Origin of the sequence: Sphingomonas sp. CFBP8993 (genome assembly GCF_034044895.1) — a bacterium.
Taxonomy (GTDB): domain Bacteria; phylum Pseudomonadota; class Alphaproteobacteria; order Sphingomonadales; family Sphingomonadaceae; genus Sphingomonas.
The window spans coordinates 1-55,179 of record NZ_JAXCWU010000011.1 but is presented as its reverse complement, the minus strand read 5'-3'; the positions used below and the strand labels follow the sequence as shown (position 1 = coordinate 55,179).

At 67.0% G+C, this 55,179-nt stretch carries 58 protein-coding genes and 3 tRNA genes (1 of these 61 only partly in view); 31 read left to right on the top strand and 30 right to left on the bottom strand.

Annotated elements, in window-relative coordinates; genetic code table 11:
• From recJ to SOM26_RS17255, 10 genes are all read right to left on the bottom strand, one after another.
• A protein-coding gene (gene recJ / locus SOM26_RS17300; protein ID WP_320453952.1) for a single-stranded-DNA-specific exonuclease RecJ crosses the window boundary here: on the bottom strand, nt 1-1,337 show its 5' portion. It extends 418 nt beyond the left edge of the window; only the first 1,337 of its 1,755 coding nucleotides appear in the window; its start codon is at nt 1,335-1,337; its stop codon lies off the left edge, out of view.
• A gap of 81 nt (nt 1,338-1,418) precedes the next feature.
• Complete coding sequence (locus tag SOM26_RS17295; RefSeq protein ID WP_320453951.1) at nt 1,419-2,108, bottom strand: 2OG-Fe(II) oxygenase; 690 nt, start codon at nt 2,106-2,108, stop codon at nt 1,419-1,421.
• Between the two features lie 79 nt (nt 2,109-2,187).
• Nucleotides 2,188-3,153: an RcnB family protein gene (locus tag SOM26_RS17290; RefSeq protein ID WP_320453950.1), complete on the bottom strand. Its 966-nt coding sequence runs from the start codon at nt 3,151-3,153 to the stop codon at nt 2,188-2,190.
• 156 nt (nt 3,154-3,309) lie between these two features.
• A complete protein-coding gene (locus SOM26_RS17285) occupies nt 3,310-3,864 on the bottom strand; it encodes a (2Fe-2S)-binding protein (RefSeq protein ID WP_320453949.1) in 555 nt (184 codons plus the stop codon).
• Between the two features lie 36 nt (nt 3,865-3,900).
• The gene (locus SOM26_RS17280; RefSeq protein ID WP_320453948.1) at nt 3,901-5,025 is read right to left on the bottom strand and encodes a CaiB/BaiF CoA transferase family protein; all 1,125 of its coding nucleotides are present in this window, start codon (nt 5,023-5,025) and stop codon (nt 3,901-3,903) included.
• A gap of 146 nt (nt 5,026-5,171) precedes the next feature.
• Nucleotides 5,172-6,356, bottom strand: a complete 1,185-nt coding sequence (locus tag SOM26_RS17275) for an acyl-CoA dehydrogenase (RefSeq protein ID WP_320453947.1) — start codon at nt 6,354-6,356, stop codon at nt 5,172-5,174.
• 65 nt (nt 6,357-6,421) lie between these two features.
• Nucleotides 6,422-6,979 (bottom strand): YbjN domain-containing protein, encoded by a 558-nt coding sequence (locus SOM26_RS17270; RefSeq protein WP_320453946.1) that lies wholly within the window; start codon nt 6,977-6,979, stop codon nt 6,422-6,424.
• A gap of 138 nt (nt 6,980-7,117) precedes the next feature.
• Nucleotides 7,118-9,247, bottom strand: a complete 2,130-nt coding sequence (locus tag SOM26_RS17265; protein ID WP_320453945.1) for a TonB-dependent receptor — start codon at nt 9,245-9,247, stop codon at nt 7,118-7,120.
• Nucleotides 9,248-9,335: 88 nt separating this feature from the next.
• Entirely contained in the window at nt 9,336-9,713 is a 378-nt protein-coding gene (locus SOM26_RS17260) for a hypothetical protein (protein ID WP_320453944.1), read from the bottom strand.
• Nucleotides 9,710-9,886: a hypothetical protein gene (locus SOM26_RS17255; RefSeq protein ID WP_320453943.1), complete on the bottom strand. Its 177-nt coding sequence runs from the start codon at nt 9,884-9,886 to the stop codon at nt 9,710-9,712. Before SOM26_RS17255 ends, SOM26_RS17260 begins: the two co-directional genes overlap by 4 nt.
• A 96-nt stretch (nt 9,887-9,982) precedes the next feature.
• Between SOM26_RS17255 and SOM26_RS17250 the strand changes: the two genes are divergently transcribed.
• A complete protein-coding gene (locus tag SOM26_RS17250) occupies nt 9,983-10,600 on the top strand; it encodes a S24 family peptidase (protein ID WP_320453942.1) in 618 nt (205 codons plus the stop codon).
• Between the two features lie 46 nt (nt 10,601-10,646).
• Here the strand turns inward: SOM26_RS17250 and SOM26_RS17245 are convergent, their stop codons facing one another.
• Entirely contained in the window at nt 10,647-10,859 is a 213-nt protein-coding gene (locus SOM26_RS17245; RefSeq protein ID WP_320453941.1) for a hypothetical protein, read from the bottom strand.
• A gap of 135 nt (nt 10,860-10,994) precedes the next feature.
• Between SOM26_RS17245 and SOM26_RS17240 the strand changes: the two genes are divergently transcribed.
• The 6 genes from SOM26_RS17240 (at nt 10,995) to SOM26_RS17215 (ending at nt 19,494) form a co-directional block, all read left to right on the top strand.
• The gene (locus tag SOM26_RS17240; RefSeq protein WP_320453957.1) at nt 10,995-11,225 is read left to right on the top strand and encodes a hypothetical protein; all 231 of its coding nucleotides are present in this window, start codon (nt 10,995-10,997) and stop codon (nt 11,223-11,225) included.
• A 109-nt stretch (nt 11,226-11,334) separates the two neighbouring features.
• Entirely contained in the window at nt 11,335-13,338 is a 2,004-nt protein-coding gene (locus tag SOM26_RS17235) for an autotransporter assembly complex protein TamA (RefSeq protein ID WP_320453940.1), read from the top strand.
• Complete coding sequence (locus SOM26_RS17230; protein ID WP_320453939.1) at nt 13,335-17,489, top strand: translocation/assembly module TamB domain-containing protein; 4,155 nt, start codon at nt 13,335-13,337, stop codon at nt 17,487-17,489. The genes SOM26_RS17235 and SOM26_RS17230 overlap by 4 nt, the downstream gene beginning before the upstream one ends.
• Nucleotides 17,490-17,529: 40 nt before the next feature.
• Complete coding sequence (locus tag SOM26_RS17225; protein ID WP_320453938.1) at nt 17,530-18,504, top strand: quinone oxidoreductase family protein; 975 nt, start codon at nt 17,530-17,532, stop codon at nt 18,502-18,504.
• Between the two features lie 67 nt (nt 18,505-18,571).
• On the top strand, nt 18,572-19,189 hold the full coding sequence (locus SOM26_RS17220) for a peptidylprolyl isomerase (RefSeq protein ID WP_320453937.1): 618 nt from the start codon (nt 18,572-18,574) through the stop codon (nt 19,187-19,189).
• Nucleotides 19,186-19,494 carry a putative quinol monooxygenase gene (locus SOM26_RS17215; protein ID WP_320453936.1) on the top strand — a complete coding sequence of 103 codons (309 nt, stop codon included), beginning with the start codon at nt 19,186-19,188 and terminating at the stop codon, nt 19,492-19,494. The genes SOM26_RS17220 and SOM26_RS17215 overlap by 4 nt, the downstream gene beginning before the upstream one ends.
• A gap of 5 nt (nt 19,495-19,499) precedes the next feature.
• Here the strand turns inward: SOM26_RS17215 and SOM26_RS17210 are convergent, their stop codons facing one another.
• From SOM26_RS17210 to aroQ, 8 genes are all read right to left on the bottom strand, one after another.
• Entirely contained in the window at nt 19,500-19,949 is a 450-nt protein-coding gene (locus tag SOM26_RS17210; protein ID WP_320453935.1) for a hypothetical protein, read from the bottom strand.
• Nucleotides 19,950-20,333: 384 nt separating this feature from the next.
• Nucleotides 20,334-20,465: a hypothetical protein gene (locus tag SOM26_RS17205; RefSeq protein WP_320453934.1), complete on the bottom strand. Its 132-nt coding sequence runs from the start codon at nt 20,463-20,465 to the stop codon at nt 20,334-20,336.
• A gap of 69 nt (nt 20,466-20,534) precedes the next feature.
• On the bottom strand, nt 20,535-21,947 hold the full coding sequence (glnA, locus tag SOM26_RS17200) for a type I glutamate--ammonia ligase (protein WP_320453933.1): 1,413 nt from the start codon (nt 21,945-21,947) through the stop codon (nt 20,535-20,537).
• Between the two features lie 110 nt (nt 21,948-22,057).
• Entirely contained in the window at nt 22,058-22,396 is a 339-nt protein-coding gene (locus SOM26_RS17195; RefSeq protein ID WP_007405799.1) for a P-II family nitrogen regulator, read from the bottom strand.
• Between the two features lie 160 nt (nt 22,397-22,556).
• On the bottom strand, nt 22,557-22,892 hold the full coding sequence (locus SOM26_RS17190) for an arsenate reductase family protein (RefSeq protein ID WP_320453956.1): 336 nt from the start codon (nt 22,890-22,892) through the stop codon (nt 22,557-22,559).
• Between the two features lie 125 nt (nt 22,893-23,017).
• Entirely contained in the window at nt 23,018-24,370 is a 1,353-nt protein-coding gene (gene accC / locus SOM26_RS17185; protein WP_320453932.1) for an acetyl-CoA carboxylase biotin carboxylase subunit, read from the bottom strand.
• A gap of 6 nt (nt 24,371-24,376) precedes the next feature.
• The gene (gene accB / locus SOM26_RS17180) at nt 24,377-24,865 is read right to left on the bottom strand and encodes an acetyl-CoA carboxylase biotin carboxyl carrier protein (RefSeq protein ID WP_320453931.1); all 489 of its coding nucleotides are present in this window, start codon (nt 24,863-24,865) and stop codon (nt 24,377-24,379) included.
• Between the two features lie 14 nt (nt 24,866-24,879).
• Nucleotides 24,880-25,314 carry a type II 3-dehydroquinate dehydratase gene (gene aroQ, locus SOM26_RS17175; protein WP_320453930.1) on the bottom strand — a complete coding sequence of 145 codons (435 nt, stop codon included), beginning with the start codon at nt 25,312-25,314 and terminating at the stop codon, nt 24,880-24,882.
• A 112-nt stretch (nt 25,315-25,426) separates the two neighbouring features.
• On the opposite strand from aroQ, the gene thiS reads away from it, so the two are divergent.
• Both thiS and SOM26_RS17165 read left to right on the top strand, forming a co-directional pair.
• On the top strand, nt 25,427-26,434 hold the full coding sequence (gene thiS, locus SOM26_RS17170) for a sulfur carrier protein ThiS (protein WP_320453929.1): 1,008 nt from the start codon (nt 25,427-25,429) through the stop codon (nt 26,432-26,434).
• A gap of 92 nt (nt 26,435-26,526) precedes the next feature.
• Nucleotides 26,527-26,709, top strand: a complete 183-nt coding sequence (locus tag SOM26_RS17165) for a CsbD family protein (protein WP_320453928.1) — start codon at nt 26,527-26,529, stop codon at nt 26,707-26,709.
• Between the two features lie 236 nt (nt 26,710-26,945).
• Here the strand turns inward: SOM26_RS17165 and SOM26_RS17160 are convergent, their stop codons facing one another.
• Nucleotides 26,946-28,595, bottom strand: coding sequence for a thiamine pyrophosphate-binding protein (locus SOM26_RS17160; protein ID WP_320453927.1), 1,650 nt, complete (start codon nt 28,593-28,595; stop codon nt 26,946-26,948).
• Nucleotides 28,596-28,694: 99 nt separating this feature from the next.
• On the opposite strand from SOM26_RS17160, the gene SOM26_RS17155 reads away from it, so the two are divergent.
• The 6 genes from SOM26_RS17155 (at nt 28,695) to leuD (ending at nt 34,140) form a co-directional block, all read left to right on the top strand.
• The gene (locus SOM26_RS17155) at nt 28,695-29,396 is read left to right on the top strand and encodes a CoA transferase subunit A (RefSeq protein ID WP_320453926.1); all 702 of its coding nucleotides are present in this window, start codon (nt 28,695-28,697) and stop codon (nt 29,394-29,396) included.
• A 175-nt stretch (nt 29,397-29,571) separates the two neighbouring features.
• The gene (locus SOM26_RS17150; RefSeq protein ID WP_320453925.1) at nt 29,572-30,438 is read left to right on the top strand and encodes an HAD family acid phosphatase; all 867 of its coding nucleotides are present in this window, start codon (nt 29,572-29,574) and stop codon (nt 30,436-30,438) included.
• A gap of 2 nt (nt 30,439-30,440) precedes the next feature.
• On the top strand, nt 30,441-31,076 hold the full coding sequence (locus SOM26_RS17145; RefSeq protein WP_320453924.1) for a CoA transferase subunit B: 636 nt from the start codon (nt 30,441-30,443) through the stop codon (nt 31,074-31,076).
• Nucleotides 31,076-31,765, top strand: coding sequence for a glutathione S-transferase family protein (locus SOM26_RS17140; protein WP_320453923.1), 690 nt, complete (start codon nt 31,076-31,078; stop codon nt 31,763-31,765). The genes SOM26_RS17145 and SOM26_RS17140 overlap by 1 nt, the downstream gene beginning before the upstream one ends.
• Nucleotides 31,766-31,880: 115 nt before the next feature.
• Nucleotides 31,881-33,335 (top strand): 3-isopropylmalate dehydratase large subunit, encoded by a 1,455-nt coding sequence (gene leuC, locus SOM26_RS17135; RefSeq protein WP_320453922.1) that lies wholly within the window; start codon nt 31,881-31,883, stop codon nt 33,333-33,335.
• 193 nt (nt 33,336-33,528) lie between these two features.
• Nucleotides 33,529-34,140, top strand: coding sequence for a 3-isopropylmalate dehydratase small subunit (gene leuD, locus SOM26_RS17130; RefSeq protein ID WP_320453921.1), 612 nt, complete (start codon nt 33,529-33,531; stop codon nt 34,138-34,140).
• A gap of 33 nt (nt 34,141-34,173) precedes the next feature.
• On the opposite strand, the gene SOM26_RS17125 is transcribed toward leuD, so the two are convergent.
• Nucleotides 34,174-34,323, bottom strand: a complete 150-nt coding sequence (locus SOM26_RS17125; RefSeq protein ID WP_320453920.1) for a hypothetical protein — start codon at nt 34,321-34,323, stop codon at nt 34,174-34,176.
• Between the two features lie 277 nt (nt 34,324-34,600).
• Here SOM26_RS17125 and SOM26_RS17120 point away from each other — a divergent pair, with 277 nt between their 5' ends.
• The 11 genes from SOM26_RS17120 to SOM26_RS17070 all read left to right on the top strand — a co-directional run bounded on the left by SOM26_RS17120 (nt 34,601) and on the right by SOM26_RS17070 (nt 42,410).
• A complete protein-coding gene (locus tag SOM26_RS17120; RefSeq protein ID WP_320453919.1) occupies nt 34,601-34,924 on the top strand; it encodes a DUF1476 domain-containing protein in 324 nt (107 codons plus the stop codon).
• A 2-nt stretch (nt 34,925-34,926) separates the two neighbouring features.
• Nucleotides 34,927-35,163 carry a BolA/IbaG family iron-sulfur metabolism protein gene (locus tag SOM26_RS17115; RefSeq protein ID WP_058717554.1) on the top strand — a complete coding sequence of 79 codons (237 nt, stop codon included), beginning with the start codon at nt 34,927-34,929 and terminating at the stop codon, nt 35,161-35,163.
• 24 nt (nt 35,164-35,187) lie between these two features.
• Entirely contained in the window at nt 35,188-35,511 is a 324-nt protein-coding gene (grxD, locus tag SOM26_RS17110) for a Grx4 family monothiol glutaredoxin (protein ID WP_320453918.1), read from the top strand.
• A 156-nt stretch (nt 35,512-35,667) separates the two neighbouring features.
• Nucleotides 35,668-36,036 carry a BlaI/MecI/CopY family transcriptional regulator gene (locus tag SOM26_RS17105; RefSeq protein WP_320453917.1) on the top strand — a complete coding sequence of 123 codons (369 nt, stop codon included), beginning with the start codon at nt 35,668-35,670 and terminating at the stop codon, nt 36,034-36,036.
• Nucleotides 36,033-37,772, top strand: a complete 1,740-nt coding sequence (locus SOM26_RS17100) for a M56 family metallopeptidase (RefSeq protein ID WP_320453916.1) — start codon at nt 36,033-36,035, stop codon at nt 37,770-37,772. The genes SOM26_RS17105 and SOM26_RS17100 overlap by 4 nt, the downstream gene beginning before the upstream one ends.
• A gap of 72 nt (nt 37,773-37,844) precedes the next feature.
• Nucleotides 37,845-38,705, top strand: coding sequence for an MBL fold metallo-hydrolase (locus tag SOM26_RS17095; protein ID WP_320453915.1), 861 nt, complete (start codon nt 37,845-37,847; stop codon nt 38,703-38,705).
• Entirely contained in the window at nt 38,687-39,421 is a 735-nt protein-coding gene (locus SOM26_RS17090; RefSeq protein WP_320453914.1) for a DUF4230 domain-containing protein, read from the top strand. Before SOM26_RS17095 ends, SOM26_RS17090 begins: the two co-directional genes overlap by 19 nt.
• Before the next feature lie 44 nt (nt 39,422-39,465).
• Nucleotides 39,466-40,452 (top strand): quinolinate synthase NadA, encoded by a 987-nt coding sequence (nadA, locus tag SOM26_RS17085; RefSeq protein ID WP_320453913.1) that lies wholly within the window; start codon nt 39,466-39,468, stop codon nt 40,450-40,452.
• Nucleotides 40,449-41,285, top strand: coding sequence for a carboxylating nicotinate-nucleotide diphosphorylase (gene nadC / locus SOM26_RS17080; RefSeq protein WP_320453912.1), 837 nt, complete (start codon nt 40,449-40,451; stop codon nt 41,283-41,285). The genes nadA and nadC overlap by 4 nt, the downstream gene beginning before the upstream one ends.
• 25 nt (nt 41,286-41,310) lie before the next feature.
• The gene (locus tag SOM26_RS17075) at nt 41,311-41,706 is read left to right on the top strand and encodes a hypothetical protein (protein ID WP_320453911.1); all 396 of its coding nucleotides are present in this window, start codon (nt 41,311-41,313) and stop codon (nt 41,704-41,706) included.
• Entirely contained in the window at nt 41,703-42,410 is a 708-nt protein-coding gene (locus SOM26_RS17070; RefSeq protein ID WP_320453910.1) for a ribonuclease T2 family protein, read from the top strand. Before SOM26_RS17075 ends, SOM26_RS17070 begins: the two co-directional genes overlap by 4 nt.
• Nucleotides 42,411-42,416: 6 nt before the next feature.
• Here SOM26_RS17070 and SOM26_RS17065 read toward each other — a convergent pair whose 3' ends face one another.
• The 7 genes from SOM26_RS17065 to aroA form a co-directional block, all read right to left on the bottom strand.
• The gene (locus SOM26_RS17065) at nt 42,417-42,836 is read right to left on the bottom strand and encodes a DUF4112 domain-containing protein (protein WP_320453909.1); all 420 of its coding nucleotides are present in this window, start codon (nt 42,834-42,836) and stop codon (nt 42,417-42,419) included.
• A gap of 5 nt (nt 42,837-42,841) precedes the next feature.
• Complete coding sequence (locus tag SOM26_RS17060; protein ID WP_320453908.1) at nt 42,842-44,278, bottom strand: ABC transporter substrate-binding protein; 1,437 nt, start codon at nt 44,276-44,278, stop codon at nt 42,842-42,844.
• Nucleotides 44,278-44,361, bottom strand: a tRNA-Leu gene (locus SOM26_RS17055). Before SOM26_RS17055 ends, SOM26_RS17060 begins: the two co-directional genes overlap by 1 nt.
• Before the next feature lie 111 nt (nt 44,362-44,472).
• Nucleotides 44,473-44,760, bottom strand: a complete 288-nt coding sequence (locus SOM26_RS17050) for an integration host factor subunit beta (RefSeq protein WP_320453907.1) — start codon at nt 44,758-44,760, stop codon at nt 44,473-44,475.
• Nucleotides 44,761-44,908: 148 nt separating this feature from the next.
• Nucleotides 44,909-46,618: a 30S ribosomal protein S1 gene (gene rpsA / locus SOM26_RS17045; protein ID WP_056439406.1), complete on the bottom strand. Its 1,710-nt coding sequence runs from the start codon at nt 46,616-46,618 to the stop codon at nt 44,909-44,911.
• Between the two features lie 378 nt (nt 46,619-46,996).
• Nucleotides 46,997-47,632 carry a (d)CMP kinase gene (gene cmk, locus SOM26_RS17040; protein WP_320453906.1) on the bottom strand — a complete coding sequence of 212 codons (636 nt, stop codon included), beginning with the start codon at nt 47,630-47,632 and terminating at the stop codon, nt 46,997-46,999.
• The gene (aroA, locus tag SOM26_RS17035; protein WP_320453905.1) at nt 47,629-48,960 is read right to left on the bottom strand and encodes a 3-phosphoshikimate 1-carboxyvinyltransferase; all 1,332 of its coding nucleotides are present in this window, start codon (nt 48,958-48,960) and stop codon (nt 47,629-47,631) included. The genes cmk and aroA overlap by 4 nt, the downstream gene beginning before the upstream one ends.
• Nucleotides 48,961-49,054: 94 nt before the next feature.
• On the opposite strand from aroA, the gene SOM26_RS17030 reads away from it, so the two are divergent.
• The 3 genes from SOM26_RS17030 to SOM26_RS17020 all read left to right on the top strand — a co-directional run bounded on the left by SOM26_RS17030 (nt 49,055) and on the right by SOM26_RS17020 (nt 49,692).
• A complete protein-coding gene (locus tag SOM26_RS17030) occupies nt 49,055-49,378 on the top strand; it encodes a TIGR02300 family protein (RefSeq protein WP_042490188.1) in 324 nt (107 codons plus the stop codon).
• An 86-nt stretch (nt 49,379-49,464) separates the two neighbouring features.
• Nucleotides 49,465-49,540, top strand: a tRNA-Ala gene (locus tag SOM26_RS17025).
• 76 nt (nt 49,541-49,616) lie between these two features.
• Nucleotides 49,617-49,692, top strand: a tRNA-Ala gene (locus tag SOM26_RS17020).
• Nucleotides 49,693-49,872: 180 nt separating this feature from the next.
• Here the strand turns inward: SOM26_RS17020 and SOM26_RS17015 are convergent.
• Nucleotides 49,873-51,888: a M3 family metallopeptidase gene (locus SOM26_RS17015; protein ID WP_320453904.1), complete on the bottom strand. Its 2,016-nt coding sequence runs from the start codon at nt 51,886-51,888 to the stop codon at nt 49,873-49,875.
• Nucleotides 51,885-53,021 carry a PLP-dependent cysteine synthase family protein gene (locus tag SOM26_RS17010; RefSeq protein WP_320453903.1) on the bottom strand — a complete coding sequence of 379 codons (1,137 nt, stop codon included), beginning with the start codon at nt 53,019-53,021 and terminating at the stop codon, nt 51,885-51,887. The genes SOM26_RS17015 and SOM26_RS17010 overlap by 4 nt, the downstream gene beginning before the upstream one ends.
• Nucleotides 53,022-53,118: 97 nt before the next feature.
• On the opposite strand from SOM26_RS17010, the gene SOM26_RS17005 reads away from it, so the two are divergent.
• Nucleotides 53,119-53,598 carry an Lrp/AsnC family transcriptional regulator gene (locus tag SOM26_RS17005; protein WP_320453902.1) on the top strand — a complete coding sequence of 160 codons (480 nt, stop codon included), beginning with the start codon at nt 53,119-53,121 and terminating at the stop codon, nt 53,596-53,598.
• 363 nt (nt 53,599-53,961) lie between these two features.
• Nucleotides 53,962-54,930 carry a bile acid:sodium symporter family protein gene (locus SOM26_RS17000; RefSeq protein WP_320453901.1) on the top strand — a complete coding sequence of 323 codons (969 nt, stop codon included), beginning with the start codon at nt 53,962-53,964 and terminating at the stop codon, nt 54,928-54,930.
• Nucleotides 54,931-55,179: the final 249 nt, after the last annotated feature.

The window sequence follows — 55,179 nt, the reverse complement described above, 5'->3', positions numbered from 1 at the left end:
AACTCGGCGATCCGACCCGCCTCGATCGTCAGGCCCGCCGCCATGGCGTGTCCGCCGCCGGCGATCAGCAGGCCGTGTTCCTTGGCGGCCAGGATCGCCGCGCCCAGATCGACCCCGGTGATCGATCGGCCCGAGCCCTTGCCCAGCCCATGTTCGTCCACCGCGATGACGATGGCGGGGCGGTCGAGCTTTTCCTTGAGCCGTCCGGCGACGATGCCGATGACGCCGGGATGCCAGCCTTCGCCGGAGACGACCGCCACCTGTCGGTTGCGATCGACGGTGGTTTCGGCGACGGCCTGCACGCCCGCCTCGATCGCGCGGCGTTCGTCGTTGAAGTGGTTCAACTCCTCGGCGATCGCACGGGCCTCGACCGGGTCGTCGGTCGTCAACAGGCGGACGCCCAGATCGGCGCGACCGACCCGGCCGCCCGCGTTGATCCGCGGGCCCAGCGCAAAGCCCAGGTCGGAACAGGTCGGCGCGCGGGTCAGACGCGCGGCCTCGGTCAGCGCGGACAGGCCGACATTGCGCCGCTGGGCCATGACCTTCAGTCCCTGCGCGACGAAGGCGCGGTTCAGGCCCTTGAGAGGCGCGACGTCGGCCACCGTGCCCAGCGCGACGAGGTCGAGCAGGTCGAGCAGTCGCGGCTCGGGCCGATCGGCAAAGAAACCGCGCGCGCGCAAAGTGCGGATCAGCGCGGCCCCCAGCAGGAAGCACACGCCCACCGCCGCCAGATGGCCGTGCGCGGCCCCCTCGGTCTCGTCCAGCCGGTTGGGATTCACCACGGCATGGGCGAGGGGAAGCTCGGTCGCGCATTTATGGTGGTCGACCACCAGAATCTCGATGCCCGCCGCCTGCGCCGCCGCCAGCGGTTCGAAGGCCTGCGCGCCGCAATCGACGGTAACGATCAGGTTCGCTCCCTCCGCCTGGAGGCGGAGCAGCGCGCCCGCCGTCGGGCCATAGCCCTCGGTCATGCGATCGGGAATATAGGGGCGGGCGTTCAGGCCCAGGTCGCGGAGCAGCCGGACCATCACCGCCGCCGACGTGGCACCGTCGACGTCATAGTCGCCGAAGATCGCCACGGCCTCGCCCGCGATCACCGCGTCGGCCAGGCGATCGGCGGCGCGGTCCATGTCGCGGAAGATCGATGGATCGGGCATGAAGCCCCGGATCGACGGCATGCGATGCGCCTCGATCGCGTCGGGTGGACAGCCGCGCGCCAGCAGCAACTGGGCGACCAGATCATCATGGCCCAGCCCGTCGCGCGCATCGGCGGCGAGCGCACGCCAACGCCAGGGTTGGCCCAGGATGGACTGGGCGATGCCGAGGACCTCGGTCATGGGCGGATCACGAAAAGCGGGAACGTCACGCGAACGCCATGCCACGCCGCATGGAGTCGCGACAAGAGCAGTGGGCGCCGCTTAGTGGCTGACCCAGTTGCCCTCGCGAAACCATTTGGTGATGACGTACTTGGTGCCCTCGACCACCGGCATCCCTTCATGGAGCGTCATCTCGTTGGGGCTGCCGTCGAGCTTCATGTTGTTCCAGGCCAGCAGCAGGCCGCGACGCGGAGCCACGCGGATGCCCGCCTGGGGAAACCAGGTCGCGCCGCCCTCCGCCACGTCGTTCAGATAGATCATCGCGGTCCAGGTCCGCTGTCCGCCATGGACGCGCACCCGTTCCCAATAGCTTTCGCTTTCATGGAAATAATCATGATGCGCGCGAAACTGCTGGCCCGGCGCGTAGCGCTGTCCCTGCATCGTCTCGCCCTGTTCGGGCGCGATGCCGAGGAGGGCCGCGATCGACTCGTCGATCGGCTGCACATCGGGTGACCAGCGGGCCATGTCGCAGCTTTCCGACGTGCGAAAGCCATAGTCCGGCCGGTCGGACAACAGGGTCGAGGGCCGCCGGTTGGAGTCGATCATCGCCATCAGCGCGTCGCATTGTCGACCGGTCAGGAAATCGGCCTGATAATAGATCTGCGCCGTGTCGGTCGCCACGCGGGTGACGGCCGGATTGGCGTCGAGATGCTGGCCGACGGTCGCCCCGAAGCGAGCGCGGACGGGGGAGGCGGCGGGATTGCCCTTCGGCTTCCTCGAAAAGAACGACATGCTGCCGATTTGCGATGGCCGCGCGCCAAACACAAGAGGGGAGGGGATGCCATGGTCCCCTCCCGTCCCGTCCAACGCGTCACCAGAAGATGTCGTACACCACGTCGACGACCAGGCCGCTGCGCACATCGACCAGGATCGCATCGTTGTAATAACGGACCCAGCGATACGCGCCGTAGGCGGGCGGCAGGCGATAGGCGAACGGATCGTCCAGCCAGTAATTCTGGCCGAAGAACATCGGCTCCAGGATCACGCCGCTGGAAAAGCGCTGATAGCCATAGCCGCCGCCCGGCCCGTAATAGCGCGGCAGGTGATAGGCGCCCCGGTTCAGCGATCGCCAGCCCATCCAGTCGTAACGCCGGTCGCGCCGCCAGCCGCGGTTCCATTGATCCGCCCAGTTGCGCCGCTCGGCGAAACCATAGGATTGATCGCCATGGTCGCGCCAGTCGCCATTGTTGCGGCGGAAGCGGTCGCGCTCTTCGCGTTGGCGACGCTCGTCGTCACGCCAGCGTTGGTCCTGGCGCTGGTCCTGCCATTGCTGGCCACGGTCGCCACGCCATCCGTCGGGCCCCCGATCCTGGCGGTAGACTCGCACACCGCTGGCCCCCGGATCGGGGCGCGGCATGGGCGCAGGCCTGGACTGGTCGCGCCAGCCGCCGCGATTGCCCCCGGAATTCCCCCATGCGCGCTCCTGGCCGGGAACGGGCGCGGGGGACGGCTCGGGTCGGTCGCGCCAACGCTCGCCGCGCCCGCCGCCGTCGCGCGGGTCGATGCGCGGTGCGGCCTGTGGTGGGCGCGGGGCCTCGGCATGGTCCGGGCGAAAGGCTGGACGGTTTTCGGGGAAGGATTCGCGGTTGTTGAACAATGGCCGCCCCTCGCTGCGCTCCAGCCGTCCGGCCGGCCCACCGGGCCCGCCCGGCCCGCCACGCGGCGGGCCACCCTCTGGCCGGGCGCGCGGGCCTTCATCCATCCGCAGGTCCTGTGCACGTGCCGCCGCCGGGGTCGCCCCCGCCACCATCGCCGTCGCCGCCAGCAGAGCCGCCATCCAACGCCTGTTCATCATCGCTTACCCCATGTGTCGGCGCACGAGCCGACCCCGATCATGAGACCGGTTCTGCCATGCGCGCGTTGAGCGGTTGCTGAACTGGCCTGTCAGCAATGTGAAAGAATCATGGCGCGATCATGCCCGTGAAAGCGGGCCTCAGCGCTCCTCGGGCATCGCCCCCGGCACCAGCGCGGGGACGGCACGGGCGGCGTCGGCGGGATCGGTGCCGGGCATCGGGGCGGCGGGAATGGTTTCCTCGCCGCGGCCTGCGCGGGCGGCGCGCTGGATGGCTTCGACCAGACGGGGGTAGATGCCGCAGCGGCACAGGTTCGTGATCTGCGCGCGGATCATTTCCTCCGACGGGTCGGGATGCTGGCGGATCAGCGCGGCGGCGGCCATCACCATGCCGGGGATGCAATAGCCGCACTGGCTGACATTGGCCGCCAGGAAAGCCTGCTGCACCGGGTGCGAGCGGTCGCGGGACAGGCCCTCGATCGTGGTGACGACGCTGCCCTCGATCCGGCCGATCGATACCTGGCAGCTTCGGACCGCGCGGCCGTCGATATCGACCGTGCATGCGCCGCAATCGCCGGTGCCGCAGCCATATTTGGTACCGGTCAGGTTCGACGCATCGCGCAGCGCCCAGAGCAGCGGCGTGTCGGGCGGCAGGCGATAGCGGACGGGCTGGTTGTTGACGGTGAAGCTGGACATCGCGAAGCCGGGCTTAGCCGATGCGCGGGGCGGGTGCTACCGACCCAGCAACGGCGCGGCACGGTCGAGCGACAGGTCCGCGTCCGAAAACCGGATCGGCGTGCGCACGCCCGGCACGCTCGATCCGTCCGGCCGCTCGGGCTGGATGGCAAGGCCACGCGCCAAGATCTGCGGGTCGGCAAAGGCCTGTTCGACGGTGTTGATCGGCCCGGCCGGGACGCCGGCGGCCTCCAGCGCGGCCAGCAGTGCGTCGCGCGGCCAGCGGGCGGTGGCGACCTCGATCATTGGGGTCAGCGTGTCGCGATGTTCGCAGCGCAGCGCATTGGTCGCAAAGCGCGGGTCGTCGCCATCGATCCCGACCACCTTCGCAAAGCGCCGGAACTGCGCGTCGTTGCCGACGGCCAGGATGAACCAGCCATCGCTCGCCGGGAAGGCGGCATAGGGGACGATGTTGGGATGCGCGTTGCCCAGCCGCGTCGGTGTCCGGCCCGAGGCGAGATAGTTCATCGCCTGGTTCGCCAGTACGCCGGTCATCGTGTCGAGTAGCGCCATGTCGATCTGCTGCCCCCGCCCGGTGCGCGTCCGCATGTGCAGCGCCGCCTGGATCGCGATCACCGCATAGAGCCCGGTCATGATGTCGGCCAGCGCCACGCCGATCTTCTGCGGCGCGCCGTCTGGTTCGCCGGTCAGGTCCATGATGCCGCTCATGCCCTGCACGATGAAGTCGTATCCCGCACGCGGCGCATAGGGGCCGTCCTGCCCGAAGCCGGTGATCGAGCAATAGATCAGGCGCGGGTTGATCGCCGACAGGCTGGCATAGTCCAGGCCATAGCGGGCGAGGCCACCCAGCTTGAAATTCTCGATCACGACATCGGCGTCGGCGATCAGGTCGCGGACCCTGGCCTGCCCCTCGGGTGTGGCGAAGTCGGCGACGAGCGAGGTCTTGCCGCGATTGGCGGCGTGGAAATAGGCCGCATCCCGACTGCCGTCCGGGTTGTCGATGAAGGGCGGACCCCAGCGCCGGGTATCGTCGCCCTCGGGGCTCTCGACCTTGATCACCTCCGCACCGAGATCGGCCAGCACCTGGCCTGCCCAGGGACCGGCGAGAATGCGGGCGAGTTCGACGACCTTCAGACCGGTGAGGGGGGCAGGTTTGGCCATCTAAATCCTCCCCAAGCTGTGCTTGGGGAGGGGGACCATCGCGCCAGCGATGGTGGAGGGGCACGACGAACCTGCCATGCCCCTCCACCATGGCCTTCGGCCACGGTCCCCCTCCCCATCGGAGATGGGGAGGACTTGTGTAATGCTCAAAACGCCGCGATCCCCGTGATCGCGCGGCCCAGGATCAGCGCATGGACGTCGTGCGCCCCTTCATAGGTGTTGACCGTCTCCAGGTTCACCAGATGGCGCATCACCTGATATTCGCCCGAAATGCCGTTGCCGCCATGCATGTCGCGCGACGCCCGCGCGATATCCAGTGCCTTGCCGACATTGTTGCGCTTGACGATCGAGATCATCTCGGGCGCGAACCGGCCTTCGTCCATCAGCCGCCCGACGCGCAAGGAGGCCTGCAGGCCCAGCGCGATCTCGGTCTCCATATCGGCCAGCTTCTTTTGGTAGAGCTGGGTCGCGGCCAATGGTCTGCCGAACTGCTTGCGGTCCAGGCCGTACTGGCGCGCCGCGTGGAAGCAGAACTCCGCCGCGCCCATCGCGCCCCAACTGATGCCGTAGCGCGCGCGGTTGAGGCAGCCGAACGGACCCTTCAGCCCCTCGACATGCGGCAGCAGCGCGTCCTCGCCCACCGCCACCTCGTCCATCATCACCATGCCGGTGATTGAGGCGCGCAAGGACAGCTTGTTGTCGATCTTGGGCGCGGACAGCCCCTTCATGCCCTTTTCCAGCACGAAGCCCCGGATCGCGCCGCCATGCGCCTCCGACTTGGCCCAGATCACGAAGACATCGGCGATGGGGGAGTTCGAAATCCAGGTCTTGGCACCCGACAGGACATAGCCGCCGTCCACCTTCTTCGCGGTGGTGCGCATGCCGCCGGGGTCGGAGCCCGCATCGGGTTCGGTCAGGCCGAAACAGCCGATCCACTCGCCGCTGGCCAGCTTGGGGAGGTAACGGTGCCTCTGTTCGTCCGAGCCATAGGCATGGATCGGATACATGACGAGGCTGGACTGCACGCTCATCATCGAGCGGTATCCGCTGTCGATCCGCTCCACTTCGCGCGCGATCAGGCCGTACGCGACATAGGATGCGCCAACGCCGCCATATTCCTCCGGGATGGTCGGCCCAAGCAGCCCCAGCTCGCCCATTTCGCGGAAGATCGCGACATCGGTATGCTCGTTCGCGAACGCTTCGATGATGCGTGGGGCCAGTCGGTCGTCGGCATAGGCGCGCGCGGTGTCGCGGATCATCCGCTCGTCATCGTTCAGCTGGTCGTCGAGCAGGAACGGGTCCGCCCAGTCGAACTTGCCCATCGGGGACATTGATCTCTCTCCTTATGTCCCCCGCTTCTCGGCAAGGCGGGTGGCTTTGTCCACCCCCGGCCGGGTCAGGTGGACGTCTTCACCGGCGGCGTAGGCACCGGGCGTATGAGCGGGGTCGGCTCGGGAACCGGAGGATTGGCCTTTAGGAATGTTTCCAGCGTGCCCATCATCGACGACCACCATTCGACCATATCATTGAAATTGGCGGGCGTGATGCCGCCGATGGTCGACATGTCATGGGTCAGGCGCAGATCGCCGTCCTTGGTGAGTGCCAGCTGTCCGAAACGCTGCTCGCTGTTCCACTTGTTGACGAACGTCAGATCGCGCCGCTCCGAAGGCGTCAGGCGCATCGAGAATTGCAGCGAGGCACATTGCTTGTGTACCTCGCAGTCATAGAAATAGATGTTGAATTTGTATCCGGCGGCGGCGCTGACGATCATCGGATCGCCCTGGTTGTCGGTATCGATGAGCCCCTGGTAGCCGGCGCGAAGCATTGCGCCGCCGACACTATTGGGTTCGCTGGCACAGATTAGATCCTTGGGGCAGGGGGCCGCATCCTTCGCCTCGGCCGCGCTTGCCCCGCCCGCGAGCATCATCGCCGCCAGCCACCACGTCTTCGTCATGCTTCATCCCCCCGGACAATCTGAAGATCCAAGGCTATCACGGCAGCATCGTGCTGCAAGCGCGTGGCGCGAAAAAAGGCCCCTCCCGCGGGAAGCGGGAAGGGCCAGTCTTTCCAACGCGCCAAAAGGGGGGTGGCGTCAGAGCTTGAAGCTGAGCGTCGCGCGCAGGTCGCGCCCGGACAGTGGTGCGAAGTCCTTGAGGACGCTGGCATGGCGGCGCGCGTCGACATCGAAGATGTTGTTCGCCGACAGGGTCAGCGTCGTCGGGTTCAGCGTGCCCCAGGGCTTGAGCTGGACCGAGGCGTTGACGAGCGTAAAGCCGTTGGTCGGCGTCTCCAGGCCCAGCACGCGGGTCTGGCGGAAGCTGCGTTCGACCTCGACGCGCGCGTTCACGCGGTCCGACTGCGCCTCGAGCCCGCCGAGCAGGCGCAGCGGCGGGATGCGCGGGGCAGGGCCGGTGCCGATGATCTGGGCATGGACATAGTCGCCGAGCAGGTCGGCGTTGATCGCGTATTTGCCCAGCGTGGCGAGGCGCAGCGAACCCTCCGCCTCGATGCCGTAATAGCGGGCATCGGCCTGCGCATATTGGAAGCAGGGCAGGTCGACCTCACGGCCCGACGGTGCGGCGGCGGCTTCGCACGGACCCTGCTGGACCAGCGCGTCATAGATGTAGTTGGAGAAGCGGTTGTAATAGGCCGACGCGTCGAAGCTATAGCCGTCGCCGTGACCGTGGACGGTCGCCTCGATGCCCCAGCTCGCTTCCTTCTTGAAGTCGGGGTTGCCCAGTTCATAGGCCTCGGTCCCGGCGTGCGGGCCGTTGGCGAACAGCTCTTCGGCCGAGGGGGCGCGTTCGGTGCGCGACAGGTTCAAGCCCGCCCGCCAGTCGGGGGCAAAGCCGTAGCTGGCGCCGATCGAACCCGAAAAGGCGTCGAAGTTGCGCTGGCCCCGGAAGAAGCGGTCGTCGGTGACGGCGGTGCGTGCGGTCAGCGAGGTATGCTCGAAGCGGGCACCCGCCTCCATCTTGAACGCGCCGCGATCCAGCTGTTGCAGGGTGAACAGGCCGACCTGCGCGGTGTTGTTGCGGGGCAGGAACGCCTCTTCGCCGCGCACGTCGAAGTCGCGGTTGAAGAACTGCACGCCCGACGCACCCTGCCAGCCGCCGCGCTTGGCCTGGACCAGCTCGAGGCGGCTTTCGATGCCCTTGTTGTAGAAGGCGGTGCCGACCTCGCCGGTTTCCTCCAGCTCGAAGTGGCGATACTCGGCGGCCCCGGCGCGCAGGCGGATGCGGTCCAGGAAGCTGCCGCCCGTCTCGATCTCACCGCGCAGGTCGAGGCGGTTCTGGACCAGGCTGAGGCGCGGGGCCTCCGGCTCCTCGCCGCCGGGCGTCAGATTGTAGCGGACCGGCACGCCGTACAGGCTGTCATAATGGCTGTAGGCGATGCCCAGCGAACCGGTGTCGGTGATCAGCGCGCCGCCCAGGCCTGCGGTCCAGGTCTCGCTGGCGGTGTTGGGCAGGCGACCGCGCAGGTTCGCGACCGCGCCGAAATCCAGCGGATCGTTCGGGGCCTGCGCGGCGGCGGCCTGCGCCTGGGCACGCGCGCGCGGGCTCAGGACATAGCCGCCGATCTTCAGGTCGTCGGTCTTCAGATAGGAGCCATCGGCGTGCAGCACGAACTGCTTGCCCACCGCGACATCGGCGGCCCCGGCCACCGATCGCTCATTGGCGGCCGAGCCATAGGAGCCCATGCCCGACAGGCGATAGCCGTTTTCGGGCACCGTGCGCGGGATGCGGGTGTCGATCACATTGACCACGCCGCCGACCGCCGACGAACCGAACAGCAGGGCGGAGGGGCCGCGCAGCACCTCGACCCGCTCGGCGAGAAGGGGGTTGATGACGACCGCATGGTCGACGCTGGTGTTCGACACGTCGATCGAACCGATGCCGTCGGACAGGACGCGGATACGCTCGCCCTGGAAACCGCGGAGCACCGGGCGCGAGGCGTTGGGGCCGAACGAGGTCGCCGACACGCCCGGCTGGCGCGCCAGCGTCTCGCCGATGGTCGGGCGGATCGAGCGTTGCAGTTCGTCACCCGTCACGATCGAGGTGCCCGCCAGCACATCGGCCTCGGACTGCTGGACCGGCGCGGTCACCACGATCTCGCGACCGCGATTGGCGGTGGGCGCGTTGGACTGGGCGACGGCGGGGGCCGCGAGCAGGCTGGCGAGCGCGGTGGCCGACAGGCCGGACAGGAGGACAGACTTGAACACGAACAGGGCTCCCGAGGAATGAAGCCCTGCTGCGTAGCGAGGTGATACAACATATCAAGCGAAAAATGACGCCTGGATGGCGTCGTCGTCATCCATTCGCCGCATCGAGACAGAGCAGCGCGCGCAGACGCCAGGCGTCGTCCACCGGCTCGACCGTCAGATCGGCTACGATGTCGCGCCCCATCGGCAGGTCGCGATCCGGCAGTTCCGCCAGCCAGGCGAACAGGGCCGGGGCGGCGCGCGCCGTCAGCCTCAGGGTGACGACGACCCCGGCGAACGTCGCCGAGGACCAGGGCGTGACGTCCTCCACCTCAAGCACGACCGGGCATCCGGCGCGCATCGCATCGCCGGACAGGATACGCGCCAGACGCTCGCCGCGATCGACGGGGCGGCGGATGCGATAGGGCGATTTCGGCTGCGCCGTCGCGTGATGCGCCGGGTGGAGCATAGGGGCTGCCGCGATCATGCTTGCGGCCCCCGGATGAAGGCGGCGACGCGGGCGATCATCTGCGTGCCCGGCTCGCGCCCCTTGCGCAGGTCGCTGACCAGCCGCGGATCATTGACCGCCAGTCGTCCGAATTTGGTTTCCGGCATATGCGTCGTTTTCAGATAGACTTCGATCAGCCTCAGCAATTCCATGGACATTCTCCCAAAGTCCGATTCCCGTTTGAATGTTCATGATCCGTTCTCATTTCCAACTTGTCTAGGAAAATTCCTATGCCTATATCATCGGCTATGACAGGCTCCGAGATCAGGACGGCGATTCAGGCGCTTGCGGCACAGGCGGGGGTCAGCCTCGCGGCGCTGTCGCGGATGCTGGGGCGCAACGAGGCCTATCTCCAGCAATTCGTGCAGCGGGGCACGCCGCGCGTGCTGGCGGAGGGGGACCGGCGGCAGCTGGCGGAGTTTTTCGGGGTGCCCGAAACGCGGCTGGGTGCTTTGCCTGAGGCGGGGCCGATGCTGATGCGACGGCTGGCGGTGGCGGCCTCCGCCGGGCCGGGCGCGACCGTCGACGGCGAGGTGATGCTGGGCGTCGAGGCGATCGACCGCCAACTGGCGCGCAGGCTGGGACTGCGCGACGGGTCGGCCTCGGTCATCCGGGTGCGTGGTGATTCGATGGCGCCGGGGTTGCTCGACGGCGATCATCTGGTGGTGGACCAGGACGATGTGCGCCCGACCGCGCGCGGCGGGCTCTACGTCATCCGCATCGGCGACGCGCTGCTGGTCAAGCGGGTCCGCGCCGGGGCGCAGGGATTGACGGCATCCAGCGACAATCCCGCCGCACCGCCATTGCCCGATGGACCGATCGCGGTGATCGGCCGCGTGGTGTGGCAGATGCGGATGCCGAATTAAGGCCGATGCCCCCTTTCTGCCCAACAGTGGAGAGGAACCGGAGACCCTATCGCCCGCGCCACCACAGTAGAAGCGCGACGGCGATGCCGATCGCCAGGCCGATCAGGACGCCCAGCGTGACCTCGCCGGTCGCCACGCCCCCGACGATGCCGCCGACCACACCCAGGGCGATGAAGATGCCGCCCGCAGGCCCGGTCGAAGCCGATGGCGGTGCTGGCGGGGAAACGGGCGGGGGCAGGGGATCAAGGGGATCGGTCATACCCCATCCTGTCACGGCGGACGCGATCCGGCCAGTCGCACCATGGTTGACAAGCCGCTAACCAGCCGCGGGGGGGCTCCATTCATAACCCCGGCTTAGTCGGACATTCGTTCCAGGCTCGTATTCGGGGTATACATGTACGATCACCGCGACTTCCGTCCCGTCACGCCGTTCGTCAGCGACAACGACGTGGCGACCGCGGCGGCGCTGATGAGGACGTTCGGCGAATCGGCGGGGGGCGAGGCGGCGGCGCGCGCGGATCGCAGCCGGGGGCTGGGCAACTATATCCATTTCTGTCGCTGGCGTCAGATCGAGCGGCTGATCGCGCTGCTGGCGCATGACGAGGTGTTCGGCACCATCCATTGAGGCCGGGGAGCGGCGCGCCGTCGTTGCGCGACCACCGGATCGGCAAATCTGTTCAAGCGAGGTGGCTTGGGGGTGTCGTTATCGCCTTCGCGCGGCTAGGGATTGCTGCATGATGGTCCGCGTCAGGCGGCCGTGCCGCTCGGCTGCCATCTTATGCATCGCAATGGGGGTGGGCGGCACGGGCTGGTCCGGCCGCGCCGTTGCGCAGGCCGCATCCGCCGCGCCCGGCAAGCCGCCCGCGCAGACCACGCCGTCGCCCGATGTCGACGATCCCACCATGCTCGACCCGACCGCACCGCTGGCCCCGCTGCCCGAGATCGGCGTCGCCTGGCCCGATCTGGCGACCGCGCCGGGCGATCCGGCGGGCGTCATGGCGGGACGCGTCGATGCGGCGGCCGAGCGGCGTTATCGCTGGCGGGTCGAGGGGATCGACGGCGCGGGTGCGCTCGTCCGCCAGCGTTTCGACCAGCTGTCCTCGCTCGATGCCAATGACGACGAACCCGCCAATGCCGCGCAGCTCGACCGGCGCGCACGAGAAGACGCCGCGCTGCTGACCAACTTGTTGCGCGGGGCGGGCTATTACGATGCGCAGGTCGCCACCCGGATCGAGCCGGGCGACCAGCCCACCGTCGTGCTGGAGGCCGTACCGGGCAATCTCTACCGGTTTGCGGGCATCACGCTGGAGGGGGTGCAGGCGGCGGGAGACAAGGCGCGGTCGCTGGAGACGGCGTTCGGTATCAAGCCCGGCGATCCCGTCAACGCCGACACGATCGTGGCTGGCGAGGCGCGACTGAAGGCGGCGGTGGGCGAGGAGGGCTTTCCCTTCGCCAAGGTGGCCGAGCCCCGGATCGTGGTCGACCGGGCGGAGCGTACCGCGACGCTGGACCTGTCGGTCGATCCGGGCTCGCCGCGTCGCTATGGGCGGATCGTCATGGCGAACGACAAGTTGTTCGACGCGGCCCATGTCCAGGACATTGCGCGGTTCCGACCGGGCGAGCCTTACGATTCCGCCGGACTTGACGATCTGCGCCGGGCACTGGTCCAGACCGGCCTCGTCTCGTCGGTCGATGTGAAGCCCGTGCCCGGCGCCACGCCCGAAACGGTGGATATCGCCGTGGCTCTCGAACCGGCACCGCCGCATACCATCGCGGGCGAGCTGGGTTACGGCACCGGCGAAGGCGCAAGCGCGACGATCAACTGGACCGACCGCAACCTCTTTCCGCCCGAAGGTGCACTGACCCTGCGCAGCGTGCTGGGCACGCGCGAACAGCTGGGCGCGGTCGTCTTTCGACGCAACAACTTCCAGGGGCGCGACCGGGTGCTGACGGCGCAATTCTCCGCCGCACACATCTTGCGCGATGCCTATGAGGCCAAGACGCTGTCGCTGTCGGCCGGGTTGGAGCGGCAGACCAACATCTTCTTCCAGAAGACCTGGACCTGGTCGCTGGGTGCCGAGCTGCTGACCTCGGACGAGCGCGACGTGATCGAGAGCACGGGCCAGCCGCGTCGGCGGACATTCTTCATCGGCGCATTGCCGACCAGCCTGAATTATGACGGGTCCGACGATCTGCTCAACCCGACGCGCGGCTTTCGCCTCGGCGGGCGGCTCAGCCCCGAACTGTCGCTCCAGGGCAGCGTCTTCGGCTATACCCGCACACAGGTCGACGCCAGCCTGTACCACCCGTTCGGCAAGCGGGTCGTGCTGGCCGCGCGGACCCGGCTGGGCACGATCCTGGGCGCGCCGCGCGACCAGATCGCCCCGTCGCGGCGTTTCTATGCGGGCGGCGGCGCGTCGGTGCGGGGCTACGGCTTTCAGGCGATCGGGCCACGCGACGCGAACAACGATCCGATCGGCGGGCGCAGCCTGGCCGAATTCTCGATCGAGGCGCGAGTGCGGACCTTCGGCAATTTCGGCATCGTACCGTTCCTGGATGCGGGCAACATTTCGACCTCGCCGCTGCCGCGCCTGACCGGCCTGCGCTTCGGCACCGGGCTGGGCGTGCGTTATTATTCCAATTTCGGCCCGATCCGTCTGGACGTCGGCACGCCGCTCAACCCGCAGCTCGGCGACAGCCGGGTCGCGGTCTATGTCTCGCTGGGGCAGGCCTTTTGAGCGACGCGCCCGAGCCTTCCCCGCCACCACGCGCGCGCCGTCGCTGGGGGCGGGCCGTACTGATCGCGGTGGCCGGACTGGTCGGCATCGTGCTGGCCGCGCTGGCGATCGTCGACACGTCGATCGGCCATCGCTGGGTCGCGGACCGGGTCGCGACCATCCGTACCGATACGGGCCTGCGCTTTTCGATCGGGCGGATCGACGGATCGCTCTATTCGGACATGCGGCTGGTCGACCTGCGGGTCTATGACTTGGATGGCCTCTTGGTCCGGGTGCCGCAGGCGCGGCTGGACTGGCGGCCGTTGAACTGGACGCGGGGGATGCTCGACATCCGGCGGGTCGAGGCACCGCTGGCGACGCTGTATCATGTGCCGCATACCCGGAAGACCGGGCGGCAGGGACCGATCCTGCCCGATTTCGATATCCGCATCGACCGGCTGCGGCTCGACCGGCTGATCCTGGCCGCGCCCGTGCTGGGCCGTCAGCGGGTGGCGTGGGTACAGGGGCGGGCGGATATCCGGAACGGCCGGGCGCTCGTCGCGATGGACGGGCTGGTGGCGGGGACCGACCGTCTGCGCCTGCGGCTGGATGCGCGGCCCGATCGCGACCGGTTCGATCTGGACGTCGTGGCACGCGGCGGCGCGGACGGCGTGCTGGCCCGGATGGTCGGGGCCCGTGCGCCCGTCGCGCTGGTCATTGACGGGGCCGGCCGCTGGTCGCGCTGGGACGGTCGGGCGCGGGCGACGATCGCGAACCGACGCGCGATGGCGCTCGGTCTGTCGGCGCGCGCCGGGCGCTATACGCTGTCTGGGGACGTCGCGCCTGCGCTGGTCCTGCAAGGGCGGTTGCAGCGTTTGACCGCACCGCGCATCGTGGTCGCGGGACAGGCCGATTTCACCGACCGGCGGCTGAACGGCGCGCTGGTCCTGCGCTCGCCCGCCCTGCGGGTGAGGGCACGCGGGCTGGTCGATCTGGGGGCCAATCGGTTCGAGGGACTGCGCATCGATGCCGCCCTTTTGCGGCCGAACGCGCTGTTCGCCAATATGAGCGGGCAGACGATTGCGCTGACCACGCGGCTGGACGGTGCCTTCGAGCGCGCGAGCTTCGCCTACACGCTGGCGGCGCGTCGCTTCGCCTTCGACCGGACGGGGTTCGAGGATGCGCGGGCGAGCGGCAGGGGGCGGTTGACCGGTGCCTGGCCCTGGATCCTGCCGGTGCGCTTCACGGCGCAGCGTGTGACCGGCATCGGCGATGTCGCGGGGGGTATCCTGCACCGCCTGTCGGTGGTGGGCAATTTGCGCATCACGCCGCGCGCGATCGACGGGCAGGGGTTGGTGCTGCGCTCCGACAAGCTGGCGGGCAAGCTGGCGCTGCGCATCGACCTGACCAATGGGCGCTATGACGTCGCGTTGAACGGCGCGCTGCAACGCTATCTGATCCCCGGTCTGGGCATCGTCGATGTCCGTTCGACCCTGAATGTGGTGCCGGGTGCTGATGGGCACGGTACGCGCGTCGTTGGCAAGGGCGAGGCGCAGGTCCGTCGGCTCGACAATGCGTTTCTCCGTTCGCTGGCGGGCGGCCTGCCGCATCTGACCACGGATGTGGAGCGCGGCGTGGACGGCGTGTTCCGCTTCCGCCGCCTGGTGCTGACCGGACCCGATATTCGCCTGACCGGCGAAGCCATAAGGCGGCGGGACGGGACGTTCCGCTTCGTCGGTGGCGGACGGCAGCGCAGCTATGGCCCGGTCCAGCTAGTGCTCGACGGCCGGATCGACCGGCCCACGCTTGACCTCAAACTCGCCGCGCCGAACGCGGCAATGGGGCTCAGCGGGGTGACGGCGCATCTCGATCCGACCGATCAGGGCTATGGTTTTCGCGCGGCCGGTGGTTCCCGGCTGGGGCCGTTCCAGGCGAGCGGGGCGATCCTGTTGCCGCGTGGACAGGCTGCGGTGATCCAGTTCAACCCGCTGCTCGTCGCGGGCGCCCGCGCCACCGGGGCGCTGACCGTCGCCAAGGGGGGCTTTGACGGGCGGCTCGACGTAGCGGGGGGCGGCGTGTCGGGCGAGTTGCTGTTCCGCCCCGTAAACGACGTGCAGCGGGTCGAGGCGCATCTGGCGGCGCGTCAGGCGCAACTGGCGGGCGTGACGGTGCGGCAGGGGCGGCTGGACCTTGTCACGTTGCTCGATCCGGCGGGTGCGTCGGTCGAGGCGTCGGCCAGGGCGCAGGGGCTGCGGCACGGCGCCCTCAACATCGCCCAGATCAACGGCACCGCCCGGCTGCGTGGCGGTACGGGCGAGGTGCGGGTCGGCATCTCCGGCACGCGTGGTCGCGCCTTCACGATCCAGACCGTGACCCAGGTCACGCCGGGCCGCTTCGTGGTGAACGGGCAGGGGACGCTGGACCGTCGTCCATTGCAACTGCTGTCGCCCGCGATCGTGACGCGCGAGGACGATGGCTGGGTCTTGGCCCCGACCCGGTTGAGCTTTGCGGGCGGCGAGGCGAAGCTGGCCGGGCGGCAGGATGCCGATGGGACCGAGGTCCAGGCCAGCCTGACGCGGATGCCGCTGGCCGTGCTTGATATCGGCTATCCGGGCCTCGGCTTGGGTGGTTCGGCGACGGGCACACTCACCATCCGCCAGGGGACGGGTGCGCCGACGGGCAAGGTCGACCTGACCATTCGCGGCCTGACCCGGGCGGGCCTCGTCCTCAATTCGCGGCCGATCGACATGGGCGTGGCGGGGCTGTTGTCGGCCGACCGTCTGGGTGTGCGCGCCGTCATGGCCTCGGGGGGCAAGACCATCGGGCGCGCCCAGGCGCTGATCGTGCCCGGCGGCGCAGGCGACTGGGCCGCGCGGATGCAGGCGGGGCGACTGATCGCGCAGCTGCGCTATGCCGGGCCCGCCGACACGCTGTGGCGCCTGACCGGGGTCGAGATGTTCGATCTGTCGGGCCCGGTCGCCATCGGCGCGGACGTGACGGGATCGCTGAGCCAGCCGGTCATTCGCGGTGCGGTGAAGGCGGTCGGTGCACGGATCGAAAGCGCCACAACCGGCACCGTCCTGACCGATGTGCAGGCCAGCGGTCGCTTCGGCGGATCGCGCCTAGTCATCGACCGGTTCACGGGCCAGGCGGGCAAGGACGGCCGGGTCAGCGGCACCGGGCAGTTCGAGTTTGCAGCGGCCAACGGCGTCGGCCTCGACCTGTCGCTGAACGCCGCCAATGCGGTCATGATCGCCCGCGACGATATCGGTGCGACGGTCACCGGGCCGCTGACCATCCATTCCGATGGCGCGGGGGGCACGATCTCGGGCGACGTGGTCCTCAACCGCAGCCGCTATCGCCTGGGCCGGGCCACGGCGGCGACGGCGGTGCCGCAGCTTAACATCCGGGAGATCAACATTCCCGGTGGCGGCGAGGAAGACGACGTGCCGCGAAAACCCTGGATGCTGGCGATCCAGGCCAGGGCCCCGAACGGCCTGATCGTCTCGGGCCTGGGCCTGAACAGCGAATGGTCGGCGGACCTGAAGATCGGCGGCGCGCCCGACAATCCGGCGATCACTGGTCAGGCGACGCTGATCCGCGGCGATTATGAATTTGCCGGTCGCGAGTTCGATCTGGCGCGCGGCGTCATCCGTTTCGGCGGAGAGGTGCCCGCCAATCCCGCGCTCGACATTGCCGCCAACGCCAATGTTCAGGGGCTGAGCGCGACGATCCGCGTGACCGGCACCGCGTTGAAGCCCGAGATAGGCTTTTCCAGCACGCCCGCACTGCCCAATGACGAATTGCTCTCGCGTCTGCTCTTCGGCACCTCGATCGCCAGCCTGTCCGCGCCCGAGGCGTTGCAGCTGGCCGCGGCGGTCGCCGCACTTCAGGACGGTGGCCGCGGGCTGAACCCGATCAATGCGGTGCGGCGGGCGGCGGGGCTCGACCGGTTGCGCGTCCTGCCCGCCGACGTGCAGATCGGCCGCGCCACCTCCGTCGCGGCGGGCAAGTACATCACCCGGCGTTTCTATGCCGAGATCATCACCGACGGGCAGGGTTACTCGGCCACCCAGATCGAGTTTCAGGTCACGCGCTGGCTGTCGCTGCTCTCCAGCATTTCGACGCTGGGGCGGCAGAATGTGAACCTGCGGATATCCAAGGACTATTGAGGCGTTGCCCCGCCCGAACCCGCGAACAGGAGATGCGCCCATGGAAAAGACCGCGTTCATCGAAAAGACCGGCGGGCCCGAGGTCATCCAGTGGCGTGACGAGGACCTGCCGCCGCCGGGGCCGGGCGAGGTTCGGATGCGGCATCACGCAGTCGGGCTGAACTATATCGACACCTATCACCGCAGCGGCCTCTATCCGATCGACCTGCCCGGCAAGCTGGGCTCCGAAGCGGCGGGCGTCGTCGAGGTGGTGGGCGAGGGCGTGACCGACTTCGCGGTCGGCGACCGGGTCGGCGTGTTCGGCCCCGCACGCGGTGCCTATGCCACGGCACGCAACGTCGCGGCCGACCTGCTGGTGCCGCTGCCCGACCATGTCGATGACGAGACTGCGGCGGCGATCCTGTTGAAGGGGGCGACGACCGCCTTCCTGATCGAGGATTGCGCGAAGGTGCAATCCGGCTGGACCGTGCTGGTCCATGCGGCGGCGGGCGGGGTCGGGCATCTGGCGGTCGGCTGGCTAAAGGCGATCGGGGCGACGGTGATCGCGACCGTGGGCAGCGAGGCCAAGGCGGAGCGGGCCCGCGCGGCGGGTGCCGACCATGTCATCCTCAACCGGCAGGAGGACGTCGCCGCCCGCGTGCACGAGATTACCGGCGGTGCGGGCGTGCCGGTGGTGCTCGACGGCGTGGGCAAGGCGACCTGGGACGCCTCGCTGAACAGCACGGCGCGGCGCGGGCTCGTGGTCAGCTTCGGCAATGCCTCGGGCGCGGTCGATGGGGTCAATCTGGGCATATTGGCGGCCAAAGGATCGCTGTTCGTCACCCGGCCGACATTGTTCGATTATGCGGTGACGCCCGAGGAGAAGCGCAGCCTGATCGCGCGGGTCTTCGCGATGCTGGAGAAAGGCGCGATTACGCCGGAGATCGGGCAGAGCTTCGCGCTGGCCGATGTGGCCGAGGCGCACCGCGCGATCGAAGCGGGCGAGACGGTCGGGAGCACGGTGCTGATCCCGTGAGGGGAGGGATACACCCGGCCCTAAATCCCCGCTAACCTGCCCGCCAACACCGTACCCGGAGACCAAGATGATCGCGCTCCTTCCCCTCGCGCTGCTCGCTGCCCAGATCGCCCCCGTCACGCCGCCAGCCCCCGCCACGACCGAGGCGCCCAAGCCCGTCATGGCGCGCGTGGCGATGCAGACCAGCCTGGGGCCGATCGTGCTCGACCTGGATCGTACCCATGCGCCGATCACGACCGCCAATTTCCTTCGCTATGTCGATCAGCACCGGCTGGACGGGGTGACCTTCTATCGCTCGGTCCGCGTCGCCCCTGATTTCGGCTTCGTCCAGTTCGGTATCCGGAACGAACCCAAGCGCATCCTGCCGCCGATCGCGCATGAGCCGACGACCAAGACCGGCATCAAGCACATCAATGGCACCATCTCGATCGCCCGCCTCGCCCCCGGCACGGCGCGCGGCGACTTCACGATCATGGTTGGCGACCAGCCTTCGCTCGACGCCGATCCCACCAAGCCCGGTGACAATCTGGGCTATGCCGCCTTCGGCCATGTCGTCGAGGGGATGGATGTGGTCCACCAGATACTGGGCCAGCCCGCCGATCCCGCCAAGGGGCCGTTCAAGGGCGAGATGCTGGCCGCGCCGGTCAAGATCCTGTCCGCCAAGCGGGTGACCGTCACGCCGTGACCACCACATTGCTGGTCATCGGCACCTTTCGCCTGCCGCCCGACCAACTGGCGGCCGCGCGGCCGGTGATGCGGCGCATGATCGACGCCAGCCGCGCCGAGCCGGGATGTTTGGACTATGGCTATGCCGAGGACGTACTCGATCCCGGCCTGATCCATGTCACCGAGCGGTGGGCCGATCAGGTCGCGCTGGATCGCCATTTCGCCTCGCCGCATATCGCACAGTGGCGTGGCACCTGGCCCTCGCTCGGCATCGGCGAACGCCGATTGTCGATTTATGAAGTCGGCGAAGCACGCGCGACCTGAACCGGTCAGAGCGCGGCTTCGGTCCGGCAGCTGGTCTTGGTCCCGACGACCTCGACCGTCGCCCGCTCGCCGTGCGCCATCGGCACCAGATTTTCGCGACCCTTCCAGTTGAACTTGAAGGTCACCGGGCCGACCAGCCGGCAGATCGCGCCCTTACCCTTCATCATGCACATATCGTCCAGGCGCTTATATTCGGCTACGTTCGCGGGCTCGATCGGCTTCACTCCAACGCCGGTCGCCGCCGAGCCACCGATCAGAAAGCGCTGGCCGAAATTCATCGCATTGGCGGTCCATGCGGTGCGCCCGTCCGGGGCGGCCGGCTTGTCGATACCGCTGTTCATCGCGAGGCGGGCACAGAAGTCGCCCTTGGCGGCATCCGGTTGAGTGGATGACACGGCCGCGGTCGATGCCAGCAGTGCTGCTCCGGCCACACATATGCGAACGACGATCATCATGCCCCCTTGCTGTCCCGCCAGTCGGAACGGACCTAGGTCAATGCAGGCCGTCAGGCAATCGCGTGGGTTTGAGCCCGGACCATCTGGGTGATGACTCGCAGGTCGAGTTTTCACCAACTTCCTCTTTCCTTCTCTTCCGGGCGGGAGAGGATGAGGAGATGTGTCGCCAGAGCATGGAGATGCGAAGGCAGGGCCGCGTAGCGTGCCACACATGCCAAGAGATATGTCCTGCTCCGACTTGCTCCGCCGGCCACGTGCTTGCCCCGATATAACAGGATGACGTGACGAAGGATCGGTAACGATGTTAGTTGTGCGATCGCGAGGTTTGACCAACTTCTCAGTCCGGGACACCCCTCCGTCAGGCCTTCGGCCTGCCGCCTCCCATCACGGGGGAGGAATGAAATGGATATCGACGGGCCCCAGGATCATTGTGGCGATCTGTTTTGCGCCCAGGGTCATGACCACGATCCAGTTCGGCAGGGCGGCCGCCGTCGAAAATCCGAAACCGAGAGCCACGCCGTCCTCCCCAAAAAGAAAGGGGCCTTGCGGCCCCTTTCCCCGTAGTGACATCGTGCAGGGGCTGGATCAGCCGCTATAGTACATGTCGTACTCGACCGGGCTGGGGGTCATTTCCCAGCGCATCACTTCGTGCATCTTCAGCTCGATATAGCTCTCGATCTGGTCCTTGGTGAACACGTCGCCCTTCAGCAGGAAGTCGTGGTCGGCACCCAGCGAGTCGAGCGCTTCGCGGAGCGAACCGGCGACGGTGGGAACCTGGGCCAGCTCGGCGGGCGGCAGGTCGTACAGGTTCTTGTCCATCGCCTCGCCCGGATGGATCTTGTTCTGGATACCGTCCAGACCCGCCATCAGGAGCGCGGCATAGGCGAGATACGGGTTTGCCAGCGCGTCGGGGAAGCGCACTTCGACGCGCTTCGACTTCGGGCCGGTGCCGTACGGGATGCGGCACGAAGCCGAGCGGTTGCGCGCCGAATAGGCGAGCAGCACCGGCGCTTCATAGCCCGGCACCAGACGCTTGTAGCTGTTGGTGGTCGGGTTGGTGAAGGCGTTCAGCGCCTTGGCATGCTTGATGACGCCGCCGATGAAGTACAGGCAGGTGTCCGACAGGCCCGCATAGCCGTTGCCGGCGAACAGCGGGGTCTTGCCTTCCCAGATCGAGAAGTGGGTGTGCATGCCCGAGCCGTTATCTTCCTTGATCGGCTTGGGCATGAAGGTCGCGGTCTTGCCATAGGCCTGCGCGACCTGATGCACGACATACTTGTAGATCTGCATGCGGTCGGCGGTCTGGGTCAGCGTACCGAAGGTCATGCCCAGCTCGTGCTGCGCAGCGGCGACCTCATGATGGTGCTTGTCGCAGGGCAGGCCCATTTCGAGCATGGTCGAAACCATCTCGCCACGGATGTCGACGGCCGAGTCGACCGGCGCAACGGGGAAATAGCCGCCCTTGGCGCGCGGACGGTGGCCGAGGTTGCCGCCCTCATATTCGCGGCCGGTGTTGGTCGGCAGCTCGATATCGTCGATCTTGAAGTAGGACGAGGCATAGTTCGTGTCGAACTGCACATTGTCGAACATGAAGAATTCGGCTTCCGGGCCGACATAGACGGTGTCGCCGATGCCGGTGGTCTTCACGAACGCCTCGGCGCGCTTGGCGGTCGAGCGCGGATCGCGTGCATACAGCTCGCCGGTCGACGGCTCGACGATGTCGCAGAACACGATCAGCATCGGGGTGGCCGAGAACGGATCGGTGTAGACGGCGTCGAGGTCGGGCTTCAGGACCATGTCCGACTCGTTGATTGCCTTCCAGCCCTCGATCGACGAACCGTCGAACATCAGGCCGTCGGTCAGCTCATCCTCACCCAGGATCGAGGCGACCATGGTCAGGTGCTGCCACTTGCCCTTCGGATCGGTGAAGCGCAGATCGACCCACTCGATCTCTTCGTCCTTGATCTGGTTCAGAATGTCGCTGGCCGTTTTCGCCATGTGCCGTTCTCTCTCTGCTTGGATCCGTGCCCCGGAAGAAGACCGGGGCCGGTTGTACGTTTTTAGGCGGGCTGGGTGTCAGCCCGGTGACGTTTAGGGGTCGGGATGCGTCAGATCGCCGCGTCGTCGCGTTCGCCCGTGCGGATGCGCAGCGCCGTCTCGACCGGGATCACGAAAATCTTGCCGTCGCCGATACGGCCGGTCTGCGCGGCGGCGGCGATCGCCTCCACCACGCGTTCGGCCAGACCGTCCTCGACCACCACTTCCAGCTTCACCTTCGGCAGGAAGTCGACGACATATTCGGCACCGCGATAGAGCTCGGTATGCCCCTTCTGGCGGCCGAAGCCCTTGGCCTCGGTGACGGTGATGCCGGACACGCCGATCTCGTGCAGCGCTTCCTTCACCTCATCGAGCTTGAAGGGCTTGATGATCGCCTCAATCTTTTTCACGAGTCTGATTGTCCCCGATGATGTACGAACCCTCGCCCGATCACCCGCGTTGCAGGGATCGTGCCAACTGCCCCGCCCTCGGCAGAGGGTAGGAATTCGGTAGGAAATGCGCTCGAAAAGCGGGCAGTTTGCTGTCCGCTGCTCAAATAACAGGCAGTGGTCACAGGATGCTCCGCACGGCTTCGGGTGGGCGACCGATGACCACCCCCTTGGGCGTTTCGACCAGCGGCCGCTCGATGAGAATGGGGTCGGCGGCCATCGCAGCCAGCACCATCGCGTCGTCGGCGGTTGCGAGCGTCTTGGCTGCGGCCTCCGCCTTGCGCAGTCCGTCGCGAGGGCTCAGCCCACCCTTGGCATAGAGCCGGGCCAGTTCCTCGGCGGTGGGGGGCGTCTTGAGATACTCGATCACCGTCACATCAGCACCTGCCTCATTCAGCAGGGCCAGCGCCTCGCGCGACTTGGAGCAGCGCGGGTTGTGGAGGATCATCGCCTTCATCGCCGATGCTTGTGCCATGGGCGGCGGGGAATGTGGAGGGGCAATGGTGTGCGACGTGCACGAAAAAGGCCCCCTTCCAACTGGAAGAGGGCCCGTTTCGTCGTTCGGCGTGTCAAAAAAGAGGCTTAGCCGTTCTGCTTGGCCAGCCATTCCTCCAGCCACTTGATCGTATAGTCGCCCTTCTGGAATTCGGGATCGTCGAGCAGCGACTGGTGGAGCGGGATGGTGGTCTTCATCCCCTCGATCACGAATTCGTTGAGCGCGCGGCGCAGGCGACGCAGCGCACCCTCACGGGTCGTGCCGTACACGATCAGCTTGGCAATCATGCTGTCGTAATAGGGCGGGACCTTATAGCCCTGGTACAGGCCGCTATCGACGCGGACATGCATGCCGCCCGGTGCGTGATACATCTTCACCACGCCCGGCGAGGGGGCGAAGGTGCGCGGATCTTCCGCGTTGATGCGGCACTCGATCGCATGGCCGCGGAACTGCACGTCCTGCTGGCGCAGGGTCAGCGGATGCCCCTCGGCAATGCGGATCTGTTCGCGGACCAGGTCCAGGCCGGTGATCATCTCGGTCACCGGATGCTCGACCTGAAGGCGGGTGTTCATTTCGATGAAATAGAACTCGCCGTCTTCCCACAGGAATTCGATCGTGCCCGCACCACGATAGCCCATATCGGCCATCGCCTTGGCAACCACGCCGCCCATGCGCGAACGCTCCTCGGCGGTGATGATCGGCGAGGGGGCTTCCTCCAGTACCTTCTGGTGGCGGCGCTGGAGCGAGCAGTCGCGTTCGCCCAGATGGATCGCCTGGCCGTTGCCGTCGCCGAACACCTGGAATTCGATATGCCGGGGGTTGCCCAGATATTTTTCCATGTAGACGGTCGAGTCACCAAAGGCGGCCTTCGCCTCCGACCCGGCCTGCTGCATCAGCGTTTCGAGCTGGTCCTCGGACGGCACGACCTTCATGCCGCGCCCGCCGCCGCCGCTCGCCGCCTTGATGATCACCGGATAGCCGATTTCGGCCGCGAGCGCCTTGGCCGTCTCGAGATCGGAGATCGCGCCGTCCGAACCGGGGACGAGCGGCAGACCGAGCGCACCGGCGGTGCGCTTGGCCTCGACCTTGTCGCCCATGATCCGGATATGCTCGGGCTTGGGGCCGACGAAGATCAGGCCGTGCGCCTCGACGATCTCGGCGAACTTGGCATTCTCCGACAGGAAGCCGTAGCCGGGGTGGATCGCGTCCGCGCCCGAAATCTCGGCGGCCGAGATGATGTTCGGGATGTTGAGATAGCTGTCGGTCGCTGCGGGCGGGCCGATGCACACCGCCTGGTCGGCAAGGCGCACATGCATGGCATCGGCGTCGGCCGTGGAGTGCACGGCGACGGTCTCGATCCCCATTTCGTGGCAGGCGCGGTGGATGCGAAGCGCAATCTCACCGCGATTGGCGATCAGGAGTTTCTTGATCTGCGCCAAGGCGGCTTACTCTACGACGACGAGAGGCTGGTCGAACTCGACCGGCTGGCCGTTCTCGACCAGGACGGCGGTGACGGTGCCGGCCGCGGTCGCGGTGATCGGGTTCATCACCTTCATGGCCTCGACGATCAGCAGCGTGTCACCGGCGGCTACCTTCTGGCCGATCGCGGCGAACGGCTTGGCGCCCGGTTCGGCCGACAGATAGACGGTGCCGACCATCGGCGACTTCACGGCATTGGCCGAGATGGCCGGGGCCGAGGCGCCGACTTCCGCCGCGGCGGGTGCCGCGGCTGCGGGTGCCGCCGGAGCGGGGGCCGCTACGGGCGCAGGCGCGTAACCCATCTGGGCCACGGCCGCCGCCTTGCGCGCGACGCGGATCTTGCGGTCGCCATGCTCGACCTCGATCTCGGTCAGGGCGGTGGCGTCGAGCAGCTCGGCGAGCTGACGGACGAGGTCGACATCGACCTTCATCGCTTGTTCAGTCTTTTCGGTCATGGAACGGGCTCCTGTCAGAACCGGGCCGCGGCTTCAAGCGCGAGCAGATAGGAATGCGCGCCAAAACCCGCGATTGTGCCTTTTGCGGCACGCCCGATGAAGCTCTCATGCCGGAATGGCTCCCGTGCATGAGGGTTGGATAGGTGGACTTCGATCACCGGCGTCGTCACCGACTTGATCGCGTCGTGGATCGCGATCGACGTATGGGTGAAGCCGCCGGCGTTGAGCAGCACGGCCTTCGCCTCATAGGCCTGGGCCTCGTGCAGCCAGTCGATCAGATGGCCTTCATGGTTGGACTGGCGCATGTCGATCGTCAGGTCGAGCTCGCGCGCCCGGTCCTCCAGCATGCCCGCAATGTCGTCCAGCGTGTCGTGACCATAGATATGCGGCTCGCGCATACCCAGCAGGTTCAGGTTCGGCCCGTTGAGGACGTAAACGGTCGCGGGCATCGGCACTCCCATGGTTGCGGCTCGGGATGGCCGGGCCTAGATCGAGGGCCCTCCTTAACCGCTTGCCCACCTCTCCGTCGAGCGGGCAACGACTGCATGGTAAGTGACACATATGCCGCACACCGATGGAACCGTGACGATCACCGTGAATGGCGAGCATAAGCGGGTCGCCGCCGGACTGTCGCTCGCCGACCTGGCGAACCAGCTGGGGCTGGTGCCCGAAAAGGTGGCGGTGGAGCGCAATCTGGAGGTCGTGCCGCGCTCGACGCTCGCGCAGGTCGAGGTGGAAGATGGCGACGAGATCGAGATCGTCCACTTCGTCGGCGGCGGCGACCATGTGGCGGCGGTGAATGACGATTCGTGGCAAGTGGCGGGCCGGCGTTTCCGCTCGCGCCTGATCGTCGGCACCGGCAAGTATAAGGACTTTGCCCAGAACGCGGCGGCGGTCGAGGCGGCCGGCGCGGAGATCGTCACGGTCGCGGTGCGCCGGGTCAACGTCTCGGATCGCAATGCACCGATGCTGACCGACTTCATCGACCCGAAGAAGATCACCTATCTGCCCAATACGGCGGGCTGTTTCACCGCCGAGGACGCCATTCGCACGCTGCGCCTGGCGCGCGAGGCGGGCGGCTGGGACCTGGTCAAGCTGGAGGTGCTGGGCGAGGCGAAGACGCTATACCCGGACATGGTCGAGACGCTGCGCGCGACCGAAATCCTGGCCAAGGAAGGCTTCAAGCCGATGGTCTATTGCGTGGACGATCCCATCGCCGCCAGGCGGCTGGAGGATGTCGGGGCGGTCGCGATCATGCCGCTGGGCGCGCCGATCGGCTCGGGGCTGGGCATCCAGAACAAGGTGACGATCCGCCTGATCGTGGAGGGCGCCAAGGTGCCGGTGCTGGTCGATGCGGGCGTTGGCACCGCGTCCGAAGCGGCGGTGGCGATGGAGCTGGGCTGCGACGGGGTGCTGATGAACACCGCGATCGCCGAGGCCAAGGACCCGGTGCTGATGGCCCGCGCGATGAAGGCGGGCGTCGAGGCGGGGCGCATGGCGTACCGGGCCGGTCGTATGGGAATGCGCCGCTATGCCGACCCGTCCAGTCCGCTTGCGGGCCTTATCTGACATTAATTTCAGGGAACCAGCCGCGTAACAAACCGTTTTGCTTCCGAGTGTTCAACGGGGATTTCACGATCCCGTAGCAAATGGAGGCCTTCATGGGTGAACTCACCGACAAGATCAAGGGCAACGTCAACGAGCTGGTTGGCAAGGCCAAGGAAGCCATTGGCGAGCACAACAACAACGACAAGCTCGTAGCCGAGGGCGAAGCCCAGCAGGCAAAGGGCAAGGGCGAGCAGGTCAAGGGCTCGGTCAAGGGTGCCCTTGGCGACAACATCTGAACCTGCTAGTCGTTTTCTGACTAAAGCAATCAGCAACGAACTTGCCGCCTCGGTTTACACCGGGGCGGTTTTGTTTTGTCTAAGTAAGATCAATCCTCGCAATCGTTTTCATGATAGCGTTATTTTCAGGCTATTCGGCTTTGTTTGAACACTTTTGTCGTTGTACGGCAGTGAAGGGTGGGAAGGCGGCGTGCGGGTAAAAGCGCCCATGGATCGTCGCCACTTGCAGCGAGAACTCAGCGGCCAGCGATTCGCGACAATGCCGTGGCGGGGGTGATGACCTCGATATCGGTCTTCAGATGCAGCAATCGTACACCCGTCTCCGCCATGGCGCGGGAAAGGGCAGGGGCGAAGTCCTCGGTCCGCGTCACGGTTTCGCTCCAGCAGCCATAGGCCCGCGCCAGTGCGGCAAAGTCCGGGTTGGCAAGGCCCGTCGCGGCGACGCGGCCGGGATATTCCCGCTCCTGATGCATACGGATCGTGCCGTAACCGCCATTGTCGACGACGATGACCAGCATCGACGCGCCGTGCTGCACGGCGGTCGCCAATTCCTGCCCGTTCATCAGGAAACAGCCGTCGCCCGCCAGCGCGACGACCACGCGGTCGGGATGGCGCAGGGCGGCGGCGGTGGCGGCGGGGACGCCATATCCCATCGCGCCGCAGGTCGGGGCAAGCTGGCAACCCGGCTCGTAGCGCCAGTAACGGTGCCACCAGCCCGAATAATTGCCGGCGCCATTGCACAGGATCGAGTCGGCCGGGAGCGCCATACGCATGGCCGCGACGCACTGGCCGAGGTCCAGCGTCACGCCCTCGCGCAGTGCTGGGTCGGACCAGGCGAGATAGGCGGCATGGGCTTCTTGGCCCGAGGGGTGCGGGTCGGCGGCTTCGTTCGCCAGCAACTCCAGCATTCCCAGCGCACGGTCCATGTCGCAGCATAGCGCCAGTTCGGTGCGATAGACGCTGTGCAACTCCTCCGGATCGGGATGGATGTGGATCAGCGTCTGCCCCGGATGGTCGGGGGTGATCAGCGTATAGCCGTCGGTCGTCGCCTCGCCCAATCGCGCGCCCAATATGATCAGCAGATCGGCTTCCTTGACACGGGCAACCAGCGCCGGGTTGGGGCCATAGCCGAGATTGCCCGCATAGACCGGGCAGGTCGCCGACACCGCATCCTGTCGCCGGAACGCCGCGACCAGCGGAATGCCCGTCGCCTCGCCCCATTGTTCGGCAAGTGTCACGGCCTCGGGGCTCCAGTGCGCGCCGCCGATGATGGCGACGGGGCGCTGGGCCTCTGCGATCATGGCCTGGACGGCGATGGCGTCTTCGATTCGCACATCCTGTGACGGGCGTGTGATGCGGGGGCGGGGGGTGCCTTCGACCAGGTCGCACAGCATGTCCTCGGGCAGGGCGAGCACGACCGGCCCCGGCCGCCCGCTCATCGCGGTCGCATAGGCGCGGGCGACATATTCCGGGATACGCGCGGCATCGTCGATTCGCGCCGCCCATTTGGCGAGCGGGGCGAACATCGCCTGGAAGTCGACCTCCTGGAACGCCTCGCGGTCGCGAGTGCCCCGGTCGACATCGCCGATGAACAGGATCATCGGTTGCGAATCCTGCCTGGCCACATGCGCGCCGATCGCCGCGTTGGTCGCACCCGGTCCGCGCGTCACGAACGCCACGCCCGGCCGCCCGGTCAGCGTCCCGTCGGCGCAGGCCATGAAGGTCACGCCGCCCTCCTGCCGACACGTCACCAGGTCGATCGCGGGCGTGTCGTGCAGCGCGTCGAGCACCGCCAGGAAACTCTCGCCCGGCACGGTGAAGATACGGTCGCACCCCTGTTCGAGAAGCGCATCGACAAGCAGGCGTCCGCCGGTTTTCAAACTCATGGGACGCAGCCTGCCTTGCTTGCCGGCAAAGCGCAAACGCCGGGTTGACCCGCCTCCACCGCTCCGCCTAACGCTTCGGCGATCATAGGGAGGACGCCCATGCAGAAGCTCTATTCCGACGCGGCCGACGCGCTCGACGGCCTGCTCCATGACGGCATGACCATCTGTGCCGGGGGCTTCGGCCTGTGCGGCATCCCCGAACGCCTGATCGACGCGATCGAGGCGGCGGGGGTGAAGGACCTGACCATCGCCAGCAACAATGCCGGGATCGACGGCGTCGGCCTGGGCAAGCTGCTCCGCTCGCATCAGGTGAAGAAGATGATCTCGTCCTATGTCGGTGAGAACAAGGAGTTCGAGCGGCAATATCTGTCGGGCGAACTGGAGGTCGAATTCTGCCCGCAGGGCACGCTTGCCGAGCGTTGCCGGGCAGGGGGCGCGGGCATCCCCGGCTTCTATACCAAGACCGGCGTCGGCACGAAGGTGGCCGAGGGCAAGGAAGTGAAGAGCTTCGACGGCGAGGATTACATCCTGGAGCGCGGCATCCGCGCCGACCTGTCGATCATCAAGGGATGGAAGGCCGACGAGGCCGGGAACCTGATCTTCCGCAAGACCGCCCGCAACTTCAACCAGCCGATGGCGACGGCGGGGCGCATCTGCGTCGCCGAGGTGGAGGAAGTGGTGCCGGTGGGCTCGCTCGATCCCGACCAGATCCATCTGCCGGGGATCTACGTGAAGCGGATGATCGTCGGCGCGCCGTACGAAAAGAAGATCGAGTTTCGTACGGTGCGCGAGCGGGTTTGACGGTTAGGGCAGGGGGTAGGGCGGGCCCTCCCCCCGACCCCCTCCCGCTTGCGGGAGGGGGGGAGCGCATGTGACGGAGGGCATGGCTTTGAGAAACGTGCGATGGAAACCGACGGGTAGGCAAACAACCTCTCCCCTCCCGCAGGCGGGAGGGGCTGGGGGAGGGCACCCTGGCATGAGGCTAGGCATCGCCCTGGCCGCCGCCCTGACCCTATCCGGCTGCGTCGTCGCGGTCGGCAACAACACCCCCGCACCCCCACCTCCCGTCACCGCGAACCCCAAGCTCGCGGGTATGCAATATCTCTACGGCTCGGCCGAAGCCGATGCGATCTCGCGCCAAGCCTGGAACGCGCTCGTCACCTATGCCGCCGACCGTGTCCGCCGCCCGCAGGCGGGCAGCGTCGTGCTGGCGCAGGGTGCAAGCCTCGACGACCCCCGTTTCGTATCGTGCGCGGGCAAGCGTCCGGCGGCCGTGTTCGACGTCGATGAGACGGTCCTCCTGAACCTCGGTTTCGAGCGGGACGACCTGACCGGCCGCGCTGATCGGGCCTTTCCCGGCCGCTGGAGCGCCTGGGAAAAGAGCGACGGCCGCGCCGTGCTGCCGACCCCCGGCGCGGCGGCGGCGATCGCCCATCTGCGGGCGATGGGTGTGACGGTGGTCTTCAACACCAATCGCGACGATGCCGCCGGGGCCGCGCGCGCGATCGAGGCGGCGGGGCTTGGTCCGGCCGTTCATGGCGACACCCTGTTCGTCCGCAGCGACACGACCACCGGCGACGGCAAGGACGCCCGCCGCTGGCGCATCGCGCAGCGCTATTGCGTGATCGCGATGGGCGGCGACCAATTGGGCGATTTCAGTGACTTGTTCAACGATCCTGCCAGCGTGGCGCAGCGGCGTGCGAAGGCGGATGCGCCGCGCGTTGCCGCCTTGTGGGGGCGTGGCTGGTTCGTTTTCCCCAACCCCGTCTACGGCAAGGCGCTGAAGGGCACCGCCGACGACATCTTCCCCGCCGACCGGCGGTGGCAGCCGACAGGAGAATAAGGATGGCCTGGACCCGCGACGAAATGGCCGCCCGTGCGGCCAAGGAGCTGAAGGACGGTTTCTACGTCAATCTCGGCATCGGCATCCCGACGCTGGTTGCCAACCATATCCCGCAAGGGGTTGAGGTTACGCTGCAATCCGAGAACGGCATGCTGGGCATCGGGCCGTTCCCCTATGAAGACGAGGTCGATCCCGATCTGATCAATGCGGGCAAGCAGACGATCAGCGAGCTGCCGCACTCGGTCTATTTTTCATCCGCCGACAGCTTTGCGATGATCCGGGGCGGGCATATCGACCTGACCGTGCTGGGCGCGATGGAGGTGTCGGAGGGCGGCGACATCGCCAACTGGATGATTCCCGGCAAGATGATCAAGGGCATGGGCGGCGCGATGGATCTGGTCGCGGGCGTCAAGAAGATCATCGTGGTGATGGAGCATAACGCCAAGGACGGCAGCCCGAAGTTCATCCCCGAATGCACCCTGCCGCTGACCGGGCGCAATGTCGTCGACATGATCGTCACCGACTTGGCGGTATTCCAGCGGGCGGATCATGACAGCCCGTTCCGCCTGGTCGAATGCGCGCCGGGCGTCACCGCCGATGACGTCGCCGCCAAGACGACCGCCAAGTTCGAACGCTGATGGCCTACACCCTCGTCACCGCGAACCGGAACTATTCCAGCTGGTCGCTGCGTCCCTGGTTGCTGATGAAGGCCCTGGGGATCGGCTTCACCGACCGGATCGAGCCGTTCGAGGCGGCGGAGAATTACGAGGCGTTCCGCGCCTTCTCGCCTACAGGTCAGGTGCCGGTGCTGCTCGACGGCGAACGGGTGGTATGGGACTCGCTGGGTATCACGCTCTACCTCGCCGAGCGGTATTCGGGCATATGGCCGCAGGACGAGGGTGCGCGCGCCTGGGCCATGTGTGCCGTGACCGAGATGCACGGCGGGTTCGGCGCGCTGCGGGGCGAGCGGACGATGAATGTCGGGGTGCGGGTGGAGCCGAAGCCGCCATCCGCCCGGCTGGAACGCGATGTCGCACGGCTGGCGGAGCTTTGGGCTGAGGGGTTGTCGCGCTTTGGTGGGCCCTGGCTAGCAGGGGAAAGCTTCTCGGCGGTCGATGCTTTCTACGCGCCGGTCGCCTTCCGGGTGCGGACCTACGGGATCGACGTCGGGGCCGCTGGCGCGATGTGGGTCAAGACGGTGCTGGCGCATCCAGCCATGCGGGATTGGGAAGCGCAGGCCTTGGCCGAGACGTGGCGGGACCCGGATCATGAGGTCGAGCTGGCCGAGTGCGGCGGCGTGACCGAGGATTTGCGTGCCAAGGGGTGAGTGAAGTCGAAGGCCATGGGAAACCCCTGGCAGAATGACAAACCCGACACTTTCGCGAAATAAGATTACGCGTGGCCTTTGCGTCGCGCATATTTTCGGATAACAGCGCCCCATCATGGCCCAACGACCCCAGACTCTGTACGAGAAGATCTGGGCCGCGCACGTTGTCGAACGGCGGCCCGATGGCACCTGCCTCATCTATATCGACCGGCACCTCGTCCATGAGGTGACGAGCCCGCAGGCGTTCGAGGGGCTACGTGCCGCCGGGCGCAAGGTGCGTCGTCCCGAGCTGACGCTGGCGGTGCCCGATCACAACCTGCCGACGACGCCGCGCAAGGATGCGAACGGCAGGCTGCTGCCCATCGCCGACCCGGAAAGCGCGCAACAGCTCGACGCCCTTCGCCGCAACACCGCCGAGTTCGGCGTCGACTATATCGATGCGACGGCGGCGGCGCAGGGCATCGTCCATGTCGTGGGGCCCGAACAGGGCTTCACCCTGCCGGGCACGACCCTGGTGTGCGGTGACAGCCATACCTCGGCCCATGGTGCGCTGGGCGCACTGGCGTTCGGCATCGGCACGTCGGAGGTCGAGCATGTGCTGGCGACGCAGACGCTGTTGCTCTCGCCGTCCAAGACGATGGAAGTGCGTGTCGACGGTACGCTGGGTCACGGCGTGTCGGCCAAGGACGTGGTGCTCGCCATCATCGGCAAGATCGGCGCGGCGGGCGGCACCGGCCATGTCATCGAGTTTACGGGCAGCGTCATCCGCAACCTGTCGGTCGAGGGTCGCCTGACCATCGCCAACATGTCGATCGAGGGTGGCGCCCGCGCCGGCCTGATCGCGCCGGACGAGACGACCTTCGCCTATCTGAAGGGGCGTCCGATGGCGCCGCAGGGAGAGGATTGGGACAAGGCGGTCGCCTGGTGGCGGACGCTGCCGACCGATGCCGGTGCCGTGTACGACAAGGTCGTGACGCTCGACGCCGCCGACATCGCGCCGAACCTGACCTGGGGCACCAGCCCCGAGGATGTGGTGCCGATCACCGGCGTCGTCCCCGATCCCGACAGCTTCGCCGATCCGTCCAAGCGTGAAGCGGCGCGCAAGTCGCTGGATTATATGGGCCTGACCCCCGGCACCGCGATGCAGGACATCGGCGTCCAGCACGTCTTCATCGGCAGCTGTACCAACAGCCGCATCGAGGACCTGCGTGCCGCCGCGGCCGTGGCGCGCGACCGCAAGGTTGCTGACGGCGTGCGGGCGCTGGTCGTGCCCGGCTCCGGCCTGGTCAAGCGCCAGGCCGAGGCCGAGGGGCTGGACCGCGTCTTTGTGCAGGCGGGTTTCGAATGGCGCGAGCCGGGTTGCTCGATGTGCCTGGCGATGAACCCCGACAAGGTGCCGCCGGGCGAGCGCTGCGCCTCGACCTCGAACCGCAATTTCGTCGGTCGTCAGGGGCCGGGGGCACGGACCCATCTGCTTTCTCCCGCCATGGCGGCGGCGGCAGCGGTGACCGGGCGCCTTTTTGATGTTAGAGAGTTGAAGACCCACGATTTCGATCGTGAAGGCATCTGACAGAGACGACCCTGACAGGGACGATAGGGGACACGCATCATGAAGCACGTATTGGTCATGCTCGTCACCGGCGCAGTGCTGTGCGGGGCCGCCGCCTATGCCGCCGGTGTCGCCTCGCACCCCGCCGTCGCCGAACAGCCGCCGCAGCGCGCGGGCTGATCCCGCAGGGTCAACAGAATACAGGGATGATGGAATGAATCCGGTCACCACCGTTTCCGGCACCGCCTATCCATGGGGCGCCAAGAATATCGACACGGATGTCATCATCCCGGCCCATTGGCTGAAGACGATCACCCGCGCCGGGCTGGGGCGTGGCGCGTTCGAGACAGTGCGGGCGCAGCCGGGCAACATCTTCGACGATCCGCGCTATGCGGGCGCGCCGATCCTGATCGCGGGCGACAATTTCGGGTGCGGCTCCAGCCGTGAGCATGCGGCCTGGGCGCTGGCGGACATGGGCATCCAGGCGGTGATCGCACCGAGCTTCTCCGACATCTTCTCCGGCAATGCCTTCAAGAACGGCATCGTGCCGGTCGTCCTGCCGCAGGAGGCGGTGGATCGTCTGCTGGAGGTGGCGAAGGACCAGCCTGTCACCGTCGACCTGGAAAGCATGACGGTGACGACGCCGTATCAGGATCGCTTCACGTTCGAGCTTGATCCGTTCCGTCGCGAGTGCCTGATGAACGGATTGGACGAGGTCGGCCTCACGCTGGCGCGATCCGAGGCTATTGGCCGGTTCGAGGGCGAAATGGCGCAGGGGCGTCCATGGATCGAGGGGCGTACCCGGCTGGCGACCGCGTCGGCCTGAACCGCTCGATCGCCGTTGGCGGCGGATAGTCGGTCAGGAAGCGACGACGACGACCCCTGCGATCAGGGCCCAGATCGCCAGTGATCCCAGCATACCGTTGACGATGCCCAACATCGGGCCGCGGTCGCCATGATGCGTGTCGCGGGCCGGATCGCGGGTATGCAGGAACTGTTCGTGGCGCATCACACTCTCCTGCGCTTGTCGGCACCGGCTCTTGGATGCGGCCGATCATCCGATCACTGCGTCGGTTACACTACGTCCGAAGGGCCCCTTCTGTTCCCCTTTCGCCGGGGTGGCACATGGAAATCCGGTGCCGATCCTCATGCCGAATTCCGCGCAATCGAAGGGCGCGCGAACGGCGTCGCGGCACATTGGTTGCACCCGCCCGGCGCTATGCCTATTTCGGGGCTTCGATAGAGACACATGACGAGGCCCTGCGGGGCTGGGGGATGGCGGACCGATGACGAGTTTCGACGATCGCAGAAAGGGCTTCGAGGCCAAATTTGTGGCCGATCAGGATATGGTGTTCCGCATCACGGCGCGCCGTAACCGGCTGGTCGCGCAATGGGCGGCCGAGCGGATGAAGCTGACCCCCGCCGAGACCGATGCCTATGCCAAGGCGGTCGTCCAGGCCGATTTCGAGGAAGCGGGCGACGAGGATGTGATCCGCAAGCTGCTGGGCGACCTGACCGCCGCGGGAATCGACGTCGGCGAGGCCGAGGTCCGCCGTGCGCTCGACGAACAGATGGTCGAGGCGCGCCGCCAGCTGATGGAGAGCCGCTGACCATGCCGATGGCCGCCGATGACATCGCCGCGATGATCCGTACCGCCATTCCCGATGCCGAGGTCCAGATCACCGACCTTGCCGGAGACGGCGACCATTATGCCGCGCATGTCGTGGCCGCGAGCTTTGCGGGCATGAGCCGCGTCGCACGTACCCGCGCCGTCTATGCCGCGCTTGGCGGGCGCATGGGGGGTGAACTCCATGCTCTGCAACTGACCACCGCGGTTCCGGCCGCCTGACCCGTTTCCTGAAGGACGAATGATATGACCGACGATACGAATGCGCGGATCGACGCGCTGGTGAAGGACAATGCGGTCCTGCTGTTCATGAAGGGCACGCCGCTCTTTCCGCAGTGCGGCTTTTCCAGCCGTGCGGTCGCGATCCTGAACCATCTGGACGTGCCGTTCGAGAGCGTCGACGTGCTCCAGGACCAGGGCATTCGCCAGGGTATCAAGGCCTATTCCGACTGGCCGACCATCCCGCAGCTCTACGTGAAGGGCGATTTCGTCGGGGGATCGGACATCATGATGGAGATGTACGAAAGCGGCGAACTGGCCGAACTGGTCCAGGATGTGAAGACCGCGTGACCGGTCCGCGATCGTAGGAATGTAAGGGGGGGGCCGGGTTTCGATCCGGCCCCCTTTTTTTGTGCCTCCCCTTGCGGGGGAGGAATGGTTCGGCCCTATTGACTACGCCTGTAATCACAATAGGATTACACATGTAGTCAATGAGAGGGCGAGTCGATGGCCGAGCGTATCAGCGATGCCGAACATGCGGTGATGGAGGTCCTGTGGGACGAAGCGCCGTTGACGGCGCAGGACGTCTCCGAACGGGTCGACCCGGAACGCGGCTGGAGCACCAACACCGTCAAGACGCTGCTTGGTCGGTTGCTGGCCAAGGAAGCCATTGCGCATGAAGAGCAGGGGCGGCGATATCTGTATCGCCCGCTGGTCGCGCGCGACGATTATGTCGTCGGCGAATCGCGCCGTCTGATCGACCGGCTGTTCGGTGGTCGCCTGACCCCGCTGGTCGCGCACCTTGCCGAACGCGACGAACTGACCGCGCAGGACATTTCCGAGATCGAGGCGCTGCTCAAGGAGCTGAAGGCGTGAGCGGCGCGCAACTCGGCTGGGCGGTGGAGGCGATGATTGCGTCCACCCTCCTGATGGTGCTGGTCCTGCTGGCCCGCCGCCATGTCCGCCAGGCCTTCGGGCCGCAGGTCGCCTATGCGCTCTGGGCATTGCCGCTGCTGCGCCTGATCCTGCCGCGCCTGCCGCAGGGGGTATCCGAACAGGCGACGCCGCCGCTGTCGGCCGCCAGCGAGAGTTTCTCGACCTATGTCATGGCGCCGGTCGCCCAGCAGTTGCCGGCCGCGCTTGCCGAGCCGAGCCTGTGGCCGATGATCGCACAGGGCGTCGCCTTGTTCTGGATCGTCGGGGCGGCGGGCTTCCTGGGATTTCAATTCTATCGCCACTGGCGGTTCCGCACCCGCCTGCTCGCCACCGCCGAGACGCTGGACGCGATCCAGGGGGTGCGGGTGGTCGCCAGTGACGGCGCGCCGGGGCCGCTCGCCTTTGGCATATGGCGGCGCTACGTCGCCTTTCCGCGCGATTTCGCCGAGCGCTACGATGCCGATGAGCGTGACCTGGCGCTGGCGCACGAGCTGGGCCATCACGCACGCGGCGACCTGATCGCCAACTGGATCGCGCTGGCCGTGCTGGCGCTCCACTGGTTCAATCCCGTCGCCTGGCGCGCTTTCCATGCTTTTCGCGCCGATCAGGAATTGGCGAATGACGCCCGCGTTCTGAAGGGGCGCAGCCGGGCCGACCGGCATGTCTATGCCTGCGCCATCGTCAAGGCCGCGCATGGCCGCGCGCTGTCGGGCGCCTGTCACCTGCATACCATCGATGATCTGAAAGGGAGGCTGAAGATGTTGACGACTTCTCCGAAATCGCGTCGCCAGTTGACGATCGGCGGCGCCACCGTATCCCTGCTGGTGATGGGCGGCCTGGTCGCGACCGCATCGGGCACCCCGGCGGCGGCGGCGCTGACCAGCAAGGTCGAGGATACGCTGGGCGTGGACCTGTCGAGTGAGGTCGTCACCGATCCGATCGCGGTTCCCGCCGCCCCCGAAACGCCCCAGACGCCCGAGGCGCCGGCCGCCATCGATGCGCCCGCTGCTCCGATGGCTCCGGTCGTAGCCTCGTCGCCGCAAATACCGGCTACGCCTGCTACGCCTGCTACGCCTGCCACGCCCTCCACCCCGGCGACCCCACGAACCGAGATCGTCACCATGCGCGATGGCCAGCGGGTGCGGATCGTGACCGCGAACGGCGCGTACAGCACGCCCGTTGCCGGGATCGCGCGCGTCGAATCGCGCAACTGCGGCACCGGCGGCAGTGATACGCGCACCAGCTTCACCACGGTGGACGGCCGGACGCAGCAGAATGTTACCGTGATCTGCACCGATCGCATCCGCGCCGACGCCGCCCGCTCCGCCGATCTCGTCAAACGGATGCAGCTATTGCCTCTCGTCCAGTCGCGTACCTGCGGCATTGACGGCGTCGACGGGCGGACCAGCTTTACGACGAAGGACAGCAAGACTGGCCAGTCGATTACGGTCATCTGCACCGATCGTATCCGCCGCGATGCCGAGGAAGCCGCCGCCGTATCGCGTGGTTCGGCGCGGCGGAGCATGGCGATCGCCTTGGCCGGTGTCGCCTCGGCCCGCGCCTCGCTCGCCAATGATCGCAACCTGTCGGGCCAGGCTCGTGACGAGGCACTGGCGGGCATGGACAAGGCGATGGCCCAGATGAAGGCCAATATCGCCAATGCCGATCGCAACTGATGCGCTGTCCCCGCCCTGCCATGTTCGGGCGGGGGCTTGCCTCGGGCGGTGCTTGAGGCCACATCATCGCCAATGGCTGAGCACCCGACCGGCATCCCGATCCTGCTCGAGCCGCTGGTCACCCGCGTGCTCGCTCCCAATCCGTCACCCTTCACCTATACGGGGACGCAGACGCATATCGTCGGCGACCGCGACGTGGCGGTCATCGATCCGGGCCCCGACGACCCCGCGCATCTGGACGCGCTGATCCGCACGATCGCCGGGCGGCCCGTGGTTGCGATTGTCATCACCCATCACCACCGCGACCACAGCCCGGCCAGCCGCCCCTTGGCGCAAGCGACTGGCGCGCCGATCGTCGGTGCGGCCCCCTTCGCGGCGGATTATGCGGGCGGACGCGCCGATGCGGCATTCGACCGCGACTATGCCCCCGACCGGGTGCTGGCCGAGGGAGAGGGCGTCCGTGGCGACGGCTGGACGCTGACTTCGGTCGCCACGCCCGGCCATACCTCGAACCATCTGGCCTTCGCGCTGCCCGAAACGAGGGCGCTGTTCTCCGGCGATCATGTCATGGGCTGGTCGACTAGCATCGTGTCGCCCCCGGACGGCGACATGGCGGCCTATATGGCGAGCCTGGACAAGCTGATGACACGCGACGACCGCGTCTATTATCCGGGTCACGGCGACGCGGTCGACAATCCGCAGCGGCTGGTGCGCGGGATGCTCGGTCACCGCAAGCAGCGCGAGGGGCAGATCGTGCGGCTGCTGGCCAAGGGCGCACCGCTGACGCTTTCGGCCATGACCGCGCAGATGTATGTCGGGCTGAACCCCCGGCTGATTCCGGCGGCGGAACGATCGGTGCTGGCGCATCTTTATGACCTGCAGACGCGCGGACTGGTCCGCGAGGAAGGAGCATCATGGACGAGCGCGGCGTGAACCCACCCCAAATTCAACCACGCTCGCGCGGCGGCGTCGGCCTGTTCCTGACCAAGGTCGCGGGCGTCATCGTCCTGCTGGTGCTGGCGGGATTGATCGTGGTGTGGGGCGTGCAGCGTTACGTCGCCGACCGGCTCACCCCGGATCCGACGACGATCGCCCGCGCCAGCCTGGACGGGCTTCGCGAGCAGAACCGGCTCTCCGCCTTTGCCGCGCGCTATGTCGCGGTCGTCACCTCACGCCAGTCGCAGCTGGGCTTTTCGACCGAGCGGACGCTGATCATGCCGGGCATGGTCCGTTACGAAGTCGATCTGGGCAAGCTGCGCCAGCAGGATGTCCGCTGGGACGCAGGCAGCCGGACCCTGTCGGTCACGCTGCCCTCGGTCGAGATCGATGGGCCGCAGGTCGATCTGGCGGCGATCCGAGAATATGGGTCGGGCGGGGTGCTGACGACCTTTACCGATGCCGAACAGCGGCTGGACGCGGCCAATCGCACCGCCGGGCAGGCCGAGCTGTTGCGACAGGCGCGCGCGCCGGCCCCGATGAAGCTGGCCCGCGATGCGACCCGGCGGGCGGTGGAGAGCAGCTTCGCCATGCCGCTCCGCGCGGCGGGGGTCGAGGCGAGCGTCAAGGTCCGCTTTGCCGACGAAGCGTCCAACAACGAACGCTGGGACACGACACGCACCGTCCAAGAGGTTCTGGGCAACGCGGGCTGATGTCCATGATTGTCGGCGCCACACCTAGCGCCTAGGGGAATGCCATGACCATCCAGACGAATCTGACGGGCCTCGACCTGCGCGCCGAGATCGACCGCCTCCGCAAGGAGCGCAATGCCGTCATCCTCGCCCATTACTATCAGAAGCCGGAGATTCAGGACCTGGCCGATTTCGTCGGTGACAGCCTGGACCTCAGCCGCAAGGCGCAGGCGACCGATGCGGACGTCATCGCGTTCTGCGGGGTGCGCTTCATGGCGGAGACGGCCAAGATCCTGTCTCCCGAAAAGATCGTCGTGCTGCCTGACATGGCGGCCGGGTGCAGCCTGGAGGACAGCTGTCCGCCCGACCAGTTCGCCGAGTTCCGCGCGCAGCATCCCGATCACATCGCGCTGACGTACATCAACTGCTCCACCGAGGTGAAGGCGCTGTCCGACATCATCGTGACGTCGTCGTCGGCCGAGCAGATCCTGACGCAGATCGACCCCGCGCAGAAGATCATCTTCGGCCCCGACCGCAATCTGGGCGGCTATCTGGCGCGCAAGACCGGGCGCGACATGCTGCTGTGGCCGGGCGTCTGCATCGTGCACGAAGCGTTCAGCGAGACCGAACTGCTGAAGCTGCGCGCCGAGCATCCGGACGCGCCGATCGCCGCGCATCCCGAATGCCCCGCCGTCATCCTGGACCATGCCGACTATGTCGGTTCGACCCGCGGCATCCTGGAGTTCGCGCAAACGGTCACCAGCGACACGCTGATCGTCGCGACCGAGCCGCACATCATCCACCAGATGCAAAAGGCGATGCCGGGCAAGACCTTCATCGGTGCACCCGGCGCGGACGGCAACTGCAACTGCAATATCTGCCCGTACATGGCGCTGAACACGATGGAGAAGCTGTACCTGGCGCTCCGCGACCTGACGCCGCGCGTTGAGATCGAGGAGGGCCTGCGGCTCCAGGCGAAGAAGAGCCTCGATGCGATGCTGACGCTGGCCAGCGGCACGGTCGGCAAGGGCGATCTGGGGCCGCGTTCGTGATTAAAGGCTTCGACCTCGACGCCTTCGTCTCCGCGACGCTGGCGGAGGATCTGGGGCCGGGCGGCGACATCACGTCGGCCGCCGTGATCCCGGCCGAGGCGCGTTTCGTCGGCACCATGGCCAGCCGCGACGCGATCACCGTCGCGGGCCTGCCCATTGCCGAGGCGTTCTTCCGTCGCCTCGACGCCGATGTCCAGATCGAACGCCTGGTCGAGGATGGCGCCAGCGTTCCGGCGGGCACCGCGCTGTTGCGGCTGTCGGGCAAGGCGCGCGCGATGCTGACCGCCGAACGCTCGGCGCTCAATACCGTCCAGCATCTGTCGGGCATCGCGACGATGACGGCGGGCTATGTCGCGGCCATTGTGGGCACCGGCACGACCCTGCTCGACACGCGCAAGACGATCCCCGGCCTTCGCCTGATCGAGAAATACGCCACCCGCATGGGCGGCGCGCAGAACCACCGCATGGGCTTGTGGGATGCGGCGATGATCAAGGACAATCATGTCGCGGTCGCCGGCGGCATCGGTCCGGCGGTCGCGGCGGCCAGGGCGGCGGGCATCGCGCGGATCATCGTGGAAGTCGACGAACTCGACCAGATCGAACCGGCGCTGGCGGCGGGCGCGACGCATCTGCTGCTCGACAATATGGGGCAGCCCAAGCTGGCGCAGGGTGTCGCGCTGGTCGCGGGTCGCGTGCCGACCGAGGCGTCGGGCGGGGTGCGGCTCGACACCATCCGGGCGCTGGCCGAAACCGGCGTCACCTATGTCAGTGTCGGGCGCTTGACCCAGTCGGCCCCGGCGGCCGATATCGGACTGGATTTCGCCGCGGCCTGAGCCCGGCTTGGAAGGGGAAATGGTCGTGCGACCGAAGTCGGTAGTCCTAGGCGAGCGCCTGTCGTTCCTCGCCATCATCCTGCTGGTGGTGCTGGCCGCACTGGGCTGGGGTGAGGCGGTGGCGCAATATGGCGCGGTCATCACCATCGTCGCCAATGTGATCCCGATCGCGCTGTTCCTGGCGGCGACGCTGATCACGACGCGCGGGGCGAGTTTCGGGGGGCTGATCTTCCTGATCGTCCTGACCGTCTTCAACCTGCTGGGGTTCCTCTATCAGGTATCGGTCGGTGCACTGGCGGAGGGCGTGTTCGGCGTCTTGACGGCGGTCCAGGCGGCGGCGTCGCTGGTGGCGGTCGTCATGCTCTCGCGGCCCAATGCCCGGGCCTGGTATCGCACCATGTCGGAGGTAAGCGACGCATGAAGACCATCCTGATCGGCCTTGCCCTGCTGGCCGTGCCGCAACTGGCGTCGGCGCAGACGTTGCAATGCTCCGCGCCTTCCAGCGTGCCACGCATCCGCCCCGACCTGCCCAGCGCCAGCCAGCCGACCCGTGTGCTGCCGATCGGCGGCTATACGCTGGCGATCACCTGGAGCCCGCAATATTGCCGCGACCCGAAGGGCGACAGCCGCTTTCAGTGTGGCTCGGCCAATCGCTTCGGCTTCACCCTGCACGGCCTATGGCCCGATGGCGTGGACAAAGACTGGCCGCAATATTGCCGCCCCACCGCGATCCTTCCCCAGGCGGTGGTCCGCCGCCATATCTGCGCCACACCCTCGGCGCAGCTGATGCAGCATGAATGGGCCAAGCACGGCACCTGCATGGCGGGCTATAGCCCCGCGCGCTATTTCCAGCAGTCCAACGCGCTTTACTACCGCCTGCGCTATCCCGACATGGCGGCGCTGTCGCGGCAGGGTGACCTGACCGCAGGCGATCTGGCGAAGGCGTTCGCCGCGGCCAACCGCGGCATGAGCGCCGACATGATGCGCGTCACCGCCACGCGCGAAGGCTGGCTGGACGAAATCTGGATCTGTCTGAACAAGGCATTCCGCCCCGCACGCTGTCCGGCGCATCAGGGCGGCTTGTCGCCGAACGCGCCACTGAAAATCTGGCGTGGCGGCCGCTGACCGGGCCTACCCCTCCAGCACCACGCTGGAGGGGTGATGCTTGTCGAGATGCTTGCGGATGATCCGCAGGTTGCGCGTGTTCGACCGGAACAGCACATCGGCGGCGTCGCCGATCAACGGCACGAAGCCCAGCAGCGCGTCGAATCCGACATTGCCCATCATGCGCGCCATCTGGAACTTGGACAGGCCCAGATTGCGCGCCTCCCAGATGATATAGCTGCCCAGCGCGGCAGCGGCGATGTCTCCGATGACGGGCACCAGCCCCAGCACGACGTCGAGCCCGATGGGTCGGTTGAGACCGGGCAGCACCACGACCCGTTCCAGCAGGCGCTCCATCGCCTCGATCCGCTGGCGGCTGGCCGCGATGCTCTTGTCGAGCGGAAGCGCGTCGAAGCTGGTCGGGTCGATACGGGATGCGTTGGCCATAACGATCAATTGGTGTCGGCACGCAACCGGTTCAATGGATGCCAGGCGCGAACATTCGGTTGATACTGGCGAAGCCGCCGCGTCACGAGCGACCAGCGTAGCGGCCGGGCCAGCGGGATGAACGACGTGTCCTGGTTTATCGCGGCATCGGCGGCCGCGATCGCTGCGCTGCGCGTCGCGAGGGTCGGGGCCAGCCGGGCTTGCTCGATCGCGGCCTGTGCCTCCGGGCCGCAGGGCGCACAGGCGGTCGCCAGATACCAGCGCGCGCTGTCGAACGGAGCGACGGCGTCGATCAGCCGCAGGTCGGCGGGGGCGTCGTTGTCGACCCGCTCGGGCGTGATGCTGATCGCCAGCAGGGTCGCGCCGATCTGTCCGTAGAGCAGGTTGGCACCCGGCCCGCGCGGCAGGGCGATCCGCAGCCGCACCGGCTGTCCCCAGGCGGCAACCCGTGCCCGTGCGCCCGCGCGCCGCTCGTCCAGGGTCAGGAGGGCCCAGCCGGGAATCTGCGGCGGGGCATCCGAATCGAGCGCGTCGGGCAACAGCCGGTCGGCGGCCTCCCAGTTGGGCGCAATGCTGCTCAGCATCGCCGTCCGGTCGAACGCTGCCGACAGGGCCTGGCGGTTGCCGGCATCGGCCAGGAAGCCATCGCGATTGGCGATGGCAAGTCCGAACAGCCCCGCGGCGGGGTCGACCCGGACCGCGGTCGAGGCGACCCCGCCTGCGTCGATCAGCGGCCAGGTTTCGAACCGCCCGCCCAGCATCAGGTCCGACTTGCCGCGCGCAAAGCGCAGGACGGCGCGGGCCGGGCTCTCGGTAACGAGCAGCACGTCGTCCTCGGGCGCAGGTGTCTCGGTATCGTCGGGCTCGGCGCGGCGGGGGTCGGGGATGGGGCGGAGCAGGGGCGGGGGACCCGATCGAATGATCCGGAACGGTCCGGTGCCGTGACGAGCACGGTCGATGATCGCCATCTCTGGCTGTGCAAACAGCTTCAGCAGGTCGGGCCGGGGGCGTGACAACCGCACTTCGATCACCTGCGGCGTCATCACGACGATCTCGTCGATCGCGGTCAGGAAGGGGGCCAGCGGGTTGCCCGACTGCGGCGAGGTGAGACGGCGCAGGATTGGCACGACCTGGTCGGCGGTGACGGGCATACCGTCGTTCCACTTCGCCTCGCGCAGCCGGAAGATATAGCTGCCGCCGTCATCGATCACGATCCAGCGCTCGGCCAGCCCCGGCTCGATCTGTCCATTGGCGTCGAAGCGCACCAGCCCCTGGGCGAGCGCATTGCGCAAGACCCGGTGCGGCATATCGCCTTCGCCGGAACGATCTCGGGACGCCGTGGGGGCGGTATCGGCGGAGGACACCGCGCTGACGACCACGGAGCCGGTATCGGCGTGGCGGTCACATCCCGATGCGGTCAGCAGGACGGCGCCCAGCGCCATGGTGCGGACGGCGGGACTCGAACCCGCACTCCATAGGAAGCCGATTTTAAGTCGGCAGCGTCTACCGGTTTCGCCACGTCCGCGCACGGCACAGGAAAAGACGAGGTTGTCGCCGAGGTCAAGGGACCAGCCGTGATAAAGCGGGCAGCGTGACGTTCGTCGTCAGCCGGGGCCCGGAGACGAGGGAGGGGTAATCAGCCCTCTTCGACGTTCAGGCGCGCGCGCATTTCCTTGCCGGGCTTGAAATAGGGGACACGCTTTGCGCTGACATCGACGGTTTCGCCGGTGCGTGGATTGCGTCCAGTGCGGGCACCACGGGCGCGGGTGGAAAAGGCGCCGAAGCCACGCAGTTCGACACGGCCATCTCCGGCCAAGCGCGTGGTGATTTCATCGAAGAAAATCGTGACGATCAGTTCGACTTCGCGGGGGTTCAGACCCGGATTATGCTGAGCGATCTTTTGCACCAATTCCGAACGGATCATCGTCTAGTCCCAACCTTCAGACGTGCCGTTCTTAACCTGTGTTTCTCGCTGCTGAAAGTATTTTTATTATACGATTAAGAGACTGACCAGGGCAATTTGGCCGAAACCGGGACATGTTTCGTCGAAAAACATGCCCCGGTCCAGTGACTTACTTCTGGGTGCGCGCCTTCAGCGCTTCGCCCAGAATGTCGCCCAGCGACGCGCCCGAATCGGACGAACCGTACTGAGCCACCGCCTGCTTCTCTTCGGCGATCTGCATCGCCTTGACCGAGAAGGTCGGCTTCTTCGAACGATCGAAGCCGGTGACCATCGCGTCGAACTTCTGGCCGACCTGGAAGCGCTCGGGGCGCTGCTCGTCACGGTCGCGACCCAGATCGGTACGCTTGATGAAGCCGGTCGCACCATCGTCGCCCGCCTGGACTTCGAGGCCCGCATCGCGGACTTCGAGGACGGTCACGGTGACGACCTGGTTCTTGTTCAGGCGATCGCCAGCCGCAGCCACACCGCCGGCGACGGGGCCGCCGCGCTCGAGCTGCTTCATGCCGAGCGAGATGCGCTCCTTCTCGGGGTCGATGTCCAGAACCACGGCCTGAACGACTTCGCCCTTGCGGTGCAGGTTGAGGGCATCCTCACCCGACACGCCCCAGGCGATGTCCGACATGTGGACCATGCCGTCGACGTCGTTGTCCAGGCCGATGAACAGGCCGAACTCGGTCGCGTTCTTGACTTCGCCCTCGACGGTCGAACCGATCGGATGGGCAGCGGCGAACGCTTCCCACGGATTGGCCTGGGCCTGCTTGAGGCCGAGGCTGATGCGGCGCTTTTCCTGATCGACTTCGAGAACGACCACATCGACTTCCTGCGAGGTCGACACGATCTTGCCCGGATGGACGTTCTTCTTGGTCCAGGACATTTCCGACACGTGGACCAGGCCTTCGATGCCCGGCTCCAGTTCGACGAACGCACCATATTCGGTGATGTTCGTGACGCGGCCCGACAGCTTGGCTCCGACCGGGTACTTGGCGCCGGCGCCATCCCACGGATCGCTCTCGAGCTGCTTCATGCCGAGCGAGATGCGCTGCGTGTCCTTGTTGATGCGGATGATCTGCACCTTCACGGTGTCGCCGATCGCGATCATCTCCGACGGATGATTGACGCGCTTGTACGACAGGTCGGTGACGTGCAGCAGGCCGTCGATGCCGCCCAAGTCAACGAACGCACCATAGTCGGTGATGTTCTTGACGACGCCGTCGATGATCTGACCTTCGGCCAGGCTCTGGATCAGGCCCGAACGCTGCTCGGCGCGGGTCTCTTCCAGCACCGCGCGACGCGACACGACGATGTTGCCGCGCTTGCGGTCCATCTTCAGGATCTGGAACGGCTGCGGGATGTCCATCAGCGGGGTGACGTCGCGGACGGGGCGGATATCGACCTGCGAGCCGGGCAGGAACGCCACGGCGCCGTTCAGGTCGACGGTGAAGCCACCCTTCACGCGGCCGAAGATCACGCCTTCGACGCGGGCCGACTTCGAGAATTCCAGCTCCAGCTTGTCCCAGGCGGCCTCGCGGCGCGCGCGGTCGCGGCTGAGCATCGCTTCGCCGTGCATGTTCTCGACGCGGTCGACATAGACCTCGACTTCGTCACCGACCTTCAGGTCGGCCTTCTGGCCGGGGGCAGCGAATTCGCGGAGGGGCACACGGCCTTCCGACTTCAGACCGACGTCGATGACGGCCATGTCGTTTTCGATCGCGGTAACGGTGCCATGCACGACGCGACCCTCGAAGCTGTCGGCACCGCCGAACATGTCATCGAGCATCGCCGCGAAATCGTCGCGCGTGGGCTGGGGGTTGGTTGCCATAAAAGGGTTAAGTTCCTGAGAGTTTTTCGCCTCCGGCCGGGCATTTGCGCCTGACCTTCGCCGATGGCCGCGCCGACCCCATGCCGACGCCACCAGGCCCGAAGATGTGACCGAAACACGGAAAAGCGGCGGTCCGCGACAAATGCGGAAAGGACGCTGAGGAAAGGGCCCCGCGTCAGCCTCTCCGCGGAACAGGGTCCGCGAGCGCGAGTGCCTTAGCCGAAAACGGGGTTTTGCGCAAGGCGAGGGGGACCGCTCTTCCTCCCCTGCAAGGGGAGGGGGACCAGCGAAGCTGGTGGAGGGGTGTCGCCCTCTCGATGGCGAGATACCCCTCCGTCAGGCCTGCGGCCTGCCACCTCCCCTGCAAGGGGAGGAAGTTCAGGCTTTTGTCTTCGCCGCCACCTGGGCGTCGACGAACTGGATCGCGCGGGCGACCGCCGCCTCGATGGTCAGGCTGGACGTATCCAGCGCCGCCGCGTCGGCGGCCTGGGTAAGCGGGGCGGTCGCCCGGCCGCTGTCGCGTTCGTCACGGGCGCGGATGTCGGCCAGCACCTGCTCGAAGCTGGCGGTCGAGCCGTTGGCGGCCAGTTCGTTATGTCGCCGCCGGGCGCGAACCTGCGGGCTGGCCTTCACGAACAGCTTGGCGTCGGCGTCGGGCGCGATGACCGTGCCGATATCGCGCCCGTCGAGGATCGCGCCGCCCGGCTGCTGCGCGAAACGCTTCTGCCGCTGCAGCAGAGCGGCGCGAACCAGCGGATGGACCGAGACGACCGAGGCGAGCTTGCCCGTCTCGTCATCGCGCAGGGCCGGATCGGCGAGCAGGCTGTCGTCGAAGCTGCACGCCGCGACCGCATCGGCTTCGCGTGTCGGATCGAGATGCATGTGCCGCACCGTGGCGGCGACGGCACGATACAGAAGCCCGGTATCGAGATGCGGCAGGCCATAATGCCGGGCGAGCGCACGGGCGATGGTGCCCTTGCCGCTGGCGGCGGGGCCGTCGACGGCGATGATCATGCCATGGCCCCCAGCTTTTCCAGCGTGTCGAAGAAGACGGGATAGCTGGTCGCGACCGGCGCGGCATCGTCCAGCGTGATGGGATCGCGGGCATTGAGCGCGGCGATGGTCATGCTCATCGCGATGCGGTGGTCGAGCAGCGTGGCGATCGTCGCGCCACCGGGGATCGGATCGCCGCCGGTGCCGGTGACGGCCATGCCGTCCTCAAACTCCTCGCACACGACGCCGCAGGCCCCGAGCGCATTGGCCATGGCCGAAATACGATCCGATTCCTTGACGCGCAGCTCTTCCGCGCCGCGTGCGATGGTCGTACCGGTCGCGAAGGCGGCGGCGACGAACAGCACCGGATATTCGTCGATCATGCTGGGCGTCAGCTCGGGCGGCACCTCGATCGCCGACAGCGCTGCATGGCGGACGCGCAGGTCGGCGACCGGCTCGCCGCCGACGATACGGGCGTCCAGCTCGGTGATGTCGGCACCCATCATCTTGAGCGCTTCGATGATGCCGGTGCGGGTCGGGTTCATGCCGACATTGGTGATCGTCACGTCCGCGCCCGGCACGATCGAGCCCGCGACCAGCCAGAAGGCCGCCGACGATGGATCGCCCGGCACGACGATATTCTGCGGCTTGAGTTCGGCCTGGCCGCGAATCGTGATGATCCGGCCCTCGGGGGAGGGGGTGACGGTCAGCTCGGCGCCGAAGCCCGCCAGCATCCGCTCGCTATGGTCGCGGGTGGCGATCGGCTCGATCACCGTGGTTTCGCCGGGCGTGTTGAGGCCCGCCAGCAGAATCGCCGACTTCACCTGCGCCGAGGCGACGGGCAGGGTGTAGCGGATCGGCACCGCCGGGCTGATACCCTGGACCATCAGCGGCAGGCGACCGCCGGGCGTGTCCTGGAACTGCGCGCCCATCTGCGATAGCGGCTCGATGACGCGGCCCATCGGGCGCTTGGACAGAGAAGCGTCGCCGATGAACGTCGCGGTGATCGGATGGCTGGCGACCAGACCCATCAACAGCCGCGTCGAGGTGCCCGAATTGCCCATGTCGAGCGCGGCTTCGGGCTGGAGCAGCCCGCCGACGCCGACGCCGTGTATCACCCACACCCCGTCATCCTGCCGGACGATGTCGGCGCCCATCGCCCGCATCGCGGCGGCGGTGGCGAGCACGTCCTCGCCCTCCAGCAGCCCCTCGACCCGGCTTTCACCGACCGCAAGCGCGGAGAGCATCAGCGAGCGATGGCTGATGGATTTGTCGCCCGGAACGGCGATGGTACCGCGAAGGGCGGCGGCGGCTCGCACGGTGCGAGGCTGGGGGATGGTATGCGCCATGATGGCGCGGGCTTTTGACAGGGGCCTTGCGCTGTGGCAAGGCGCGCCCACTTTTCGCTCCGGCGGAAAACCCAATCCGAAAGGTATGAACGGCATGATCAAGCCGGAATGGGGCACGAAGCGTACGTGCCCGAAATGCGCGACGCGTTTCTACGACCTCGAAAAGGACGACCCCGTGACCTGCATCAATTGCGGGACGCAGTGGGAACCCGAGCCCATCCTGAAGTCCAAGCAGCCCCTGCCGTTCGAGCAGGCGAAGCCGGAAAGCAAGGAAGCCGACAGCGATCTGGCGGGCGGCGACGACGAGGATCTGGACATCACCGGTGAGGACGAAGAGCCCTCGCCCGACGATGAAGTCGATCTGGGCGGCGACGACGATCTGGGCGTGGAAACGTCCAGCGAGGACGACGAACACTAAGTCGTGCCACGGGCTCGGCGGGTGCTTGAAAAAAGTGCTTGCCGAGCCACGGCGGCCCCGCTAGTGGGCTGCCTCCACAGCGGAATGGGGCCGTAGCTCAGCTGGGAGAGCGCTGCAATGGCATTGCAGAGGTCAGGGGTTCGATCCCCCTCGGCTCCACCATTCCGCCGGAACAGTCGCATTTCATGATGCGCTGACAGGCCAACCCGCATCCCGCCGGGTTCGTGCCGAAATCGTTGGGGCCGTAGCTCAGCTGGGAGAGCGCTGCAATGGCATTGCAGAGGTCAGGGGTTCGATCCCCCTCGGCTCCACCATTTCCCCATATATTGCTGAAACGCTCCGCCATCCCGGTTTTGCCGTGGGTGGGTTTTTTTCGTGCTTCTCCGGATCGACGGCTATGGTTCCTAATCCGCCCGACCTTTTGCGATCGTGAGGCGGCAGTATAAATGGAAACAGCGGGCGGGACCGCCAGACGGCCCCGCCCAGTCATGGCGTTAAGCCGCCAGCCCGTGATGGCGCAGCAGCGCGTCGGGCTCGGGGGCGCGGCCGCGGAAGGCGCGGAAATTGTCGGCGGCCGGACGGCTCGCCCCGCGTGCCAGCACCTCGCGGCGGAAACGGTCGCCCGCTACCTGGCCTTCCTCGGCAAAGGCGGCGAAGGCGTCCGCCGACAGCAGTTCGGCCCACAGATAGCTGTAATAGCCCGCCGCATAGCCGCCCGCGAAGATGTGGGAGAAGCTGTGCGGGAAGCGATTCCATTCGGGCGGGCGGATCACCGCTACCTCGTCGCGTACCATGTTCAGCACGTCCATCACCCGGCCGCCCTGCGTCGGATCGAAGTCCCGGTGCAGGCGCAGGTCGAAGGTCGCGAACTCGATCTGGCGAAGCAGGAACAGCCCCGCCTGGAAACGCCGCGCCGCCAGCATCTTGGCGAACAGGTCGTCGGGCAGCGGCAGACCGGTCTCAACATGCGCGGACAGCGCCTGGAGCGTATCGCGATCCCACGCGAAATTCTCCATGAACTGGCTGGGCAGCTCGACCGCATCCCACTCGACGCCCGAAATGCCGCCGATCGAGGGCAGGTCGACCTCGGTCAGCAAATGGTGCAGCACATGGCCGAACTCGTGCAACAACGTGACGACATCGCCATGCGCCAGCAGGGCAGGGGTATCGCCGGTCGCGGGCGGGAAGTTGCAGGTCAGATAGGCGATCGGCCGGTGGAACCGGTCAGCATCGCGGAAGCGCGGACGGCAGACATCCATCCAGGCGCCGCCACGCTTGCCCGCACGCGCATGGAAGTCGCAATAGACGCCTGCGACGATCTCGCCGCTCTGGTCCTGGACATCATAATAGCGGACATCGTCGTTCCACACGGACACGCCCTGCCGCTCGACCAGACGGATGCCGTAGAGCCGCTCGATCAACGCGGTCGTGCCCTCCATCACGCGGGGCAGCGGGAAATAGGCGCGGATCGCCTCGCGATCGACGCCGAAACGTTCGCGGCGGATATGCTCGGCAACATAGCCCGTATCCCACGGCTCCAGCTTGGCGATACCGAATTTCTCGGCGGCATAGGCGCTGGCCTCGGCCAGTTCACGCTCCGCCAGCGGACGCGCGCGCCCGGCGAGATCGGATAGAAAGGCCAGTGCCTCGTCCGCCGATTGCGCCATCTTGGTTTCGACCGAGCGGGCGGCGGCATTGTCGAAGCCGAGCAGGCGCGCGGCTTCGTGGCGCAGTTCCAGGATGCGGTCGATCCGCGTGCTGTTGTCATGGGCGGGATCGGCGGCCTGATCGGACGCGCGGGTGGCATAGGCCCTGGCGACGCGGGCGCGCAGATCGCGATCGTCCGCCTGGGTCAGGATCGCCTGGACGCTGGGTTCACGCAGCGTGACGAGCCATCCGTCCAGTTCCTTTTCGGCGGCATAGGATGCCAGGATCGCCTTGGCATTGTCGGTCAGGCCGGACAGCAGCGCCTCGTCGGTGACATGCTCGCTCCACGCCTCGCTCGAATCGAGCACGGCATTGCCGAATTCGGTGGTCAGGCGGTTGAGTTCGACCCCGATCTCACGGAAGCGCGCCTTCGCGGCGTCGTCCAGGCCGACGCCGGACAGGGAGAAGTCACGGCGGGCCAGCACGACGGCGCGCGCCTCGGCTTCGTTCAGCGGGCTCAGGCCGACCCGGTTGAACGCGGCGAACAGGCGCGGGTCCTGCCCCGCCTCCATGCCATATTCGGCCAGCTTGGCCTGGGCCTCGGCAAAGGCGGCGCGCAATTCGGGCGTGTCGGCGACCGAGTGCAGGTGCCCGGCGGGCGACCAGCCGCGCGCGATCGCAAAGCCGGCCCGCTCGCTGGCCAGCACGACATCGGCAAAGTCGCTGGCGTTCGAACCACCGATCCGGTCGGCGGCGGCGCGTGCGTCCGCGATCATCTGATCGACGGCGGGCACCAGATGCTCGGGGCGGATCGCGGCGAAATCGGGAAGGTCGGTATCGGCGAGAAGGGGGTTGGTGGTCATTCGGCTTCCTTGAGCAACATCGTGCGCAGCGTCATCTCGGCAGCGTTGACGCTTTCGGCAAGGCCTTGATGCGCCAACCAGTGCGGATCATGGTGACAATCGGCATAACGCGCGCCGTGGTCGCAGATCAGCGTCGCAATCGAACCGGCCCGCCCCGCCGCGGCCATATCCATGGCGAGAAGTGCGGCGGCGACGAAATTGGTGCCGGTCGACGGCCCCACCGGGCGGCCCAGATAGTCGCCCGCGATCCGCATGCCCGCGATCGACACGGCGTCGGGCAGCTTCATCATCCGGTCCACCGCGCCCGGCAGGAAGGACGGCTCGACCCGCGGGCGGCCGACACCCTCGATCCGCGAAGGGCGGGGGCAGCGCGCGGCCGGGTCCCGGTCACGATACCCGGCATAGAAGGCGCTATGCTCGACATCGGCGACGCACAACCGGGTGGGCAGCCCGCGATACCGGCAGTGGCGCCCGATGGTCGACGCGGTCCCGCCGGTCCCTGCACCGACGACGATCCAGTCGGGCACGGCATGCGGCTCCCCCGCCATCTGGGTTAGGATCGCCGAGGCGATATTGTCGCAGCGCCAGTCGGTCGCGGGGGCAGCGTTGGTAAACTGGTCGAGATAGACGCCGCCCATCGCATCGGCCAGATCGCGCGCTTCGTCATACAGCCGCTCGGGGCTGACCAGATGGCACTGCCCGCCCTGCGCCTGGATCGCACGGATCTTCGCAGGAGCGGTGGTCAACGGCATGACCGCGTGAAAGGGAAGGTCGAGCAGCCGCGCGAAATACGCCTCCGACACCGCGGTCGAACCCGACGATGCCTCGACCAGCGGACGCCCCGCCCGGATCACGCCCGCCACAATACCACTGGTGAAGAGCGAACGCGCCAGGCGATGCTTCAGGCTACCGGTCGGATGCGCGGCCTCGTCCTTGAGATAGAGGTCGACACCCGGCGCGGCGGGCAGGGTGACGGCAAGCAACGGCGTCTCCGGGGCCCGACGCCGATCGCGATCGAGCACGGCAAGCGCGTTCGCAATAAAATCCTGGTCGACCGGCCGCTCGGCCATGACGATGCCCAGCATATCGGCAGGGCGCTTTGCGGTGCGGGCGGCGGGGGCGGTCAACAACATGGGCATATCCTTTGCTGACGCTGAGAATATGCCGGATGCCTTGCGAAATCTCACCAAAGACGTCAGTTCTGGCGCGATATTGGTCAAGGATTTCCCAATGATCGGCCCCGCTATCGATAAAATTGACACCGCCATCCTGGCGGAACTGCAGATCGACGCCAGCCTGCCGGTCGCCGAGATCGCCCAGCGCGTGAACCTGTCGCAGAATGCATGCTGGCGGCGGATCCGTCGCCTGGAGGAGGAAGGCGTCATCCTGCGCCGCGTCGCGCTGCTTGATCCCGAAAAGCTGGATGCGGCGATGACCGTCTTCGTCAGCGTGCGGACGGCCGAGCATTCCGCCGACTGGCTGGACGAATTTGCCCGCGCGGTCAGCGACCTGCCCGAGGTGGTCGAGTTTTACCGCATGGCAGGCGAGATCGATTATCTGCTAAAGATCCGCGTCGCCGACATCAAGGCCTATGACCGGGTCTACAAGCGCCTGATCGAGCGGGTTCGGCTGGTCGATGTCAGCGCCGCCTTCGCGATGGAGGAGATCAAGAACAGCACCGCGATCCCGCTTCCGCCCCCATCCCGTTAGCGGTAACGATTGCGTTTGCTGCAACTGTATTTGCCAACGTTGCAATTGCCCAAAGCGCTGCTGCGGTGCACAAGGATCGGGCCTTTCAGGCATCCTCTCCTAAAAACTTTTCGGCCGGTCATTTGACCGGCCTTTTTTTTGGCCGGGATCCGGCTCGGGGCGGCTGGACGCTGTCCGTCCTCAATCCAGTGGGTCGGCGCTACGCCCCATGTTCGCGCCGCCACAATATCCCCATTGCCGATCACCGGGCCGACCGCGAAATTGGCATTCATAGGCGACGGGGCCTATCTGGCCGAACTTGCGGCGTTTCGGTGCGAGGCCCCCGGCCTTGCATAGCGGCGCGGCCTAACCAGGGAGCGTCCGATGATCCAGCGCATCTTCTCCGTCTTCGAACCCTTCGTGCTCAGCCTGTTGGGCACTGTCCTGCTGGCCACGCTGCTGCCCGCGCGTGGCGGATTTGCCGTGTTCGCGGGGTATCTCGCGGATGCGGGCATCGTGCTGCTCTTCTTCCTGCATGGTGCAAAGCTGTCGCGCGATGCGATCTGGCAGGGGCTGCGCAACTGGCCGTTGCACCTGGCGGTCCTTGCCTCGACCTTCCTGTTGTTTCCGGCTTTGGGTCTGGGGATGACGCATCTGCCCGGCCTCGACCCGGCCTGGGCAAATGGTATCCTGTTCCTCACTTTGCTGCCTTCGACGGTCCAGTCGTCGATCGCCTTCACGGCGATCGCACGGGGGAATGTCGCGGCCGCGATCTGCAGCGCATCCTTTTCCAACCTGCTCGGCATCGTGTTGACCCCGGCGCTGGTCGCGCTTCTCATGCATGTGAAGGGCGGGGCAGGGGTGTCGCTCGGCTCTATAGACGGCATCCTCTTGCAATTGCTGGCGCCATTCGTGGCGGGGCATCTGCTGCGTCCGTGGATCGGGGCGTTCGTCGAGCGCCGCAAAAGCCTGTTGACGCTCGTCGATCGCGGCTCGATCCTGCTGGTCGTCTACACGGCCTTCGGGGCGGCAGTGGTCGAGGGGCTGTGGACGCGCGTCTCGCCAGGCGATCTCGGCCAGCTCATGCTGCTCTGCCTGTTGCTGCTGGCGATCGTCCTCGTGGCGACCTTTCTGATCGCCAAGGCGATGCGCCTGTCGCCGCAGGATGCGATCGTCCTTCAGTTCTGCGGCTCGAAGAAGAGCCTCGCATCGGGGGTGCCCATGGCGGGCGTGCTGTTTCCGGCAGCGCAGGTCGGGGTGATCCTGCTCCCGATCATGATCTTCCACCAGGTCCAGCTGATCGCCTGCGCCATGCTCGCACGCCATTATGGCGAGCAGCGGCCGAAAGAGTGAGCTGGGGAAGTTAGGGTGAGTGTGTGACGATGTTTTGGAAGAAAAGTGTCATTGGTGTGAAAAATGTAGTTGACCGTTTTGCGGTGTCGGCCTAGAGGGGTTTCACCGCAGCGGTGGTCGCAACGACTGACCGGTGCAGCTACGACAGACTGGCGCGCTGGAAGCCCTGGGAACGGGGTGGTAAGGTGTTGCCGGTGATTTGTTGTCGGCTCTTTGACATTGTGATTTAGATGAAGGGACATGCGGGCG

Bases quoted from the DNA above. Each gene is read 5' to 3' on its own strand.
- SOM26_RS17295 (WP_320453951.1), bottom strand. From the start codon at position 2,108: ATGTCGTTCTTTTCGAGGAAGCCGAAGGGCAATCCCGCCGCCTCCCCC.
- SOM26_RS17290 (WP_320453950.1), bottom strand. From the start codon at position 3,153: ATGGCGGCTCTGCTGGCGGCGACGGCGATGGTGGCGGGGGCGACCCCG.
- SOM26_RS17285 (WP_320453949.1), bottom strand. From the start codon at position 3,864: ATGTCCAGCTTCACCGTCAACAACCAGCCCGTCCGCTATCGCCTGCCG.
- SOM26_RS17280 (WP_320453948.1), bottom strand. From the start codon at position 5,025: ATGGCCAAACCTGCCCCCCTCACCGGTCTGAAGGTCGTCGAACTCGCC.
- SOM26_RS17275 (WP_320453947.1), bottom strand. From the start codon at position 6,356: ATGTCCCCGATGGGCAAGTTCGACTGGGCGGACCCGTTCCTGCTCGAC.
- SOM26_RS17270 (WP_320453946.1), bottom strand. From the start codon at position 6,979: ATGACGAAGACGTGGTGGCTGGCGGCGATGATGCTCGCGGGCGGGGCA.
- SOM26_RS17260 (WP_320453944.1), bottom strand. From the start codon at position 9,713: ATGATCGCGGCAGCCCCTATGCTCCACCCGGCGCATCACGCGACGGCG.
- SOM26_RS17255 (WP_320453943.1), bottom strand. From the start codon at position 9,886: ATGGAATTGCTGAGGCTGATCGAAGTCTATCTGAAAACGACGCATATG.
- SOM26_RS17250 (WP_320453942.1), top strand. From the start codon at position 9,983: ATGACAGGCTCCGAGATCAGGACGGCGATTCAGGCGCTTGCGGCACAG.
- SOM26_RS17245 (WP_320453941.1), bottom strand. From the start codon at position 10,859: ATGACCGATCCCCTTGATCCCCTGCCCCCGCCCGTTTCCCCGCCAGCA.
- SOM26_RS17240 (WP_320453957.1), top strand. From the start codon at position 10,995: ATGTACGATCACCGCGACTTCCGTCCCGTCACGCCGTTCGTCAGCGAC.
- SOM26_RS17235 (WP_320453940.1), top strand. From the start codon at position 11,335: ATGATGGTCCGCGTCAGGCGGCCGTGCCGCTCGGCTGCCATCTTATGC.
- SOM26_RS17225 (WP_320453938.1), top strand. From the start codon at position 17,530: ATGGAAAAGACCGCGTTCATCGAAAAGACCGGCGGGCCCGAGGTCATC.
- SOM26_RS17220 (WP_320453937.1), top strand. From the start codon at position 18,572: ATGATCGCGCTCCTTCCCCTCGCGCTGCTCGCTGCCCAGATCGCCCCC.
- SOM26_RS17210 (WP_320453935.1), bottom strand. From the start codon at position 19,949: ATGATGATCGTCGTTCGCATATGTGTGGCCGGAGCAGCACTGCTGGCA.
- glnA (WP_320453933.1), bottom strand. From the start codon at position 21,947: ATGGCGAAAACGGCCAGCGACATTCTGAACCAGATCAAGGACGAAGAG.
- SOM26_RS17190 (WP_320453956.1), bottom strand. From the start codon at position 22,892: ATGAAGGCGATGATCCTCCACAACCCGCGCTGCTCCAAGTCGCGCGAG.
- accB (WP_320453931.1), bottom strand. From the start codon at position 24,865: ATGACCGAAAAGACTGAACAAGCGATGAAGGTCGATGTCGACCTCGTC.
- aroQ (WP_320453930.1), bottom strand. From the start codon at position 25,314: ATGCCCGCGACCGTTTACGTCCTCAACGGGCCGAACCTGAACCTGCTG.
- thiS (WP_320453929.1), top strand. From the start codon at position 25,427: ATGCCGCACACCGATGGAACCGTGACGATCACCGTGAATGGCGAGCAT.
- SOM26_RS17165 (WP_320453928.1), top strand. From the start codon at position 26,527: ATGGGTGAACTCACCGACAAGATCAAGGGCAACGTCAACGAGCTGGTT.
- SOM26_RS17160 (WP_320453927.1), bottom strand. From the start codon at position 28,595: ATGAGTTTGAAAACCGGCGGACGCCTGCTTGTCGATGCGCTTCTCGAA.
- SOM26_RS17155 (WP_320453926.1), top strand. From the start codon at position 28,695: ATGCAGAAGCTCTATTCCGACGCGGCCGACGCGCTCGACGGCCTGCTC.
- SOM26_RS17150 (WP_320453925.1), top strand. From the start codon at position 29,572: ATGAGGCTAGGCATCGCCCTGGCCGCCGCCCTGACCCTATCCGGCTGC.
- SOM26_RS17145 (WP_320453924.1), top strand. From the start codon at position 30,441: ATGGCCTGGACCCGCGACGAAATGGCCGCCCGTGCGGCCAAGGAGCTG.
- SOM26_RS17140 (WP_320453923.1), top strand. From the start codon at position 31,076: ATGGCCTACACCCTCGTCACCGCGAACCGGAACTATTCCAGCTGGTCG.
- leuC (WP_320453922.1), top strand. From the start codon at position 31,881: ATGGCCCAACGACCCCAGACTCTGTACGAGAAGATCTGGGCCGCGCAC.
- leuD (WP_320453921.1), top strand. From the start codon at position 33,529: ATGAATCCGGTCACCACCGTTTCCGGCACCGCCTATCCATGGGGCGCC.
- SOM26_RS17125 (WP_320453920.1), bottom strand. From the start codon at position 34,323: ATGCGCCACGAACAGTTCCTGCATACCCGCGATCCGGCCCGCGACACG.
- SOM26_RS17120 (WP_320453919.1), top strand. From the start codon at position 34,601: ATGACGAGTTTCGACGATCGCAGAAAGGGCTTCGAGGCCAAATTTGTG.
- SOM26_RS17115 (WP_058717554.1), top strand. From the start codon at position 34,927: ATGCCGATGGCCGCCGATGACATCGCCGCGATGATCCGTACCGCCATT.
- grxD (WP_320453918.1), top strand. From the start codon at position 35,188: ATGACCGACGATACGAATGCGCGGATCGACGCGCTGGTGAAGGACAAT.
- SOM26_RS17105 (WP_320453917.1), top strand. From the start codon at position 35,668: ATGGCCGAGCGTATCAGCGATGCCGAACATGCGGTGATGGAGGTCCTG.
- SOM26_RS17095 (WP_320453915.1), top strand. From the start codon at position 37,845: ATGGCTGAGCACCCGACCGGCATCCCGATCCTGCTCGAGCCGCTGGTC.
- SOM26_RS17090 (WP_320453914.1), top strand. From the start codon at position 38,687: ATGGACGAGCGCGGCGTGAACCCACCCCAAATTCAACCACGCTCGCGC.
- nadA (WP_320453913.1), top strand. From the start codon at position 39,466: ATGACCATCCAGACGAATCTGACGGGCCTCGACCTGCGCGCCGAGATC.
- SOM26_RS17070 (WP_320453910.1), top strand. From the start codon at position 41,703: ATGAAGACCATCCTGATCGGCCTTGCCCTGCTGGCCGTGCCGCAACTG.
- SOM26_RS17065 (WP_320453909.1), bottom strand. From the start codon at position 42,836: ATGGCCAACGCATCCCGTATCGACCCGACCAGCTTCGACGCGCTTCCG.
- SOM26_RS17060 (WP_320453908.1), bottom strand. From the start codon at position 44,278: ATGGCGCTGGGCGCCGTCCTGCTGACCGCATCGGGATGTGACCGCCAC.
- SOM26_RS17050 (WP_320453907.1), bottom strand. From the start codon at position 44,760: ATGATCCGTTCGGAATTGGTGCAAAAGATCGCTCAGCATAATCCGGGT.
- rpsA (WP_056439406.1), bottom strand. From the start codon at position 46,618: ATGGCAACCAACCCCCAGCCCACGCGCGACGATTTCGCGGCGATGCTC.
- cmk (WP_320453906.1), bottom strand. From the start codon at position 47,632: ATGATCATCGCCGTCGACGGCCCCGCCGCCAGCGGCAAGGGCACCATC.
- aroA (WP_320453905.1), bottom strand. From the start codon at position 48,960: ATGGCGCATACCATCCCCCAGCCTCGCACCGTGCGAGCCGCCGCCGCC.
- SOM26_RS17030 (WP_042490188.1), top strand. From the start codon at position 49,055: ATGATCAAGCCGGAATGGGGCACGAAGCGTACGTGCCCGAAATGCGCG.
- SOM26_RS17015 (WP_320453904.1), bottom strand. From the start codon at position 51,888: ATGACCACCAACCCCCTTCTCGCCGATACCGACCTTCCCGATTTCGCC.
- SOM26_RS17010 (WP_320453903.1), bottom strand. From the start codon at position 53,021: ATGTTGTTGACCGCCCCCGCCGCCCGCACCGCAAAGCGCCCTGCCGAT.
- SOM26_RS17005 (WP_320453902.1), top strand. From the start codon at position 53,119: ATGATCGGCCCCGCTATCGATAAAATTGACACCGCCATCCTGGCGGAA.
- SOM26_RS17000 (WP_320453901.1), top strand. From the start codon at position 53,962: ATGATCCAGCGCATCTTCTCCGTCTTCGAACCCTTCGTGCTCAGCCTG.